The organism is Desulfobacter sp. (assembly GCA_028768525.1).
Lineage (GTDB): Bacteria > Desulfobacterota > Desulfobacteria > Desulfobacterales > Desulfobacteraceae > Desulfobacter.
This window is the reverse complement of sequence record CP054837.1, coordinates 2,115,976-2,173,646: the sequence shown is the minus strand read 5'-3', so window position 1 is coordinate 2,173,646 and position 57,671 is coordinate 2,115,976. Positions and strand designations below refer to the sequence as shown.

The 57,671-nt window shown below is 55.0% G+C and carries 56 protein-coding genes (2 of these 56 only partly in view); 31 read left to right on the top strand and 25 right to left on the bottom strand.

What is annotated here, in order from left to right:
* The 12 genes from HUN04_10025 to HUN04_09970 all read right to left on the bottom strand — a co-directional run.
* A protein-coding gene (locus HUN04_10025) for an IclR family transcriptional regulator (protein WDP90028.1) crosses the window boundary here: on the bottom strand, positions 1-620 show its 5' portion. The gene continues 184 nt to the left of window position 1, outside the view; only the first 620 of its 804 coding nucleotides appear in the window; it begins with the start codon at positions 618-620; the stop codon falls past the left edge of the window.
* Between the two features lie 272 nt (positions 621-892).
* Positions 893-1,948: an HD-GYP domain-containing protein gene (locus tag HUN04_10020; GenBank protein WDP90027.1), complete on the bottom strand. Its 1,056-nt coding sequence runs from the start codon at positions 1,946-1,948 to the stop codon at positions 893-895.
* Positions 1,949-2,062: 114 nt separating this feature from the next.
* Positions 2,063-3,028 carry a helix-turn-helix domain-containing protein gene (locus HUN04_10015; protein WDP90026.1) on the bottom strand — a complete coding sequence of 322 codons (966 nt, stop codon included), beginning with the start codon at positions 3,026-3,028 and terminating at the stop codon, positions 2,063-2,065.
* Positions 3,025-3,609, bottom strand: a complete 585-nt coding sequence (locus HUN04_10010) for an isochorismatase family protein (protein WDP90025.1) — start codon at positions 3,607-3,609, stop codon at positions 3,025-3,027. The genes HUN04_10015 and HUN04_10010 overlap by 4 nt, the downstream gene beginning before the upstream one ends.
* Before the next feature lie 101 nt (positions 3,610-3,710).
* Complete coding sequence (locus tag HUN04_10005; protein ID WDP90024.1) at positions 3,711-4,472, bottom strand: ketoacid-CoA transferase; 762 nt, start codon at positions 4,470-4,472, stop codon at positions 3,711-3,713.
* Positions 4,473-4,485: 13 nt separating this feature from the next.
* Entirely contained in the window at positions 4,486-5,463 is a 978-nt protein-coding gene (locus HUN04_10000) for a CoA transferase subunit A (GenBank protein ID WDP90023.1), read from the bottom strand.
* 343 nt (positions 5,464-5,806) lie between these two features.
* Positions 5,807-6,010, bottom strand: coding sequence for a cold-shock protein (locus HUN04_09995; GenBank protein WDP90022.1), 204 nt, complete (start codon positions 6,008-6,010; stop codon positions 5,807-5,809).
* A gap of 225 nt (positions 6,011-6,235) precedes the next feature.
* On the bottom strand, positions 6,236-7,618 hold the full coding sequence (locus tag HUN04_09990; GenBank protein WDP90021.1) for an MFS transporter: 1,383 nt from the start codon (positions 7,616-7,618) through the stop codon (positions 6,236-6,238).
* Positions 7,608-8,093 carry a CBS domain-containing protein gene (locus HUN04_09985; protein ID WDP90020.1) on the bottom strand — a complete coding sequence of 162 codons (486 nt, stop codon included), beginning with the start codon at positions 8,091-8,093 and terminating at the stop codon, positions 7,608-7,610. The genes HUN04_09990 and HUN04_09985 overlap by 11 nt, the downstream gene beginning before the upstream one ends.
* 194 nt (positions 8,094-8,287) lie before the next feature.
* Entirely contained in the window at positions 8,288-8,869 is a 582-nt protein-coding gene (locus tag HUN04_09980; protein ID WDP93238.1) for a permease, read from the bottom strand.
* Positions 8,870-8,932: 63 nt separating this feature from the next.
* A complete protein-coding gene (locus HUN04_09975; GenBank protein WDP90019.1) occupies positions 8,933-9,400 on the bottom strand; it encodes a permease in 468 nt (155 codons plus the stop codon).
* A 167-nt stretch (positions 9,401-9,567) separates the two neighbouring features.
* Positions 9,568-10,668 (bottom strand): NAD(P)-binding domain-containing protein, encoded by a 1,101-nt coding sequence (locus tag HUN04_09970; protein ID WDP90018.1) that lies wholly within the window; start codon positions 10,666-10,668, stop codon positions 9,568-9,570.
* 149 nt (positions 10,669-10,817) lie between these two features.
* Between HUN04_09970 and HUN04_09965 the strand changes: the two genes are divergently transcribed.
* The 10 genes from HUN04_09965 to HUN04_09920 all read left to right on the top strand — a co-directional run bounded on the left by HUN04_09965 (position 10,818) and on the right by HUN04_09920 (position 21,310).
* Entirely contained in the window at positions 10,818-12,068 is a 1,251-nt protein-coding gene (locus tag HUN04_09965) for an amidohydrolase (protein WDP90017.1), read from the top strand.
* Positions 12,069-12,453: 385 nt separating this feature from the next.
* Entirely contained in the window at positions 12,454-13,266 is an 813-nt protein-coding gene (locus tag HUN04_09960) for an alpha/beta hydrolase (GenBank protein ID WDP90016.1), read from the top strand.
* Between the two features lie 18 nt (positions 13,267-13,284).
* Positions 13,285-13,746, top strand: a complete 462-nt coding sequence (locus tag HUN04_09955) for a GNAT family N-acetyltransferase (protein WDP90015.1) — start codon at positions 13,285-13,287, stop codon at positions 13,744-13,746.
* 56 nt (positions 13,747-13,802) lie between these two features.
* Positions 13,803-14,216, top strand: a complete 414-nt coding sequence (gene arfB, locus HUN04_09950; protein ID WDP90014.1) for an aminoacyl-tRNA hydrolase — start codon at positions 13,803-13,805, stop codon at positions 14,214-14,216.
* 12 nt (positions 14,217-14,228) lie between these two features.
* Complete coding sequence (locus HUN04_09945) at positions 14,229-15,296, top strand: NADH-dependent flavin oxidoreductase (GenBank protein ID WDP90013.1); 1,068 nt, start codon at positions 14,229-14,231, stop codon at positions 15,294-15,296.
* A 226-nt stretch (positions 15,297-15,522) separates the two neighbouring features.
* Positions 15,523-17,946 (top strand): hypothetical protein, encoded by a 2,424-nt coding sequence (locus HUN04_09940; protein ID WDP90012.1) that lies wholly within the window; start codon positions 15,523-15,525, stop codon positions 17,944-17,946.
* Positions 17,947-17,961: 15 nt separating this feature from the next.
* Positions 17,962-19,026 (top strand): phosphatidylserine decarboxylase, encoded by a 1,065-nt coding sequence (locus HUN04_09935; protein ID WDP90011.1) that lies wholly within the window; start codon positions 17,962-17,964, stop codon positions 19,024-19,026.
* A gap of 21 nt (positions 19,027-19,047) precedes the next feature.
* Positions 19,048-20,112 carry a prolipoprotein diacylglyceryl transferase gene (locus HUN04_09930; protein ID WDP90010.1) on the top strand — a complete coding sequence of 355 codons (1,065 nt, stop codon included), beginning with the start codon at positions 19,048-19,050 and terminating at the stop codon, positions 20,110-20,112.
* Positions 20,113-20,571 (top strand): hypothetical protein, encoded by a 459-nt coding sequence (locus HUN04_09925; GenBank protein WDP90009.1) that lies wholly within the window; start codon positions 20,113-20,115, stop codon positions 20,569-20,571.
* A gap of 94 nt (positions 20,572-20,665) precedes the next feature.
* A complete protein-coding gene (locus HUN04_09920; protein ID WDP90008.1) occupies positions 20,666-21,310 on the top strand; it encodes a DUF3786 domain-containing protein in 645 nt (214 codons plus the stop codon).
* Positions 21,311-21,329: 19 nt separating this feature from the next.
* Here HUN04_09920 and tesB read toward each other — a convergent pair whose 3' ends face one another.
* From tesB to HUN04_09890, 6 genes are all read right to left on the bottom strand, one after another.
* On the bottom strand, positions 21,330-22,205 hold the full coding sequence (gene tesB / locus HUN04_09915) for an acyl-CoA thioesterase II (GenBank protein WDP90007.1): 876 nt from the start codon (positions 22,203-22,205) through the stop codon (positions 21,330-21,332).
* Between the two features lie 84 nt (positions 22,206-22,289).
* A complete protein-coding gene (locus HUN04_09910) occupies positions 22,290-22,988 on the bottom strand; it encodes an ABC transporter permease (GenBank protein WDP90006.1) in 699 nt (232 codons plus the stop codon).
* Positions 22,988-23,713 (bottom strand): ABC transporter permease subunit, encoded by a 726-nt coding sequence (locus HUN04_09905; GenBank protein WDP90005.1) that lies wholly within the window; start codon positions 23,711-23,713, stop codon positions 22,988-22,990. The genes HUN04_09910 and HUN04_09905 overlap by 1 nt, the downstream gene beginning before the upstream one ends.
* 25 nt (positions 23,714-23,738) lie before the next feature.
* The gene (locus tag HUN04_09900; protein ID WDP90004.1) at positions 23,739-24,488 is read right to left on the bottom strand and encodes a transporter substrate-binding domain-containing protein; all 750 of its coding nucleotides are present in this window, start codon (positions 24,486-24,488) and stop codon (positions 23,739-23,741) included.
* 107 nt (positions 24,489-24,595) lie between these two features.
* Positions 24,596-25,378, bottom strand: a complete 783-nt coding sequence (locus tag HUN04_09895; GenBank protein ID WDP90003.1) for an amino acid ABC transporter ATP-binding protein — start codon at positions 25,376-25,378, stop codon at positions 24,596-24,598.
* A 64-nt stretch (positions 25,379-25,442) separates the two neighbouring features.
* Positions 25,443-26,228, bottom strand: coding sequence for an SDR family oxidoreductase (locus tag HUN04_09890; GenBank protein ID WDP90002.1), 786 nt, complete (start codon positions 26,226-26,228; stop codon positions 25,443-25,445).
* 550 nt (positions 26,229-26,778) lie between these two features.
* Here HUN04_09890 and HUN04_09885 point away from each other — a divergent pair.
* Together HUN04_09885 and HUN04_09880 are read left to right on the top strand one after the other, a co-directional pair.
* Positions 26,779-27,525, top strand: coding sequence for a DUF2284 domain-containing protein (locus tag HUN04_09885; GenBank protein WDP90001.1), 747 nt, complete (start codon positions 26,779-26,781; stop codon positions 27,523-27,525).
* 132 nt (positions 27,526-27,657) lie between these two features.
* Positions 27,658-28,176: a hypothetical protein gene (locus HUN04_09880; protein WDP90000.1), complete on the top strand. Its 519-nt coding sequence runs from the start codon at positions 27,658-27,660 to the stop codon at positions 28,174-28,176.
* Positions 28,177-28,199: 23 nt separating this feature from the next.
* On the opposite strand, the gene HUN04_09875 is transcribed toward HUN04_09880, so the two are convergent.
* Both HUN04_09875 and HUN04_09870 read right to left on the bottom strand, forming a co-directional pair.
* Positions 28,200-29,444: an aminopeptidase P family protein gene (locus HUN04_09875; GenBank protein WDP89999.1), complete on the bottom strand. Its 1,245-nt coding sequence runs from the start codon at positions 29,442-29,444 to the stop codon at positions 28,200-28,202.
* Positions 29,445-29,480: 36 nt separating this feature from the next.
* The gene (locus HUN04_09870; protein WDP89998.1) at positions 29,481-30,185 is read right to left on the bottom strand and encodes a TetR/AcrR family transcriptional regulator; all 705 of its coding nucleotides are present in this window, start codon (positions 30,183-30,185) and stop codon (positions 29,481-29,483) included.
* Between the two features lie 155 nt (positions 30,186-30,340).
* Between HUN04_09870 and HUN04_09865 the strand changes: the two genes are divergently transcribed.
* The 13 genes from HUN04_09865 to HUN04_09805 all read left to right on the top strand — a co-directional run bounded on the left by HUN04_09865 (position 30,341) and on the right by HUN04_09805 (position 44,784).
* Complete coding sequence (locus HUN04_09865; protein ID WDP89997.1) at positions 30,341-31,252, top strand: MoxR family ATPase; 912 nt, start codon at positions 30,341-30,343, stop codon at positions 31,250-31,252.
* Between the two features lie 18 nt (positions 31,253-31,270).
* Positions 31,271-32,677 carry a VWA domain-containing protein gene (locus tag HUN04_09860; protein ID WDP89996.1) on the top strand — a complete coding sequence of 469 codons (1,407 nt, stop codon included), beginning with the start codon at positions 31,271-31,273 and terminating at the stop codon, positions 32,675-32,677.
* Between the two features lie 24 nt (positions 32,678-32,701).
* Positions 32,702-33,808 carry an acyl-CoA/acyl-ACP dehydrogenase gene (locus HUN04_09855; GenBank protein WDP89995.1) on the top strand — a complete coding sequence of 369 codons (1,107 nt, stop codon included), beginning with the start codon at positions 32,702-32,704 and terminating at the stop codon, positions 33,806-33,808.
* Positions 33,809-33,887: 79 nt separating this feature from the next.
* Positions 33,888-34,616: an electron transfer flavoprotein subunit beta/FixA family protein gene (locus HUN04_09850; protein WDP89994.1), complete on the top strand. Its 729-nt coding sequence runs from the start codon at positions 33,888-33,890 to the stop codon at positions 34,614-34,616.
* Positions 34,613-35,599 (top strand): electron transfer flavoprotein subunit alpha/FixB family protein, encoded by a 987-nt coding sequence (locus HUN04_09845; protein WDP89993.1) that lies wholly within the window; start codon positions 34,613-34,615, stop codon positions 35,597-35,599. Before HUN04_09850 ends, HUN04_09845 begins: the two co-directional genes overlap by 4 nt.
* An 82-nt stretch (positions 35,600-35,681) precedes the next feature.
* The gene (locus HUN04_09840) at positions 35,682-36,875 is read left to right on the top strand and encodes an acyl-CoA dehydrogenase family protein (protein ID WDP89992.1); all 1,194 of its coding nucleotides are present in this window, start codon (positions 35,682-35,684) and stop codon (positions 36,873-36,875) included.
* Entirely contained in the window at positions 36,868-37,611 is a 744-nt protein-coding gene (locus tag HUN04_09835) for a TetR/AcrR family transcriptional regulator (protein ID WDP89991.1), read from the top strand. Before HUN04_09840 ends, HUN04_09835 begins: the two co-directional genes overlap by 8 nt.
* On the top strand, positions 37,598-38,656 hold the full coding sequence (locus HUN04_09830) for a phosphotransferase family protein (protein ID WDP89990.1): 1,059 nt from the start codon (positions 37,598-37,600) through the stop codon (positions 38,654-38,656). Before HUN04_09835 ends, HUN04_09830 begins: the two co-directional genes overlap by 14 nt.
* A gap of 29 nt (positions 38,657-38,685) precedes the next feature.
* A complete protein-coding gene (locus tag HUN04_09825) occupies positions 38,686-39,438 on the top strand; it encodes an SDR family oxidoreductase (protein WDP89989.1) in 753 nt (250 codons plus the stop codon).
* A 28-nt stretch (positions 39,439-39,466) separates the two neighbouring features.
* Positions 39,467-41,272 carry an acyl-CoA dehydrogenase gene (locus HUN04_09820; protein ID WDP89988.1) on the top strand — a complete coding sequence of 602 codons (1,806 nt, stop codon included), beginning with the start codon at positions 39,467-39,469 and terminating at the stop codon, positions 41,270-41,272.
* Positions 41,265-42,167, top strand: a complete 903-nt coding sequence (locus HUN04_09815) for a 3-hydroxyacyl-CoA dehydrogenase (protein ID WDP89987.1) — start codon at positions 41,265-41,267, stop codon at positions 42,165-42,167. The genes HUN04_09820 and HUN04_09815 overlap by 8 nt, the downstream gene beginning before the upstream one ends.
* 11 nt (positions 42,168-42,178) lie before the next feature.
* A complete protein-coding gene (locus tag HUN04_09810) occupies positions 42,179-44,002 on the top strand; it encodes an acyl-CoA dehydrogenase (GenBank protein WDP89986.1) in 1,824 nt (607 codons plus the stop codon).
* A gap of 17 nt (positions 44,003-44,019) precedes the next feature.
* Positions 44,020-44,784, top strand: a complete 765-nt coding sequence (locus HUN04_09805) for an enoyl-CoA hydratase/isomerase family protein (protein ID WDP89985.1) — start codon at positions 44,020-44,022, stop codon at positions 44,782-44,784.
* Positions 44,785-44,925: 141 nt separating this feature from the next.
* Here the strand turns inward: HUN04_09805 and HUN04_09800 are convergent, their stop codons facing one another.
* Positions 44,926-46,626: a methyl-accepting chemotaxis protein gene (locus HUN04_09800; GenBank protein ID WDP89984.1), complete on the bottom strand. Its 1,701-nt coding sequence runs from the start codon at positions 46,624-46,626 to the stop codon at positions 44,926-44,928.
* Between the two features lie 339 nt (positions 46,627-46,965).
* Between HUN04_09800 and HUN04_09795 the strand changes: the two genes are divergently transcribed.
* From HUN04_09795 to HUN04_09785, 3 genes are all read left to right on the top strand, one after another.
* The gene (locus tag HUN04_09795; GenBank protein ID WDP89983.1) at positions 46,966-47,952 is read left to right on the top strand and encodes an ABC transporter substrate-binding protein; all 987 of its coding nucleotides are present in this window, start codon (positions 46,966-46,968) and stop codon (positions 47,950-47,952) included.
* A gap of 61 nt (positions 47,953-48,013) precedes the next feature.
* A complete protein-coding gene (locus HUN04_09790; GenBank protein WDP89982.1) occupies positions 48,014-48,904 on the top strand; it encodes an ABC transporter permease in 891 nt (296 codons plus the stop codon).
* Positions 48,901-49,695, top strand: coding sequence for an ATP-binding cassette domain-containing protein (locus HUN04_09785; protein ID WDP89981.1), 795 nt, complete (start codon positions 48,901-48,903; stop codon positions 49,693-49,695). The genes HUN04_09790 and HUN04_09785 overlap by 4 nt, the downstream gene beginning before the upstream one ends.
* Before the next feature lie 359 nt (positions 49,696-50,054).
* Here HUN04_09785 and HUN04_09780 read toward each other — a convergent pair whose 3' ends face one another.
* The 4 genes from HUN04_09780 to HUN04_09765 form a co-directional block, all read right to left on the bottom strand.
* Positions 50,055-51,623, bottom strand: a complete 1,569-nt coding sequence (locus tag HUN04_09780) for an anion permease (protein ID WDP93237.1) — start codon at positions 51,621-51,623, stop codon at positions 50,055-50,057.
* 178 nt (positions 51,624-51,801) lie between these two features.
* Complete coding sequence (locus HUN04_09775; protein ID WDP89980.1) at positions 51,802-53,262, bottom strand: hypothetical protein; 1,461 nt, start codon at positions 53,260-53,262, stop codon at positions 51,802-51,804.
* Positions 53,263-53,357: 95 nt separating this feature from the next.
* Positions 53,358-54,446 carry a DHH family phosphoesterase gene (locus HUN04_09770; protein WDP89979.1) on the bottom strand — a complete coding sequence of 363 codons (1,089 nt, stop codon included), beginning with the start codon at positions 54,444-54,446 and terminating at the stop codon, positions 53,358-53,360.
* 226 nt (positions 54,447-54,672) lie between these two features.
* Positions 54,673-55,626, bottom strand: a complete 954-nt coding sequence (locus tag HUN04_09765) for a LysR family transcriptional regulator (GenBank protein ID WDP89978.1) — start codon at positions 55,624-55,626, stop codon at positions 54,673-54,675.
* Positions 55,627-55,788: 162 nt separating this feature from the next.
* On the opposite strand from HUN04_09765, the gene HUN04_09760 reads away from it, so the two are divergent.
* The 3 genes in view from HUN04_09760 to HUN04_09750 are tightly spaced (at most 9 nt apart) and all read left to right on the top strand, a layout consistent with a single transcriptional unit that may run on beyond the window.
* Positions 55,789-56,439, top strand: a complete 651-nt coding sequence (locus HUN04_09760) for a DUF47 family protein (GenBank protein WDP89977.1) — start codon at positions 55,789-55,791, stop codon at positions 56,437-56,439.
* A gap of 9 nt (positions 56,440-56,448) precedes the next feature.
* Positions 56,449-57,594 carry an inorganic phosphate transporter gene (locus HUN04_09755; GenBank protein WDP89976.1) on the top strand — a complete coding sequence of 382 codons (1,146 nt, stop codon included), beginning with the start codon at positions 56,449-56,451 and terminating at the stop codon, positions 57,592-57,594.
* Between the two features lie 5 nt (positions 57,595-57,599).
* On the top strand, positions 57,600-57,671 hold the beginning of the coding sequence (locus tag HUN04_09750; GenBank protein WDP89975.1) for a hypothetical protein. Its footprint extends 561 nt past the window's final position; only the first 72 of its 633 coding nucleotides appear in the window; its start codon is at positions 57,600-57,602; its stop codon lies off the right edge, out of view.

Here is a 57,671-nt window from a genome sequence, read left to right as displayed (position 1 = left end):
GAGCCCAGGCCCGGTGTCCGTTCTCCCAGGCTGAGGGCGTAGCCCTGGGTTCTGATTGTTTTCAGTTCCATTTCCAGTTCCCCGGATGTCGTAATGGTGCTGCCGGTCAGGGGGATGATCCGGGTGGTTTTCAGGTATTCTTCCCTGAATCGCCGGGGAGAAAAGGCCAAAAGGCATTTGGCCGAGGCCCCGGCATAGAGGGGGGACTGATTGCCGATGGGCATGCCCGCCTTGAGCGCTCTGGGGGATTCAATGGTATGGATGCAGATTCTCAGGCAGCCTTCAATCACGTTGAGGTGGACGGTTTCTCGGGTCTCCATGGCCACCTGCTTCATGAAGCGGCGGCCGATTCCGGTAAGGTTGTTGGTGCTGTTCAGTTTATCGAGGAACCGGTAAAATATATTGCCGATGTAATATTGGCGGGTAGCAGGATCCTGGCGGATGAAGTCGTAGGATTTGAGAACTTTGATGATGCGCTGGACCGTTGCGGGGCTGAAGTCCAGTTCAGTGGAGAGTTCGCGTATTCCCCATGAGGGCTTCGACCCCCTGAATTTGAGCAGGATCTCCAGGGCTTTTTCAACGGCGTTCAGTTTTTTTGGGGCGGGATGGGTATCAAACATGATTTGTTCTGTAAGAGTGTTTTAATTTAGAAGGGAGAATATCGGAAATAGATAGGGGGGTCAATAGGGATCTGATTAAATTTATGATTAAAAATGGATGCTCTTATTTTATTATTCAAAAATTACTAAACCCTGTGTTGGATTGCGGGACCGCCTCGGCAGAAACTAAGGCCGGCATGGGCGCAGGCGTCTTTCCGTGCCCTGCCGGTCATCGGGGGATTTTTATCTAAAGCATTTTGATCGGTGACCAATTTTATTTGCCGGTTTATTGATCAGGATATGGAGGCAAGCCAGTTCAGTTCGTCCATGTCAACGGCATCAATATGATACCCTTTTTCAAAAAGCCGGATACAGATATCCACAATGTCCCTGTTGTAATGTATGCCGCTTTTCTCCCTGATGTAGGCCAGGGTGTCATTGAGGGGGTAGGCCGGGCGGTAGGGGCGGTGGGCGGTAAGGGATTCTACAATATCCGCCACACTGACAATCTGCGCCTCCAATAATATCTGGTTTCCCCGCAGTCCCTTGGGATAGCCCGAACCGTCAAGATGCTCATGGTGCTGCAGGGCGATCTGGGCCACCGGCCAGGGGAAATTAACGGGTTTCAGGATCTCATATCCTTTTTGGCAGTGGATTTTCAGATACCCGATATCCTCGGGCATCAGCGCACCGGGCCGCGAGAGGATCTGGGAGGGAATGGCAATTTTGCCGATATCGTGGATGAGGGCCCCCAGGAATATGCCTTCGGTGCGTTCTTCCGATAGGTCCGATTCCCGGGCGATGCTGGCGGCCAGATGGGCCACCCGCCGCTGGTGGCCGGCGGTATAGGGATCCCGGAGCTCAACGGTGCGGGATATGGTCAGGATGGTCTGCAAAAGGGTCTTTTTGATATCCATGGCATAGTGAAACCGTTCTTTTTCAGCCTGCTTCTGTTCTGAGATATCCCGGATATAGGCGATAAAAACCCGGGACTTGTCCGGGGTTATGGAGATGACTTCAAGTTCCGCAGGAAATTGGGTGCCGCCCGCCCGCATGGCCGTTATTTCAATGCGCTGGCCGATAATCCTTTTTTCCCCGGTGGCAAGAAAGGCATTCAAGCCGCTGGCATGGGCCTTGCGCAGGGCGGGGGGGATCAGCTTGTCGGCAACCGTTGAACCGATCACCTCCGAACTGGAATAACCGAATATCGCTTCCCCGGCAGGATTGAGATCAAGAATACGGCCTTTGTCATCCATGATGACGATGCCGTCGAGGTTGGATTCCACAAGGGCGTGGAACCACTCCGAAGAAATATCCCTTTTTAAATTTGATGGATTGGCCTTTTCCATTCTATCTCCAATGGCGGGGCATGGAATGACGCATTTGAAAAAGAGTATAGACCTATCACGGGCAAAAAGCCAATTGGTCCCGCAGGCCTTTGCCGGGGGAATCAATACCGGATTTTACACCAGGCAGGCGCCGTGCCTGGCTTCCCCCGGTGTGGTGCCGAAATGTTTTTTCCATAACCGCCGCAGCTGCCTTCCGTCATGGAAGCCGCATTGCACCGCCACCGCTTCAACCGATTGGCCGGGATCCTGAAGAAGGGTCCTGGCGTGTTCGAGTACCAGCAGGGTGGCGTAGGCTTTGATGGTGATGCCCGTGGCCTTTTTGAAGGTCCGGGTCAGGTTCCTGGGACTCAGACCGAAGCGGCGGGCCAGGCTGTCAATGGTATAGGTTTTTCCGGGGTTGGAAATCAGCCAGTCCTGAATCCTGTGAACGACGGGCTGGATGTGGTCCCGAAAGCTCAGGTAGATGGATTGCTGATGGTGTCCCCCGTCCCGCCTCAGATACACCACCAAATCCCTTGCCACCCGGCAGGTTACATGCGGGCCCCAGTGCTTTTCAACCAGGGCCAGGGCCAGGTCGATGCCCGAGGCAATTCCGGCACTGGTGTAGATGCCGGCATCATGGACAAAAAGGCAGTCGGTCCTGACATTAAGCCGGGGAAAGTCCCGTTGGAGGGCCCGGGTGCGCTGCCAGTGGGTGGTACAGCTTTTTTCGTCCAGGAGGCCGGCATGGGCCAGGGCAAAGGCGCCGGTGCATACCGAGCAGAGTTCCGCCCCCTTGTTGTAGGCCCGCCTCAGCCAGTGGAACACCTCGTCCGGCACCTTTTCCATACCGTTTCCCGCATATTGATGGTAGGGAAACCCCGGAATGACGAGGATATCGCCCTGTTGGGGCCTGATTCCTGAAAAATGGTCCAGTCGGTTGATGAAAACCGAGTGGGAGGACCGGATTTCCGTCTGCCACGAACAGCAGTCAACCGTGAGGTCGCATCCCCGGTTCCTGGCCTCCATAAAGGTTTGAAGGGGGCCTGCAAAATCAAGGATTTCAACTCCGGGAAAGAGGAGAAAAATGACCTGTTTCATTTTTCAGGCTCCCCAAGTCCGTTCAATGCCTCCTGCACCGTAGCAATCCGGGCAAACCTGCCGTGGAGAACCGTTTCTGTCCGTTCCTGGATTTCTTCCACGGTGAGCAATTTTCCTGTATTCGGGTGGGAGAGGGGGAAGGTGAGGGTGGCCTGGGTCACAAAATCGACCTCAAATCCCAGGTCCGAGGCCACCCGGGCCGTGGTTTCGCAGCATTGTTCAGTACGGATCCCGCAGATGGCCACCCGGGTGATGCCCTCTTGTATCAGAAGGGGCAGCAGGTGGGTGCCGGTAAAGGAGTTGTGGACCTGCTTCACCAGCAAGGGCTCGTTTGGCTGGTGTTCGAGGAAGTCCATCACCCTGAAGTAGGGAGAATCTGCGGCAAAGCCTGGATCCCGGTCGGTATGGAGAATAAAATATACAGGCCGGCCCGCCTTTCTGAATCCCGTGACCAGGGCCTGGATATGATGTTCAAATCCAGCCGGCCCCCGGCGCTCCCACAGTCCGTCCCGTGGGGCTTTAAATGATTCCTGGGCATCCACGACGATGAGTGCGGTCTTTTTTTTATTTTTGCGTGTCATTTTTTGTCCTTTCGGTTAAAGTGGGTGTTATCACTTTTGGTCTATAAAAGGCCAGGCGTTTACACAAGGACAAGTTTCGGTCATTTTGGGCCAAAGGGCGGCTAAAGGATGAGCCTTTGTGGATCGCAGTTCTCCCGGAGCTGTTTCAGTTCCTCGTCAGTGGGGGGCTGGATTTCAGCCGCCCTGTCCACCTCGATGTCAAATTCCATATTGGCCAGGATATCAGCAGGGGTGATGCCGGGGTAGCATCCGATGAGGTACATCTGTTTGGTCTCTTCATCAAATCCCATCACCCCCATGTCGGTGATGACCTTGTCCGGGCCGCCCGGGGGGAGGCCGGCTTTGATGCGGCCGTCAGGCCCGTCCAGGTAGCCGGGGCTGGTCAGGTAGTCCAGTTTCTTCTTGAATTTCCGTTTTTCCTGCTTCATGAAGATAATGCTCCGGGAGACGAAGGAGGCCACGTCGCAGGCGCCGCCGCTGCCTGAAAACCGTACCTTGGGCGCTGTATACTCCCCGATCACCGTGGAGTTGAGGTTGCCGTAGATGTCAATCTGGGCCGCCCCCAGGATGCCCACCACCTGGGGGCCGGTAAACCGGTTCTGCATGGTGCCGAAAGCGTCCAGCAGCCCCCCGTTGGATGAGGTGTGGTACATCACCCTGGAGTCGCCCACGGCCAGGGGCAGGTCGGCCAGTTCGGCGTCAATGGCCCCGGTCTCGAAAAAGATCACGGCGCCGGGGGCATTGATGTTTTTGGCCGCCATGGCCGCCAGCATGGAGATGCCGGTGCCGCAGAAGACGATGTCGCCGTTCCGGATTTCCCGGGCCGCGCAGATGGTCATCATTTCCTTTAATGTGTATTCCATTGGAATTTCCCCTTTATTTCCGGTCCAGATCTTTGGCGTAGCCCCGGTTTCTGTCTGCGGTGATCCTCTCCAGCCGGGCACGGCCCACATGGTCCAGAAGGGCATGGTGGTCGGGTTGGCCCAGTATCATGGTTTCCAGGTAGCCCCTGTAGGCGGCTTCGTCTTTGGCGGCCCTGGCATGGTCATTTAGATAGACGGGGTCGTAATCGTAATAGTTGTAGCAGGCCGTGGGGTAGGCACCGAAGGGAACGTGGACCACGGCGTCGGCATGGATAAAGGGAATCTGGTTCCGGTCGGGCTCGTTTTTCAGGTAATCGTCGTCCACCATCGATTCACAGGTGATAACAAGGGTTTTGGAGGCTTTGGCCTGTTCCACATCGGCAAAGGTCAGTCCGTCGATGCGGCAGTTGCCGGTGATGTCGGCGGTCTGCACATGGATAAAGGTGACATCTGGATTAATGGCCGGCACCAGAACCACCTTTTCGGTGTTGCACCAATTTTCAAAGGGGTTGTCCATGATGACCAGTTTTTCGTCGGGAATGCGCTGGTTTTCTTGGCGGAACTCCCTGGAAAATCCCCATTTGTGGACGATATCCGTCCCCAGGGCAGAGCGGGTAGGTAAAAAGGGCACCCCCATGGCCCCGGCCAGAAATCTTAGGGTCATCTGGTAGTTGGAATAATCCTCCACCGTTATGGCCTGGTCCTGGACGGCTTTTTTAAACCGCAGGCCGGTGGACATGAATTTCCCTGTGCCCCCGTAGGCGATTTCCAGGTTGGCCACACAGCCCGCCCCCACCAGTTCATCCACGCCCTGGCCGTTGGAATGGGCGTAAAGGTGGAGGTCTTTTACCCCCTGCCGGATCATTTCGTATATGGCGGCCATGGGGTTCCTGTTGATGGTAAAACCGCCGATGGACATGTGGCACCCGTCGGTCACAAATTTTTCTACAGCGTCCTTCAGGGCCATGACTTTATTGCCGTTTACGTTCATTTGCATTCCTCTCAATTAACCGGATCCGGTTTCCGCCTTCAGGGTTTTTTGTGCCTCTCTGACGGGGTGCAGCGAATTGTCAGTTACAGCAATGCCGTTAGGGGGCATTTTACAGGGCGGTGCCGAATTTCTTTCAGTTCAGATCAATTGGCTGAAACATCCCGATTGCTCCTTGGCACAAAACAGGTTGATGGGGTTCAGTTTAAAACCACCATCTTATGGGTATTTTTTGAATTCAACAAGTAAAACTGTGGCGGGTGGGACGGAAAGGAAGGGAAAGACGCAAAAAAGCCCCTGGACTGGATGTCCAGGGGCTTTCTTATAAACTTGTACAGCCGATGGGCTAAATTACGGTCACGTTGGTTGCGGCAGGCCCTTTCTGGCCTTCTTCAATGTCAAATGTGACGCGGTCACCTTCGTTCAGGGATTTAAAACCTGTGGCGTTAATGCCGGAATGATGAACGAATACGTCTTTTCCGCCGTCTTCCTGCTCAATAAATCCAAAACCTTTTGTGTCGTTAAACCATTTTACGATACCATTTGCCATGTCGGCACTCTCCTAAATAAAAAAATAAAAATTTTGCTTCGAACTTTGGGGGGCAAATCACATTAGACAATTGGGATGTACACCTTAAGAAGAAACACATGCGCTTTCTTACGCAATTCTATCTATCATACAGGTATCTTGGAAGAAGTCAAGTGTTTTGTTAATTTTTTTTGGGGATTGAGGTTCGGTGCCAATGACAAATGATATAGATGGCTGAACCTGTATTTATTTTTTTGCTGTTCTTTTTTTCAGCAGCCTTGATTTTGCAGTCAGGGCCAGGCAGATGAAGCCGACGGCGAACAGGGTGGGGAAAATGAAAAAGCTTTCTTTGAAAACCAGATTGTCCAGGGCCTGGCCGGTGAGATCGGTATCCAGTCCCTGGCGCTGGAGTTTGAGCACCAGGGCGTAGGCCGTGCCGTAGAGTCCATAGGCCAGGTTGTAGGACAGGCCTTTGAAACTGAGAACCGTTGCCCGCTGGGCCGAAGGGGTTTCACGGTTGGTGTAGAAACTGACAAAAAATCCGTTGAAATACATGGCACTATAAGTGACCAGCGCCGGAATCATGCCCAGCCAGGGCCAGAAAAAGTTCATGGATACCAGGCCGGTGGTTGCCAGACCGGCGGTGAGATAGAGCCCCCATTCCGGCGGCCTGTTTTCGGCCAGCTTCCTGGCCAGTGACGGGATGAAAAAACCCAGCATGGCCACCACGGCGCCGATGATGCCGAAGATGGATTCGGGCAAAAGGATCATCCGGTAGTACTGACTGGACAGGGTGATGACCATGCGGATGCTGCTGTCAAAGAGCATGCCGAAGAGGATGACGCCCAGGACAAAGGGGGTGGCCAGGATCCAGCGACCGGCTTTAAAGGTCAGGGCGAAGGCCCTGATGAGGTCCGGCGGCTGCCGGTCCTTGCCGTGCGGGCCTTCTTGCGCCTCCCCGGAAATATCCTCCATGCCGGCGGTTGCCGCACAGGCGCCCAGGGCAAGCAACAGGGTGCCGTATAGGGGAAATCTCATACAGGTTTCCTGGGTAAGGGAGAGGGAAAGACCGAAAAAATCGGCAAGAGAGGTCATGAGGGAGGCGTCGTAGATGACGGCGCCGGTTGTCATGGCAATGATAAAGCCCATGGACTGCCATCGGGTGAGCAGTTCAAGGACCCGTCCCCACTCGTTGGGATCTCCGTATTTTTTCAGTGCATCGTAGGCCAGGGCTTCGTCGGCGCCCGAGGCTGCCGCCTCGGCCAGGCCGCTGAGGATGCGGTTGATCAGGAAAATCCAGAAGACCAGTGTTGTATTCTCCGTGGGCACAAAGGCGATGAGCCCCACCTCCAGGACCATGGTCAGGGTGGCGAAGACAAGCAGCCGTTTCCTGCCGATGGTGTCGGCCAGGGCGCCGGAGGGCACTTCGGCCAGGACTATGGTGGCGGCCCAGACGGCATTGAGAATGGAAAACTGGGCCACGGTGAGTCCGAAGTCCAGGAACAATATGGTAAAGACCGGGTAGTAGAACCTGGAGTTGAACAATACCTTGAAGGCGATATACCGCCTGATATTGGGGATGGAAAAGGGTGACGGCCGGTTCAGGGGCCTTGGTGTCTCAGGGTTCATTCACACCGTCGGTATCGTTGTCTGGGCCTGCTATCATGGTTTTCAATATATCTTCCTTTCCGATGATGCCCACCAGTTTTTTGCCTTCCACCACAGGCAGGGTGTGGAAATGCTTTTCCACCATCAGGCTGGCGATTTCGGATACCGGGGTGTCCGGTGTTACCGTGACCACCCGGGTGACCATGGCATCCTTGACCTTGGAGGCGGATATCTTCTGGAATTCATCCTCCAGTTTTTTGGAGGAGCTTAGGGGGATGATGCCGTCCAGAATGGTGAAAATGGGCGGGATGGGCATTTCCTTCTGCTGGAATATCAGGTCGCTCTGGCAGAGGATGCCCAGAAGTTCGTCGTGGCTGTCCACCACAGGCACCCCGTTTATGTGGTTGTTGAGCAGCATTTCCACGGCACGGGTGATTTCCGTATCCGGGTTGATGCAGATGATATTGGTTTCCATGATGTCTTCGGCCGTTATCATCTTTCTCCTCCTTTTCATTGGGGTGGTTGTGTTGTTCCAGTATACATGAAAGCCCGGGGCGGGTAAAGGCGGTGGGGGATTCCAAATGCCCGGCCCTGACTGCTGAACCCCGGCCTTTTATAATTGTCACTGTATTCGGTTAATTCCCCGGCCAGGAGGGGGGACGGAACATCCTGACCGGGCGGGATTGCCTGCTAATGAGAGTGGGCGTGTTTGTGATCATCACAATGGGTGTGGGCGCTGTGGGCAAATCGGTTATACAGGATTAGGGTGGTCAGGATGACGGCGGCGGAAACCTGGATCCATTGGGGGAAGATTTCCCCGGACTGGCCCACCACGGCCTGGGGGTTGATGCCGGTCAGGGTGTAGATGCCGTCCACAATAAAGCCCATGCCCAGGGCGCAGATCGCAATCATGGACAGGTAGATGACCAGGGCCCGTGTGTTGAATATTTTTTTGACGATGGTCATGGTGGCCGCATTGGTGGCAGGGCCTGCCAGGAGAAAAACCAGGGCTGCGCCGGGATTCAGACCCTTTAAAATCAGGGCGGCGGCAATGGGGGTGGAGGAGGTGGCGCAGACATACATGGGAATGCCCGCCGCCAGCATGGTCAGCATGGAAAGCAGGGGGTGGGCATTGGCCCAGAGGGTCAGGTCTTCGGGAAAGAAAAAGGTGATGGCCCCGGCAATGAGGATGCCGACTAAAAAAGGTCTGGCAATGTCCGTGAGCAGTTCTCCGTAGGCATATTTGAGTCCGGCGGCCAGGCGCTGCCCCAGGGGGGCGGAAAACCGCTTGTCTTCAGAATTCTCACCTGCACCGCAGGTGGTGGATGCACAGCCTCAGCCGCCGCCGGATTTCGGCTGGATCGAATTGGATAGGGGGGTGTCCGGTTGTTCCCTGCCGAAAAAATTCTGGGCGATACCGGTGCTGACAGCGGTGATAAATGCCGCCACCGGACGGACCACGGTCATGACGGGGTCCAGCATGGCCCAGGATATGGCAATGGAGTCCACCCCGGATTCAGGGGTTGCGATCATAAAGGAGAGGGCTGCCCCGGAGTTGGCCCCCTGTTTTTTCAGGCCAGTGGCCACGGGGACCACCCCGCAGGAGCAAAGGGGAATGGGAATGCCGAAAAGGGCGGAAAAGAATACCGGCTTTACTTTCCCTTTTCCCAGGTAATACCTGATTCTATCCGCTTTGAAAAAGACGTAGAGGATGCCGGCCACAAAAAAGCCGAAGAGCATGTAAACGGCAACATCCAGGTAGAGGTACCAGGAGGCTTTGAGAATTTCGATAATGGTGGTCATGGGTGTCCTTAATTCTTAAGTATAATTTTCTTCATCTGAAGATTTGCTCATATATTAAAACTAAATAGTTTGACTGTCAAGATAATATGTGAGGATTGTTTGATGGTCAAGATAAAATTTTAAACCTTCACTTTTTCAATATTGCAAGAGCGGGAAAAGGGCCTGGGTCAGTCGGCGGTCAGATGGTCCACCACAGTTTTCGCATCGGCAACCGCAGTGTAAATCAGGTTGGAATGGCGTTTTTCCCTGATTACCCCCTGGGCATCGATTTCCATGTAGGAGGGGCTGACAGCGCCGCCGATGGCAAATATTCCCTTTCTGCTGGTTTCCAGGGACTGGGAGAGCATGAGGAGCCGTTCCCCTTCCTTGGCGATTTTGCAGATGGCGCCGGTGCAGGTGATCTGCTGGAGGTCCAGGCCGTCGAAAATGGCGGCGGGGCCGTGGTGGCCGATACAGGCAATGACGTTTTTCATGGGAAAACTCATGCCCTGGTAAAGGTAGAGGTCATTTCCCATGGACGTGCCGGACGTCTGGTGGATATAGAGGCGATCGATCCCGTCGGCATCCACCTCGCCTATTTTGGGCACTGCCCGCTGGAGAATTTTAATGTGGCCGCCCAGCAGCACTTCTTCCCCCAGGTCCCGGGCTGTGTCTTTATTGATTTCGAATGTTTCCTTGATATGGGCCCAGTAGACCGAGGTGTCGTCATCTGCCTCCCGCTTGATCCGGGAGAGAGAGGCCACCACATCGGCGGCGGCATTTCCCCCGCCGATGACCAGGGCGTTGATGCCGATGTAGTCTTCCCCGTTTTCGATATTCCGGGCAACGGTTTTTGCTTCCCCGTAAATCCCCAAATCGTTGGGAATGTTGCTGCCGAAGGCCAGAATGATATTTTGGGCCAGGTAGGTGGTCTTTTCAGTTTTTACCAGAAAGCCCGGGTGTTCTCCCTCCATGGAAATAAAGGCTTCATTGAATTGAATGTTCAGTCCCCGGTCCTGCACGGCGGCCCGGGCCTGGTCGATATAGGCTTCCACGGGAATCCGTGAATCGGGCGGCCGGACCTCATCCACGGGAAAGGGATCCGTATACCGCTTGGGGATGGTTGGATAAACTTTTTTGCCCTTGGGATAGGTATCAATGATCCCCTGCATGGGGTTGCTTCCCTTTTCAATGATGAGGTAGGCCAATCCAGCGTCTTGGGCCAGGATGCCGGCAGCCAGGCCGCCGGGGCCGGCCCCTACAATAAGGATATCCAGTTTTTCCGCCATGATCACTCTCCTGAATTTCTTTCATTGGCTAAAAGTGAATCAGTTTATCATGGGGGTTTATCAAAAGTCTATTCAATTTCCGGTTTGCATCCCCTGGAATTGCGGCTATAGTCCAGAGACTGGATTGCTTGATGATAAAGGAGCTGAATATGGAACAAGAGATATTGATATGCAACGGTATGCTGCTGACCATGGCGGAGGGACTGCCTGTGGTGGAAAACGGGGCGGTGCGGATTAAGGATAGCAAGATTATTGACTGCGGACCGGCTGAGAGCGTGGGCAAGGGCGGGGATGCACAGATCATTGATGCCCAGGGAGGCATCATCATGCCGGGGCTGGTCAATGCCCACACCCACGCCCCCATGTCCATGTTCCGGGGACTGGCCGATGATCTGCCCCTGGACGTCTGGCTGAATGAGCATATTTTTCCGGCGGAGGCGGCAGAGGTCACCCCTGAATCCGTATATGAATGGACCCGCCATTCCTGCCGGGAGATGCTGCTGGGGGGGATTACCACCTGCTGCGACGGGTATTTTCACGAGGTCCATGTGGCCCGTGCCATGGCCGACAGCGGGATCAGGGCGGTGGCCGCCCAGGGCATCATTGATTTCCCCGCCCCAGGGGTGCCGGATCCCAAGGAGAATATCCGGGCGGCTGAAGCCTATGTGGCGGCGGTGAAAGCGCTCTCTCCCCGTTTGACGCCCTCGCTGTTCTGCCATTCTCCCTACACCTGTTCCGCAGGGACCCTGACGGCGGCCAAGGCTGCGGCCAGAAAAAACGGGGCCCTTCTTCAGATCCACGTCAATGAAACCCGGAACGAACCGGAATTGATCCGGGAGCTTGGGGACAGCTCCGTGGTTGCCTGGCTGGACAGCCTCGGAATCCTGGATGAACAGACCCTGCTGGTCCATGCGGTATGGGTGGATGAAAAGGATATCGAGATCATCCGGGAACGGGGATGCGGCATCGTGCACTGCCCGGAGTCCAATATGAAGCTGGCTTCGGGGATCGCCCCGGTGCCCGGAATGCTGGATGCCGGCATTACCGTGGCCCTGGGCACGGACGGGTGTGCCTCCAACAATGACCTTGATATTTTCGGTGAGATGGATACGGCGGCCAAGCTGCACAAGGTGGCGGCCCTGGATCCCTGTGTCATGGATGCCCGGACCTGCCTGAAAATGGCCACCGTTAACGGCGCTCAGGTTCTTGGGCTGGGGCTCGTCACCGGCACCATTGAGCCGGGAAAGCTTGGGGATATCATTATTATCGACCGGTCAAAACCCCATATGACCCCCATGTACGATCCCTATTCCGCCCTGGTGTATACGGCACGGGCCTCGGATGTATCATGGGTCCTGGTGGATGGCATCATTAAGGTAAAAGAAGGAAAGCTCGTCTGAGGCCTGCGTCAAAAAAAACGCCGCCTGTCCGTTAGGGTCGGAACGGACAGGCGGCTGGATAATGTTTGCCAAGGAGATGGGGTTTGTTTTGAGAAACAACATCCTTCATTATCCGAAACTCAATGGTGACCTTCTATCGTCATGGTTATTCTTTGTCAACTTAAATGTTTTGAATTTATTGAAAAAAATCTAAAAATAACCAAAAATAACTAACGATGACAATTCTGCAATGAAAAAATCATAATGCTCCGGTGCTTTTGGGTTTGTTTTCCCCTTTTTCAGTTAAAAAGAGTCGGTCTTGTCTTGAACAGGATAACCAGATATAAAACGGTATGAAAACAATGACCTTTATATTATGATTTTCAGACAGGGCTGATTCCTTAATATGTATACACAAATCGCCGGTATTTCCGTCTTTCACGAATCCCTGGGGCAGGGTCTCCCCCTGGTCTGCCTCCATGGTTACGGTGTGGATCACCGGTCCATAAGGTCCGGAATGGAGTCGGTACTGGCGGATGTCCCCGGACTGGAGCGGATTTATTTCGACCTGCCCGGCATGGGGCAGTCCCAGACCCATCCCGACATCCTCAGTTCCGATGATATGCTTGAAATGGTCCTCAGGTTCATCGACCGCTGCCTGGGGCCAGACAGGGCCTTTGCCATTGCCGGGTATTCCTACGGCGGTTATCTTGCCAGGGGAGTGCTCGCCCAGATGCCCGGGCGGGTAAAGGGGATGATGCTGCTATGCCCCGTGATCCGGTTCCGCCGGTCCGCCCGGACCCTGCCGCCGTTCAAATGCTGTGAGCGGGATCCCGGGTTTATAGAGGCCCTCCCCCCTGAGGCGCTGACCGCCATGGAGGGGTTCATCACCGTACAGATCCAGGCGGTCTGGGAGCAGTATCTCACCCATATCCATCCCTCCCTGGATTTAGCGGATCAACGGCTGATGCGCCGGATCAGGGATACGGAGTTTTCCCGGGATCCTGACCGGGGATCGGCCTACGACGGTCCTGCTCTCATGCTTCTGGGCCGCCATGATGTCTCTGTGGGGTATGAGGATGCGCTTCGCCTGTCTTCCCGGTTTACCGACGGGGATGTGGTGGTGGCGGGCCGTGCCGGGCACCTGCTTCATATGGAACAGCCCGGGCTTTTCCGCTTCCATGTCCGTACCTGGGCCCGGCGGCTCCTGAATCATTGACACAAAAGGAAAAACAAAATGAAAGACAACTGGCAGCTGAGGCGTTTCAGAGAGCTTACAACAAAGGAACTTTACGATCTGCTGCGGTTGCGCACAGACATTTTTGTGGTGGAGCAGAATTGCCCCTATCCGGAACTGGACGGCAAGGACGAGCATGGGGAGACCCGTCATCTATGGCATTATGTGCCGGACCGGATCATGACCGCCTATCTGAGAATACTGCCGCCGGGGCTTTCCTACGACGGGGTCAGTTTCGGCAGGGTGGCGGTGCATAAAGAATTCCGGGGCGGAGGTTTGGCCCACAGACTGGTGGATAAGGCGGTTGAAATTGCCGGCCTCACCTGGCCCGGAATGAAGATCGAAATCGGGGCCCAGGAGTACCTGACTTCCTTTTATAAATCCCATGGATTTCGCGTGGTTTCCACCCCCTATATAGAGGACGGCATCCCCCACATTGACATGGCTCTGAACCCGTCTTAGCTTGTTGAATGGTATCATAGGACTCCAAAGACAGGAAAAGGCGGCAGGTCGCATCTATGTTGAGAATTTCAAATACGGTATCCATTCCAGAAAGCCAGATCACCATCCAGTCCATCAGGGCTCAGGGGCCCGGGGGGCAGAATGTGAACAAGGTCTCCTCCGCCGTTCATATCCGTTTTGATATCACGGCCTCGGATTTGCCCCGGGTCTATAAAGCCAAGCTCATGGCCCTCAATGACCGGCGCATTACCCGGGACGGGGTGATTGTGATCAAGGCCCAGAATCACCGCACCCGGGAGAAAAACAAAGCCGAGGGGCTGGCCCGCCTTGCCGTTCTGATCCGGGAATCGGTGAAGGAACCGCGAAAACGCAAACCGACCTGCCCCACCCGGGCCTCGAAGAAACGGCGCCTGGAGTCCAAGGCCAGACATTCAAAGACAAAGGCCTTAAGACAGAAAATAAAATTTTAAAAGGAGAGAGTCATGACCGATTCATTGTTCTCTGAATATACCATTAACGAGTTTACCTTTAAAAACCGTATAGGGGTGGCTCCCATGACCCGGATGTCCGCCGCAGGGGACAGCATCCCCCGCCAGGATGTTCTGGATTTTCTGGTGACCCGGGCGAAAAACGGGGCCGGCCTGGTCTATACCGAAGCCATTGTCACGGACTATGAAAGCGCGCAGGGCTACCCGGGCCAGTCCAGGATCCTCAACCAGGACCAGGTGGATGCCTGGAAAAAGGTCACCTCAGAGATCCGCAGCCACGGGGCGGTGTCCCTTTGCCAGGTCTTCCACTGCGGCCGCATGGCCTATGAAGGGGTGAACCCGGCCAACCGGATCATCGCCCCCAGCCCGGTCGCCCCAAAGCAAATCAATCCCATGACCGGCAATGCCTATGACCAGCCTAAGGAAATGACCCGTTTCGACATGGACCATGTGATCGCCGGCTTTGTGGAAACGGCCCGGGGCGTTGTTGAAGCGGGATTCGACGGCATAGAAATCCATTGCGCCCACGGTTACCTGCTCAACCAGTTCCTCTCCGCCTATTCCAACCAGCGCAGGGACGACTACGGGGGCAGCATGGAGAACCGCTTCCGTTTCATCCACGAAGTGATCCAGGCGGTTCGGCCGGAAATCCCCTTTGATAAGCTGCTGGTGGTCCGGGTTTCCAACTGGGGCATTGCCGACATGGATGTCTCCCTGTTCAAGGACAAGGATGAATGGCAGGAAATGATCCGGCTTTTCTCCCAGGAGCCCATCGACGCCATATCCGTCTCCTGCTACGACGCCGCGCAAAAGGCGTTCGGCACCGACAAAACCATGGCGGCTTTGACCCGGGACGTGACGCAACTGCCCATAATTGTCTGCGGCAAGGTCCACGACAGGGCCTCGGCAGAGACTGCCATGGCCGATGCCGACCTGGTACTTTCCGGCAAATCCATGCTGTTGAACCCCAATTGGGTGGGCGATGTGCGGGACGGCAAGCCACTCAAACTCTATTCCTCCGAAGAGGCCGGTGTGGCCTATACCGATACCCCTCTTCCTTAATCTTTGCTTTTAGGTTTTCCGGGGCAGGGCGGTCTGTCCCGGAAAATCGATTTTCATCCCAAAGGTGACGGCGCCCCTGGGCCGGATATTCAACACCTGAATCAACGGAAGCCCTTTGGGGTTTCATTCAAGTTTAGCATTCCTGTAACACCTTTAAAACAAAACGGGTGCATAGTGTTTCCATTGCAAACGGCCTTGGGCCAACCTGAAAGACAATGGAAATTTCATGATAGCCGCATTAAGTAACCACCGGGAAAACTGCCCGCCGTCCATGGACGACGGGCGCCGCATTGACCATATTTCGTCCGCACTGGGCATTGACAGAGCATCTCCGGACCAATTCCTCCGGACCCTTCCTTTTTGCTGCGGCGATGCCACGGCAGGGGCGGAAAACGAGTTCCAGGCCGTGGTTTCCGGCCGGCGGCAGGATGTGGACCTGGCCCGGCGGATCGAATCTTCAAATTACTATAAAAATCTGATGAAACAGGCCGACGCCGGTGATACCCCGGAATCCCGGGTAACGGCCCTGGAACGGTTTCTCAAGGAAAAAGACGGCCGGGTCTGGGAAAATTCCTGGGTGAGGTTTCCCCGCCATGTGCTCAATCCCCTTGCCAACCAGGTTTTCAACCAGGACCTCAAGGCGGACAAATCCAATCCCGGCTCAGGCTACCGCAAGGATGCAGCGGATTTTGTCTTTGACCGGGCCGGGGAACCCCAGGTCAGAATTCCGGTCTCTTATCTGTTGAAACTTGCCCTGGCCCAGGTGCTGGGCGAGGGTGACCATATCCCGGCCCAGGTCCGGCACTGGGGCGGGAAAATGCTGAACCATTTTTCCAATGACAATACGTCCCCTGAACTCTTTTCCTTTTATCCGGTGAAGGCTGATACCTCCGGCGGACTGGGCTCAAAACTGGCCGGAGAAACCCTGATTCGGTTTTTGCTCACCCAGGCCCTGACCGACTATGCCGGCCAGGTCTTTGAACTGAAAAAAAACGGGCAGGAAGTCAACGTCTATTTTTCCGCCACCCCGCCCCGGGACCAGAAGCGCCTCAACGACCTGGTGTCGGATGCCTTTTACCGGGAGCTGTTCATGAGCCCCTGCCTGTCAGGATGGGACCGGGGGGAGGATAAAAAGGAATATATGAGCCTCTGCCATAAGGTGCTGTCCCGGAGCCAGATTAACGGGGTGAGCCGGCTAAAAGAGGCCGGTATCATTACCTCCAACCTGGTGGTCATGCCCAATACCTCCAATGTGAGCCTGGCCAACAACGGCACACACGTGAGCATGGGCAGCATGAAGCTGGGCCGCCTGATGGCCGATCCGGACGCCGCACTGACCGCCGGGGATGAAAAATTTTCAGGCGACCTGGCCATAAAGATCTGCGAGCATTTTCTGCCCCTGTTTGCCGGGACCTATTCCGCCGCCCCCACCCGGATGGAATTCCAGGATTTCCATCCGGAGAGGGTGCTGGGCTTTTTGCCCCATGAACTCACCCACACTCACCTGAGGATGATCTGGCGGCGGTGGAAGAAAAAGGCGGATATCCAGGTCATGGGCAAATCCGTCACCCCCTTCGGCCCGGTCTGGCTGGATAAAATGCTCAGCCGGATTTTCCGTTTAAAAGGGGATTTTATCCCCGACGGCCGGCTCATTGACTATTTTACCTCGGTGATGAGCACCTTTGAGAGCCCGGCCCTGAACGGGCGCCCGGACAGTGAAGACCGCCTCAGAAAAGACCTCACCGAAATGGGGGTGTTTGATCTTCGCATGCCGCTGTACCAGCTGGTCCGCCTGAGAAAATTTCACCAGATGGGGTATTCGGGATTTGAACACCGCTATTTCTCGGTTTTTGAAAACATCATGGCGGATATGGGCGGTGCCGCGGATCTTCAATTGCTGATTACGGCCCTGGCCCAGAAATACATCTTTTCAAAAACGGTGGGCCACGGGATTATTCCCGATGCCCCGGCCGTGGAGAGTGAGCGCCGGCAGGCATTTTTCTGCTCGGCCATCGGGAATCCGACGTTTTTCGTCAAAACACGGACCCGTAACAAATTTTTGATGCAGATCCTCAAAAAAACGGAAAAAACAAGAGCCAGCCGCCGGTATCCGGGATACACCCGGGTCATTGTCAACGAGTACCGGCTGGCCCTGATCCGGATGATCCGGGCCGACGGTGCCGACCTGCTGGAAGCCTTTAAATTCGGTCCCCTTCTGGACGACCTGGAAAAAAGGCTGGCCAGCCCCGAGGCCAATACGGCCTGGGGGCGGCTCACCCGGGGCATCATGGCCCGGGGCGTCCCGGCGGCCCGGCAAGCGGGCCGTCCGATGTCAGTGAACGGCCGGGTTTTTAATGCCCGTGCCGAGGAGTATTACGCCCACACCCTGAGAAATGCCCACATCCGCCAGGGCTTTGACCGTCTGGAAAAGGTGTTTGAAGAAATGGACCTCTGGGCCAGGTACAGGGATACGGCATTGGGCCGGGCCATGGAACAGATTCTGGGTACCGGGGATATCCTTGCCTTTTTAAAGTCCGTACACCGGGCCTTTGTGGACGGCACTGCCGGGCCGCCGGATCTGCAGCGGCTGATCTGTTTAATTATTCTTGCTGCGGGCCGGGGAATGGATGCTTGGGACCGGTCCCTTTGATAAAGAGGCTTTATTATGGAACATCAATACATTCACCGCGCCACCAGGGCGGTCTGCACCGAATCCCTGAAAGGGGACCCCATTGTGAATGCCATCTATTCGTCAGTCCGGGAAAATGCCGGAATTCTTTTCAACATGCTGGTCTCCCCGAGAATGACCGCCTTGGTGGGCGCCGTTTCCTACGATCTGCCCTTCAGGCGTCCCCCCAGGGACCCGGCTGTATTCCTGGCGGACTACGGCATTGATTTGACCGAATCTGCCCAGGGGATTGACAGCCTGGATACCTACCGCAAGATTTTTGAGCGCCAGATCCGGTACTGGGAATTGCGGCCCATGCCAAAGGCGGCCTCGGCCGTGGTGGCCCCGGCCGATGCACGGCTGCTCTCCGGCTCCTTTGCCAGGGACCGCGCCCTGTTCATCAAGGATAAATTTTTTGAGTTTACCGAACTGCTGGGGGCGGATAAACCCCAATGGCTGGACGCCTTCAGGGAAGGGGATTTCTCGGTTTCCAGACTCACTCCGGATAAGTACCACTACAACCATACCCCGGTGGCGGGGCGGGTGGCGGATATCTATGAAATCGACGGCTGTTTCCATTCCTGCAATCCCGGTGCCGTGGTCCGTGCCGTGAGTCCCTATTCCAAAAACCGGCGGGTGGTCACCATTATTGACACCGATGTTCCCGGGGGAACCGGGGTGGGGCTGGTGGCCATGGTGGAGGTGGTGGCCATGATGATCGGCCGCATCGTCCAGTGTTACAGCCGTAACCGGTATGAGGCGCCTGAGGATGTGGTGCCTGGACTGTTTTTGGAAAAAGGATGCCCCAAAAGCCTTTTCCGGCCGGGCTCTTCCACCACCATTTTGGTTTTTCAGAAAAATAGGGTGGGGGTTTCCCGGGACCTGGTTGAAAACCAGCAGCGGACAGATGCCCGCAGCCGTTTTTCCATGGGATTCGGCCGTCCCCTGGTGGAAACAGAAGTCATGGTCCGTGAGGTCATCGCCACCGGTACGGCAGGAGGTCAGCCAGCAGGGCTGCCTGCCGGGGCGGAGCGGGACAGGACGGTACCGGAAGTATTTTAAAACAGACAGAGGAGAGCAAGAATGGATATTCCGTCATCAAATTTATGTTTTGTTTCAAGCCTGGGCCTGGCCGTCTCAATTGTACTGGGATGGGGGTTTCGGACCCTCCCCAGGGAACGGTGGCAGATGGTGGCGGCCCTGCCCATGGAAAAATGCGGCCGCGGCCAGTGGACGGGGCTGAACCTGACCTGGTACGGCCTGCTCTCTGCAAACGCCTATACCCTGGGCGTGGTTATGGCCGTTGTCCTGGCGGCCGCCGCCGGGATTCCCATGCAGATTCTGCTGCTCATCACCGTGCTTCTTCTGGCCGTAACCATACCGGCTTCAAAAATCATCGCCAGGATCGTGGAAAAAAAGACCGGCACCTTCACCGTGGGCGGCGCCGTATTTGCCGGTGCGGTAACGGCTCCCTGGATCATCGGCCTGGTGAATTATTTTCTGGGGCCGGTGGTGGAATTCCATGTGCCTGTAGCCGTGATGATGGCCTGCATCAGCATCGGGTATACATTCGGCGAATCCCTGGGACGGCTGGCATGCCTCAGTTTCGGCTGCTGCTACGGCAAGCCCCTTTGTCAGTGTTCCCCAATGGTGCAGAAACTCTTTTCAAAGTTCAATGTGGTATTCACCGGTGCCACTAAAAAGGTTGCCTATGCCGCCCATATGGAGGGGAAAAAAATGATCCCCATCCAGATCATTACTGCCGTCCTCTATGCCCTGTCCGGCCTGGCCGGGACCTGGCTTTTTCTGGAGGGCATGGCAGGCGCTGCGCTTATCGAAACCATGGTGGTCACCCAGGTCTGGCGGGTGGTCTCCGAGTTCTTCAGGGCCGACTACCGGGGCGACCGCAAGTTTTCCATTTACCAGATCATGGCCCTGGTTGCCGTGGGATATATCGGCCTGATGCTGGTCTTTTCACCGGTGTCGGTTACGGCGGCGGTGGATGTGCGCACGGGCATCACGGCCCTGTGGACCCCCTGGATGATCCTTTTTGCCCAGGGGGTCTGGATGGTCTCCTTCCTTCACTGCGGCAGAAGTTCCGTCACCGGCTCCAGGATCGCCTTCCATGTGGTTGAGGATAATATATAGGTGAATTTCAGAATCCGGCGGTCCCATGAACTCGGCGGGGTTATTCTCCTATGGATCTATGACATCCTCAAATATCAGATTTTCGGGGACCTCCTGGAAAGCCGGGGAATTGATGCCCAGATCTTTCTCTTTATGGACATGGTGACGGTGCCCGCCTTTGTCGCTGGTTCCGCCCGGCTGATCAACTCCCTGGCCGGTCGGGCCCTGGCCTGGCACAAGGTGATGGGCTGGGGCCTGGTGGTATTGTTTAACACGGTTCTGCCCTATGCCTATGCCGCCGCCGCAGGAAAAGCGCAGTTCGATGCGGCAGCCTGGGGGATCCTGGGGGGGATCATCCTCCTGGTCCTGGCGAATATGATCCGGACCATCTGGTTAGGGGTGGTGAAAAAGAAAAAGGGCCTTGTTGATGGGAAGAGACATCCGGGTGAACTGGAAAACGACACCACGCCAATAGGCTAACCCCCCGCCTTTCCGCCGTGGAAGGTTCTTGATTTCCCATTTTCCACCATGTAGACTCTGCCCAATATATATATTCTTTTTTGCGGAGGCGGTTATGTCTTTGGTTTCCCCGGTATTTGAGCAGCATTATAAGGAATATCTCCGGCAGGTGGGCGGAATGGATTTTAAGGCCCTGGCTCCCCTGACCGGCGGCCGGGTGGTTGCCGGGCCGGAAGGTCAGGAAATTGAAATTCAGTATTTTAACCGGCCCTGCCGCATATCTGCATCAGGCATTGTTGACGGGGACGGCCGGAAAGCGGAATACGATACCTGCGCCATTCTCTGCCGGTACCTGATCATGGCCCGGGACCGGTCCGCCGAAGGCCCCGGGCCCCGAGAAAAAAAGGATTGGACCGGATTCAGGGACCTTAAGGATTCCGGCCCCCTCACCGTTTATTTCAGGGACAATGTGGAAATGGTGATTTCCCAGGCGCTGGCCGGCCGCCTGCCACTCGGGCCGGAAGCGTTCCGGTCCCTCAATGCCGCTGTGCCCGGCATCTCCCTGAACTACGATCTGGCCCTGGAAATCAATGCCCTGCCAAAAATGCCCATGCTGGTACTGGCCAATGGTGCCGAAGAGGGGTTTCCCGCCACCTGTTCGGTCCTCTTCCGGCCGGATGTGGAAAGAATTCTGGATGCAGAGTGCATCGCCATGGTCGGTTACCGGCTGGCCCGGCTCATCCGCAGCCAGCTTATCTGATCACCGCATGGGTTCAGGATTAGTCTAAACGCCGAAGCAGCCCCTCCTGGGCCACGGACGCCACCAGTTTGCCCTCACGGGTATACACGGCGCCGAAGTTAAGTCCCCGGCCATTGTCGGCGCAGGGGCTGCGGGTGGCGTGCAGCAGCCAGTCGTCCATGCGGAAGTCCCGGTGGAACCAGATGGCGTGGTCCAGGCTGGCCACCTGCATGTCCGGAGACCAGAAGGTTTTGGCATGGGGGTAAAGGGCGGTGGACACCAGGTGGAAATCCGAGGCATAAGCCAGCATATACCGGTGGACGGCTGGATCGTCCGGGAGCTTTCCGATGGCCCTGAACCAGACGTATTTGTTGGGGGGCATGGGTTTGGGGTCAAAGGGGTTTACCGGGTTGGCCACACGGATTTCAATGGGTTTGTCGCAGAGCAGTTTTTCCAGGATTTTTTTAGGGATATGCTTGGCCAGGCGGCGGGCCATTGCAAGTTCAGACTCCAGGCCTTCGGGGCCGGGGACATCGGGCATGGGGTCCTGGTGGGAGTATCCGGCTTCGCCTTTGTGAAATGAAACGGACATGGAAAAAATGGCCCGTCCCTTTTGCACGGCCTTGACCCGCCGGGTGGAAAAGGTCCGGCCGTCCCGGATGGGATCCACTGAATAGACAATGGGCAGGGCGGCATCACCGGCCCGCATGAAATAACCGTGGATGCTGTGGGCGGCAAGCTGATTGTCAACCGTCCGGGAGGCCGCAGACAGGGCCTGGCCCAGGACCTGGCCCCCGAAAACATTGCCGTAGCCCAGGTCCTGGCTTTGGCCCCTGAAGATGTTTTCTTCGATTTTTTCCAGGCTCAGCAGTCCCAGCAGCTCTTCCAGTACATTCCCTTCGACGCAGACATTCATGGTTTCCCCCCGTTTTCACTAGAAAATGAACGTTTCAAAGGTCAGGTGTAAACCAAAATCCGGCCAAAAACAATAGGGCAATTGTCAGGCTGCCGACCGCGCCGGGGTCCTGAACCGGCTCATCCGCTTTTCCGCCAGGGAAAGAATAAAGATAAACACCGTGGACAGGATCATGTAGATGCACCCGGCGATAAAGAAGAGCTCAATGGGCATAAAGGTCTCTGCAATAAGGTTCCGGGTGATGCCTGTGATCTCCAGCAAAGCCACGGTGGAGGCCAGGGATGTTCCCTTCATCATGAGCACCAGTTCGTTGGAATACCCGGGCAGGGCGATGAGGGACGCCTGGGGGCCGATGATCCGCCTGTATATCTTGAATCTGGACATGCCGACGGAAACCGCCGCTTCAATCTGTCCCTTTTGCACCGAAAGGATGGCCCCCCGGATGATTTCTCCGGCATAGGCGGCTGTGTTCAGGGTAAAGGCGATGACCGAGCACCAATAGCTGTCCCCCAGAAAGGTCCAGAGAAACGATGCCCGGATCCATTCAAACTGGGAAAACCCGTAATAGATGATAAACAGCTGGACCAGGAGCGGGGTCCCCCTGAAAAAATAAATATATCCGTAGGCCGTCAGGCTTAAGAGTTTTGATTTTGCATTTCGCATCAGGGCCAGGGGAACGGCCAGTATGATGCCGGCCACCATGGTCACCGCCACCAGCTTCAGGGTCAAAAGGGTGCCGTCAATGAGCTGGGGCAGGCATTCTTTGATCAGTTCAATATCCATTATGACACCGTTGCCACACCGCGGTTGGCCCGCTGTTCCAGGAAATGGAGCACCACGGTGGTGATTGTGGTTATGCCCAGGTAGATCAGGGCGGCAGTGATGTAGAAGGTGAAGGGTTTGCGGGTATTGGCCACGGCCTGGGCCGCATTGCGCATGAGTTCATTCATCCCGATCACCGATACCAGGGCCGTATCCTTTTGCAGGATCATAAACAGGTTCCCCAGGCCCGGCAGGGCATACCGCCAGATCTGGGGAAATAGGATCCTGAAAAAAACCTTGGCCCGGCCCATGCCGATGGCCCGGGCCGCCTCCAGCTCCCCCTTGGCCACAGCCAGAATGGAAACCCTGAAAACATCGGTGGCATAGGCCCCGTAAACCAGGCCCAAAGTAAAGACCGCTGCGGCCAGGGGATTGATGTCAACATAGACCTCATATCCCATCAGGCCGGCGAGCCCGCTGATGAGGGTGGAACCGCCGAAATAGACAAAAAGGACGAGAATCAGTTCGGGCACCCCCCGGATGACAATGGTCCAGGCATCGGTGAACCAGGCAAGGAGCCTGACGCCGGAAAGTTTGGCCCCGGCTCCGGCCATACCGGACACCAGGCCCACGGCCAGGGACATCATCATTATTTTTATGGTGCCTGCGGTGCCGGCTGCCAGTGCACCGCCGTATCCGTAAAGATCAATCACGCGCAACCTCCCTTGTGGGATGGTGCGGTCCATGGCTGCCGGGCCGCACCTTTAAATCTTATTTAAACCATTTGGTGTAAATTTTATCGTAGGTGCCGTTGGCCTTGATTTCGGCCAGGGCCTTATTGAAGGATTCGAGAAGTGCTCTGTCTTCTTTGCGGATGGCAATGCCAACCCCCTCACCGATGTATTTGCGGTCGGTGACCGGGGTGCCCATCTGTTTGAGGCCTTTGTTTTCGGGATCGGCCAGGGTCTTGTTTACGAAAATGTCCGAGGCCAGCACCAGGTCGATCCGCCCGGATTTAAGGTCCAGCACCTGGCCGGCCGGGGTGTCGTAATACTTGATCTCCACGGATTTTCCGTAAACCCCTTTGATGTAGTTGGCCCAGGTGGTGGCCCGCTGTACCCCGATTTTCTTTCCTTTGAGGCCTGCGGCACTGAAGTTGAAATTATCTGCTGTCCGGCCGATGAACAGGCCGGTTTCATCGTAGTAGGAGCTGGAAAAATTGACCACCCGTTTGCGTTTTTCCGTGATGGACATATCCGAGATGATGGCATCGAATTTTTTGGATAAAAGGCCTGGGATCATCCCGTCCCAGTCCTGGATGACATCTACTTTTTCAACACCCATGACATCGCACAGGGCCGCGGCGATCTCCACGTCAAAGCCCTGTATCTTCCCGTTCCCGTCCACGAAATTAAAGGGCGGGGTGGCGGTTTCATTGGCAATTTTCACCTTGTCCATGGACATGGCGGAACCTGCGGTCATCAACAGTACGAACATCAGATAAGCAACAATCTTTTTCATGATTTACTCCTTGTGTTTGTGTTATGGGTGTCTTTTTTCTGCGTCTATGCTTTGCCCGGATTTCCGGGCCCTGCCTCCTTGCGTTCCTATCCGGTGAAAGTTAGGTGTTAGTTCAGTGCTGAGGGGTTCATGGTGATGAACTGCCGGAAACGGTCTGTGGCGGGATGGGTGAAAACCGTTTCCGGCGGGCCGTCTTCGGTTATTTCTCCTGCGTCCAGAAAAACAATTCTTGATGAAACCTCCCGTGCAAATTCCATCTCATGGGTGACGATAAGCATGGTCCGGCCTTCTGCGGCCAGGGCCCGCATGACCTGGAGCACCTCCTGGACGAGCTCCGGGTCCAGGGCCGAAGTGGGCTCGTCAAAGAGGAGCAGCGCCGGGTCCATGGCCAGGGCCCGGGCGATGGCCACCCGCTGCTGCTGGCCGCCGGAAAGCTGGCTGGGATAGGCATCGGCCTTGTCGGCCACCCCCACCTTTACCAGGTATTTGAGGGCGGTGTCCCTGGCCTCGACCTTTGTCCGGCCCAGCACCTGGACCTGCCCTTCCATGACATTCTGGAGAATGGTCATATGGGTCCAGAGGTTGAAATTCTGAAATACCATGCCCAGCTTGGCCCGGATCCGGTTGATCTGGGCCTTGTCCCCGGCCCGGCGCTTGTCGCCTTCCCCCTGCATGCGGATAAGCTCCCCGGCGATATATACATCCCCCTGCTGGGGGATCTCCAAGAGGTTGATGCTCCGCAGCAGGGTGCTTTTCCCCGAGCCGGAACTGCCCAGCAGGCAGATGACTTCCCCTTTTTTAGCCGCAAAATTGATGCCCTTGAGCACCTCAAGGGGGCCGAAGCTTTTGTGCAGGTTGTCAACGGATATGGCATAGTCGCTGTGGTTCATCTGGTTTCTCCTCCCCGGGGGCAGCTTATTTTTCTGTTCGGGTTTCTGCCGGTAATTCTGGGTATCAGGCCAGCCCGCCGCCATCCACCGTGAGATTGGCGCCGGTGACCCACTGGGACATGGGGCTGGCAAAAAAGAGGACCGCATTGGCTACGTCAACGGGTTGGCCCACCCGTTTCAGGGGGCGGTCCGCCGCATCTTCCATAAAGGCGGCGTCATCTTCGCCCAGCTGCTTTGCTTCGTCGTGGAGCAGCGGTGTGTCGATGTCGCCGGGGCTCACGGAGTTGACCCGGATATTCTGGGGACCGTGGTCGATGGCCATGGCCCGGGTCATGTTCACGATGCCGCCTTTTGCCGCACAATAGGAAACCGCCTGGTTGCCGCCCTTGAGCCCCCATCCGGAACCGGTGTTGATGATGCTGCCCCCGCCGTTCTCTGCCATGACCGGCACGCAGTATTTGGACAGCAGAAAGGCGCCTTTGATGGTGACGTCAATGACCAGGTCCCATTCATTTTCTTCCAGGTCTTCCACGGTTTTTCTGCGGATGACCCCGGCATTGTTAAAAAGCACGTCAATCCTGCCGTGGCGCCGGGTGACCTGGTCGATGGCTGATTTGCAGTCCTTTTCCGAGGTGACGTTGCAGGCAATGAATTCGGCCTTGCCGCCCAGGGCGGTAATGGAAGCCACGGCGTCATTCCCGTTGGCCTCGTCGATATCCAGGATCACCGACACCGCCCCCTGCCGGGCCAGCAGTTCTGCCGTGCCGTAGCCGATGCCCGAGGACCCGCCTGAAATAACGGCAATTTTTCCGCTCATGTCTAAAATGGAATCTGTGTAACTTTTATTCATACTGGATGCTCCTATGGGGTCTTTAATTGTTTACGTGGCAATTGCCTATGGGGGAATAGCAACGAGTGTGCCAGGAAAGGGGGGCGTGTGTGGAATGTTTTGAATATTAGGGGGTTAAGGGCGGTGTCCCGGTCCGGTCCGCTGCCCGGGCGCCCAAAAAAGGGGGATTGGGCCGGCACCGCCAGCCATGTATATGGCAAATCCATTTGATATGCCTTGTGAATCAATCGGATAGGGTGTTGTCAGGGGTGGCATGGGAATGCCAATTCTGGCAAATCGAGTGTTGCCCTCTCTCAAAAATTCATGGCCCTGGTATTATCTTAAGTATGGTTGCAGCAAAAAATAAAGGAAAGGCTTGCCAAATTTAATGGCCTCAGTTTATTCTTCATTTACTTTTTGACTAAAGCCAATCTGATCCAAAAATGATTGGATATTGTTTCTTTTTTGGGGTTTGATATCGGCTACCCTGGAAATCATTTCAGATCTAAGGTTCTAGAATGTAAATCTTCCAGTTATTACCATAGTTCTTTTCTAATTTAAGGATAACCATATGGAATGTCACAAGTGTGAAGCCAGTATTCCTGAAGGTGAGGAACGAAACCATAAGGAACAGGTTTTATGTGAAGATTGTTATATTGACAATCTTTACGACGCCAGGCCTGTTTGCAATCCCTGGGAAGAATATTTATCAGCAAGATCTGCATCAGAGGATGATAAGAATGTCCTTAAACTAAAGGATCGAAAAACTTTTGAAGTGTTATTGCAAACTGCCCATCGTTTAGGCGCAACCGATGCGGCATCCATACCGACCAATAAAATTGAAATCAGTGATGAACTGGCGATATTATGTGGCAATCCAGCATGTGAAAATTATGGGGCATCATTCAGGTGCCCCCCAAATGTGAGCGGCCCCAGGGGGTTCCGCAAACGGATTCAAAATTATACTGATGCAATCGTATTTAAAATTACACTGCCTTCAGAAATGATGTACTCTCATCAGCGAATCGAGATATTCAGGCTGCTGCATGAAATTGGATCATCCATTGAAAAGAAGGCAAAGCAGATGGGGTATGAAAAGCCCAGGGCATACGCGGCAGGCTCTTGTAAAAAATTATTCTGTGGGGAGCACCTGAAATGTAATCTGCTGTCAGGTGAAGGCGAGTGCAGAAATCCTGATACGGCAAGACAATCCATGTCAGGTTTCGGAATAAACGTAAAAAAACTGATGGAGCTTGCAGGATGGAAATCTGAAACGTCTGAAATGAAACCCGCCTGCGGGATGATTTTAATTGATTGAGCGGCTTAAATTAAGAACAAAGCGCTGTCGCCGATCTGCCTTTTTATACATGATTTTTGAAAAAACGGAGCCAGGGCAACGCCTTCGTCAGTTTGCCCCGGACGGTTGAAATACCCTTACACAGGACACTCTATGAAATCATATTTTGTAGTCGGAGCAAAAATTTTAGGGATCTACTTGGTTTATCTTGGTTTACTCAATTTATTCCAGATTGTTACTGCCTTAATGGTTTTTTATTCAGCGTCATCAGAGCCGTTTCCAATGCTTACCCTGGTCAGTTCCACTGGATCTCTGATTCTTCTGTTAATTTTTTCAATGTTCTTACTTTTTAAAACTGATAGTGTGGCTTCGTTCCTTAAGGTTCGGGAGGTACACGAAGGCCCCCACCCCCAATTATCTATTCAAACAGGGATAATTCTAATCGGAATTTTTATATTTTCAACAAGGATAGGAAGTTTCCTGGCGAATCTATATATCCAAACAAAGGAAGCAAATGCAGGTATCAGTGGCATGGGTACCTGCCCCAATGGGCCTGTGTTATCAAAAGACTTGTTGATTTCAACGATTACAATCATTTTTTCGTTAATACTCATTTTAGGCTCGAGTGGGATTGAAAACGTAATATCTAAATTCAATCAGAAACGAATATAGCCGTCTGCAGTGGATGGCACTGGCTAAACGGTGCGGTTTTTGCGGGTCATGAGTGCCAGCGCCAGGGCCTTTGTCTTGTCCGCAAGTGACGGCCGGGCGTCTATGGTCAGTGCCTCAAGGGTTTCCGGTGCTGATGTCAATGTCATGTTGCCGGTTTCCGTGACCAGGATCGTATCCGAAAACCTGAATCCGCCAAGCCCCTGGATGTAAATCCCCGGTTCAATGCTGAAGACCATATTGGGCCGGATTTCCCGGTCATATCCTTCGGCCAGGAAGGGGGCTTCATGATTGGTGACGCCGAAACCGTGGCCGGTACGGTGGAGAAGATGGGGGCCGTACCCCTTTGATGTGAGGAATTCGTTCACTTTGCGGTCCACCTCGGACATGATATTGCCCGGCACGGTCAGGTCAAATGCCAGACGTCTGGCCGCCAGCATATCCTCAAAGGGCTGCCGGGCCTTTTCAGGTACCCGGTTGAGGAAAAAGGTCCGTTCGACTTCGGCCCCGTATCCGTTGGCCGTGCCCGATGAGATGGATACATGGGGGCCGCCCTGGGTGAATTTCATGAACACATCGGTGAAATTATGCGGGTCGTGGGATACCTCGGGGGGCTGGGCAATGGCGGCGAACTTGGTGTTGAGCATATTGGCGTTGGGGCAGTCCAGGAGCATTCTTTTGGTGACGGCGGCCGTGGCCTTGGAATGGAGTTCCACGGGCATTCTGCCGGGGCGGGCACCGGCCAGCAGCATGGCATGGGCCCGGCTGACCAGGTCGCATGTATAGGCGATTCGCCCGATCTCATAGGGGGATTTGACCAGACGCAGTTCATCCACCAGGTCCACGGCCCGGGCGGTGCCGGGCACGGCTTCGGCCACGGCCAGGGGGCAGTGGGTTTCAATTCCCACCCGCTGCCCCGGGGAAAGGATTTCCCTGAGGCGGTCCGACCACCCCATGGTTTTGGGGGCGGGGAATTCAAAATAGTGGACAAACTCAAGCGCTCCAACGGCCCGGGTCCGGACATGGGGGGCTTCCAGCTTGGGCATCAGGAATACCGGCAGGCCTTTGACGGGGATAATCAGGATAAAGGGGCGTTCATGGACAAAATTGGCAAAATTGGTCAGGTAGAAGATATTGTCCGGGCAAAAGCAGAGGTAGGCATCCAGTCCCTGTTCCCGGATGCTGGACTGCAGGGCCTTGAGCCGCCTTGATATTTCGTCTGCCGTAGGGTGTGCTGAAACCGGTAAAATGCGATCCGTCTGATCCGTCATGGGGTGTCTCCTGTATGGGGTTGTCGTCCTCCGGGATTACTCTTGTCCCGGCACCATTCCCTGCCCTTTCATTATTTCCCTGATCTGATACGCGTAAAACGTTTCTCCGTCACCGGCCAGCCCCTTGAGCCTGCCGGAAATTTCCATTGAAATCATGCCGTGGACCATACAGGCGGCGCAGACGCATGAATCAATAAGTTCAACCGGAAGGCCCCGGGTAAGGTCTTTGTGGTGGCGGGTGAGCCCGGCTGCATAGTCCGGGGGCATTCCTTCTTTTTTTTCAGGGGGAAGGCGTCTTCCTTGTTGCCAGGCGTTCCGGTACAGCTCAATGATGAAACGGTATATGTCGCGGGCCCGGTCTTCCACCTGCGGATCACAAGGATCAAACCCGTAGACTTTCCGGCCGGCAAACAGGCCGAACATATTGGGGTTGTCAACGGCCCATCTCCTGTAACCCAGGTATACCCGGTAGATCTGGTTCTCCGGGCTGGCCGGGTAGGCGGCGTCACGGGCCGTTTCCAGAGCCGATAAAAAAGAAGTGTATGCCTCAATAACCAGCGCCTTAACGAGTTGGTCCCGGTTTTTATAATACCGGTAAAATGCCGGGGGGGTCATTCCCATCTTACGGGCAATGCCGTTCACTGTCAGGTGCTCAATGCCGTTTTTTTTGACCATGTCCCAGGAAAGGGACTTGATCTCATCCAGGGTCATCTGCCTGACCCGCTCACGTCTGGTTTTCATGTTCTGTTAGTGTGTTTTATTAAAGTTAATAGTATTAACTAAAAAGAATATGTTTTACTGTTTTTGTCAAGATAAAAAATCATTGCCTTGCCCTTTACCCCGGGAATTGGTAACTATTACAATTCACGGATGTAAACACAAAAAGAGGTGTGAGAATGGTGTTTCAAGGTGTGTCGGATGTTCAGGCGCGGCTGGAGGAGGCCGGATATATCCCGTCTTCGGAGATTGCCACCATTGTTTATCTGGCCCAGGAAGCAGATAAGCCGGTGCTGGTGGAAGGGCCGGCTGGCGTGGGCAAGACGGAACTGGCCAAAAGCATTGCCTGCTGCCTGGGACGGGAGATGATCCGGCTTCAATGCTACGAGGGGCTGGATGAATCAAAGGCATTGTACGAATGGGCCTATGCCAAACAGCTTCTTTACACCCAGATGCTCAAGGAAAAGATAGACGAGGTGGTCTCCGCCGCATCCAGTCTGGCCGGGGCCGTGGATGAGATCTCCCGGCATGAGGATGCGTTTTTTTCCGACCGCTTTATCCAGACTCGGCCCCTGCTGGCGGCCATCTCATCTCCGGACCCGGTGGTGCTCCTGGTGGATGAAATTGACAAATCCGATCCCGAGTTTGAGGCGTTCCTCCTGGAACTTCTTTCGGATTTCCAGGTCACCATCCCCGAGCTGGGCACCATACAGGCCAGGACCCAGCCCTTTGTCTTTTTGACCTCAAACAATTACCGGGACATGAGTGACGCCCTCAAGCGCCGCTGTTTGCACATTTATATTGACTATCCCCCCATGGAAACGGAAAAGCGCATCGTGGCCAAGAAACTGCCGGGCATAGGGGACCGTCTCCTGGACCAGGTGGTGGCGACGGTGGCCGGTATCCGGGAGCTGGATCTGAAGAAAAAACCCTGTATTTCCGAAACCCTGGACTGGGCCCGCTCCATGATGATCCTGGGCAAGGATACCCTCACCCCCGAGGCACTGGACCAGACCCTGAACACCCTGTGCAAGAACAAGGCCGACTACGGGGTGGTCCGCTCCCGGCTCCGGGAACTGGTCACGGCCTGATTCCCCTTTCGATCTGATATGGAAACTCTTATTCTGGAATTCGCCTCCTGCTGCCGGGCCGACGGCATGCGGATTTCCACGGCCGAGGTGCTGGACTGCCTGAACCAGCTGGATCTGGCCGGTCCCCAGGATGAGCCGGTATTCCATACCATCCTTCGGGCCAATTTCGCCAAAAGCCGAAGGGAACAGGCCGAGTTCGAGCGGCTTTACCGCCTCTTTTTCCATGAAATGAAAGGGGGAGGCGGGATGCCGGAATCCGGCACCGGGGGGACGGAACAGGACAGAATTACCGCCGACGGATTTGAACTGCTGGCCCAGCTGGAAGATACGGCCCCGATGGAGACGGATCTGGACCAGGCGCTCATGGATTTCATGAAGGGGGATCCCGAAGCCTTTATCCTGGCCGTGCGGCAGATCCAAGACCAGGAGAGCGAGAAGGTCCAGGCGGTAAAATCCAACCTGGGCCAGCTCACCGGCCGCCTGGAGATCATGCTGGCGGTCAATAAGATGCGGCAGCGGGTGGCGCAGTTTTCAGGCAGTCCGGATACCCCCGTGGTGAACGGGGAGCGGGCCCGCCTGGAGGAGATGGCCGGCCGCCGTCTGGACCGCGCCCTTGCCTTTCTCAGCGAAGACCCCCGTCCGGATAATGCGGGCCTGCGCAGCGGCGGGGCCGGAGAAAAACGGTATGGGGGCATTGGCGAGGTGCCCTTTTCCAACCTGACCCAGGATGAGATGGGCCGGGTGGGGGAGGTCATCGACCTCTGGGTGAAAAAGATGGAAGAAATTTCCACCCTGCGCTTTGCCGCAGCCCGCAGGGGAGCGGTGGACGTGCGAAAGACCATCCGCCGTTCCGGCCGTTATCTGGGGGTGCCCGTGGAAATTATCCGCAAGGACCGGCCCCTGCGAAAGGGAAAAATCGTCACCCTCTGCGATGTGTCCGGATCGGTCTGGTCCACGGCAAGGTTCATGCTCAATATCCTTTACTCCCTCCAGGAATGCTTTGCCCGGGTGAAATCCTATATTTTCATCGACCAGCCCATTGACGTGACAGGGCTTTTTCTGGCCCATGATGCCAATACCGCCGTAAAAAAGATTCTCAAGGACGGCCGGATTAACCATAATGCAAAAACCGATTACGGCCTGGTCTTTCAGGAATTCAGGGACCGCCATCTTCAGGACCTGGACAAGAAAACCACCCTCATTATCATGGGTGACGGCCGCTCCAATTATTTTAACCCCCGGGAACCTGTGCTGGAAGGGCTGCGGGACCGGTGCCGGCGCCTGGTCTGGCTGAACCCTGAGCAGGAACGCTTCTGGGGCAGCGGGGATTCGGAAATGCTGCGGTACCGCCATCATTGCAACGAGGCCCGGGCCTGCGGCAATCTCAACCAGCTCATAGATTTTATCCAGGATCTGGTGCTCTAAACCTTTGTGGCAAGGGGAGGACAAATGGAACCGCATCATCGTTTGACCGGTAAGATAAGGGCCTTTGCCCGGGAGTATATTCTGAACAGATCCGGATTGGGGATTGATGCGGATTTTCCTGAAGATATCTGGGCGGCCATGGGAGAGGCCGGGCTCATGGACCCCGGATGCCTGGATAATGAACACCCCTGCCGCAGCATCGCCGCCGGTGCCCGGGCCATGGTGGACACCGGCGGGAACCTGGGGCTTGCCCTGTCCTGGATGATCCACCAGCTGACGGCCAGGTACCTGGTTTATCCCCACCTGTCCTGCATCCTGGATAATGGGTTCTGGGAGGGGGTAAGGTCCGGCAGGACCACCGTGGCCTTTGCCGTGTCCGAACCCGGGGCCGGGGCCCATCCCAAATTCATGTCCGCCGCGGCTGAGAAAAAAGAGGGGGCATGGCTGGTTTCCGGTGAAAAGGCCTACCTGACCAACGGCCCGATTTCCCATTGTTTTATTGTCATTGCCGCCACCGGCCGTGAACCGGACGGGCGAAAGGCCTTTTCCGCCTTCCTGGTCCCGGGCAATCGCCCGGGGCTTTCTCCCTGCACACCCATGGAGATCCCTTTTTTCAGGCCTGCCCCCCACGGGAATATCCGCCTGGACAACTGCCGCCTGGGCATGGACCGGTTACTGGGTGAGGAAGGCCGTGCCTTTTCCGATATGGTGCTCCCCTTCCGGCGGCTGGAAGATGCGGCCATGACCGGAGCGGTTTCCGGGGCCATGGCCTTTGTCCTGTCCCGGGCGGCCGCGGCCCTTACCGGTTCTGGCCGGGACAGCGGCCCAATGCTTGAGCGCCTGGGGGAACTGGGGGCAGGGGCGGCGGCGGCCGCCTACCTGTCGGACCACATGGCCGCCATGGCCGACGGGGAGGGAACAGTCCTGGAGAGTTTAAATATCCATTTTCGGCAGACGACGGCCGGGTTCCTCAGCGGCCTGGAGCAGCTTCTGGCGGAGAATGATGTGCCGTTGCCTGGACGGGCCGCCATCCTGGTCAGGGACCTTGTCTCATCGGCTAAAATCGGCGGTACCGTGGCCGGAATTAAAAAGCAGAAAATCGGCCGCCGCCTTCTGGACAATAGTCTCTGAATTTTGTCTAAATAAAATATGAACGTTCGTTCTATTTTTCTTCTTGATATATCTGATTTTTCAATATATGGTATCTGTTATGGATATTCTTGTATGTGTCAAGCCGGATATGTCGGGGCAGGAAATCGGCCCCTTTGAGGCCCTGGCCCTGGAGGCGGGGTTGCAGCTGCGGGACAGCGGCGGCAGGGTGGATGTGGTTACAGCCGGTCCCGGGGAATGGGAGGATATCCTTCGCCGGGCGCTGGGCATGGGCGCGGACAGGGGATTTCACATCCTCGTCCCTGACCATGACGGCCCCGGGGGACTGGTGCCGGCTTCCGTGACGGCCGGCATCCTGGCCCGTGCCCTTTCCGGTCCCGAATTCCAAGTTAAATACGATCTGATTCTCACCGGCGTCATGTCCCAGGACCTTATGGCCGGCCAGACCGGGCCCATGCTGGCCGAATACCTGGGGCTTTCCCTGGCCACGGCCGTGGTCGGCATGCAAATCGGAAAAGACGGGATAACCGCCGAAAGGGAATGGGAAGGGGGAACGAGGGAAAGACTTGGGCTGCCCCTGCCGGCGCTGGTTTCTGTCCAGGCCGGCGGGTATGTCCCCCGGTATCCAAGCCTTTCCAATATGCTCCGGGCCAAATCCGCGCCCATCCACACCATTTTCCCGGACGGCGACGCCAAGTCGGTTCCCCGGGAAATCTTCCTGGATACGGCTGTTCCGGAAAAGAGCCGGGCAGGGGTAAGGGCCGCCGGCGGCATCCATGACCAGGTGCGGGCATTTACCGCATTCATAAGGGAGAGGGGGATAATATGAGGCTGCGGATATTGATCGTTGCAGAGGCGGCGGACGGCGGGCTGCCGGTGTTTTTGGAGGATCTTTTTTGTGCTGCCCAAAAAATGATGGCATTGGCGGGGGGCAGCAACGGGTGGATCCGGATTTATGTGCCCGGCAAAAATCCCCTTGCCGCGGCCCGCAAAGCCGCCGCATTGACGGGCTGTCTCACCGAAGCCGTGGGCTGGCCCCTGGAGATGACACCCGAATCCCTGAAACAGGGATTGGCCCGGGAACTGGACCAGATGCCTGAAGCGGCTTTCCCCGACTATATCCTTTTTGCCCACAATACCATGGGCCGGGAATTGGCACCGGCACTGGGGGCCCGCCTGGGGGCCTGCACGCTTTCCGGTGTGACGGATATAAGACAGGATGGGCAGGGGCTGGTTTTCTGCCGGCCTGTCATGGACAATACCCGCCTTCTTTCCCTTCGGCCGGCACCGGGCAAGCTCTGTCTTTTGACGCTTGCGCCGGGGGGAGGACGATTAAAAGCCGCCGCCCGTACCGGGGGAAGGGTGGTGGAAAGAAAAATTCCGGAAGCGTGGATAGAACCGGCGGTTCAGCGGCTGGCCGTCATGGCCGGGGCGGCGGGCGGCGGGGAAATTCAAGATGCCAACATCGTGGTGGCCGCAGGCCGGGGCATCGGCGGCCGGGAGAATCTAAAAAAAATAGACGATTTTTCCGCCAGGCTGCCCAATGCCTGCACCGGGGCCTCCCGTCCCCTGGTGGACCAGGGCTGGGTGGACTACGGCAGGCAGGTGGGCATCACCGGGGCCACGGTGTCGCCGGACCTGTATATCGCCTGCGGAATTTCCGGCTCCTCCCAGCACCTGGCCGGCATGGCCAGGGCCAAATGGGTGGTCAGCATCAATAAAAATCCTGACGCCCCCATCTGCCGTCATTCGGACCTGTGCATCCCGGCGGATGTGAATGAATTTATAGATGCCTATCTGGAGTCGGAATAACGAACATTCGTTCGAGTATTGCCTTGACTTCCATTAAGATACCGGCATAGTATACCTTTACTCTTTAATGAAGGAGATCGTTGTGGACTTTCAGATATCAGACCGGATTCAGACCATTGTCTCCATGATCAATGAATTTGTGGACAAGGAACTCATCCCCCTTGAACCGGAGTTTATGACCCGGTCATTTAAAGACATGCTGCCCGTACTGAAGGAAAAACAGGCCCTGGTGAAGCAGATGGAACTGTGGGCGCCCAATTTCCCCACGGAGTGCGGCGGCATGGGGCTCTCCCTCCTGGAACACGGCCTGGTCTCCGAGGCCCTGGGCCGTTCCCCCCTGGGCCACTATGTATTCTGGTGCCAGGCCCCGGATGCGGGCAATGTGGAGATCCTCCATGCCCACGGCAATGAGGAACAGAAAGAACGCTGGCTGAATCCCCTGGTCCAGGGCAGGATCCGCTCCTGTTTCGCCATGACCGAGGTGGACATGCCCGGGTCCAATCCCGTGATGCTGGAAACCACGGCGGTAAAGGAGGGCGACGATTATATCATCAACGGCCATAAATGGTACACCACGGCGGCCGACGGGGCGGAATTCGCCATTGCCATGGCCGTGACCAACCCGGACGCCCCCACCTATCTTCAGGCCTCCATGATCATCGTGCCCACGGATACCCCGGGGTTCAACCTGGTGAGAAACATTCCGGTCATGGGCCACGAAGGGGACGATTATTTCAGCCACGGGGAAATCCTCTTTGAATCCTGCCGGGTGCCCCGGGCCAACCTGCTGGGGGGCGAGGGTCAGGGGTTTGTCATGGCCCAGGACCGCCTGGGGCCGGGACGGATCCACCACTGCATGCGCTGGCTGGGCATCTGCAAACGGTCCTTTGATCTCATGTGTCAACGGGCCAATTCCCGGGTGATCTCACCCTCGGGCAAGACCCTGGCCACCCGCCAGACCATCCAGAACTGGGTGGCCGAGTCCGCGGCCGAGCTGGAAGCGGCCCGGCTGCTCACCCTCAATTCCGCCTGGCAGATCGATAATGTGGGGGCGGCTGCCGCCCGGGATTCCATCTCCATGATCAAGTTTGTGGTGGCCAACACCATGGGCCGCATCGTGGACCGGGCCCTCCAGGTCCACGGGGGGCTGGGCATGACCGACGACACCATTCTGGCCTGGTTCTACCGCCACGAGCGGGCCGCCCGGATCTACGACGGGGCCGACGAAGTACATAAAACATCATTGGCAAAAAGGATATTGAAAACCTATGCCTGAAAGCAGCACAACAGGAAAAATGGATTATTCCGCCTTTAAAAAGCGATACGCTCCAAGGGCGGCGGATATTTCCCGGCAGGTCTACCTGGCCAACCAGGAGACCATGCGGATCAAAAAGGAAAAAACCGCCGTGGCCAACCTGGACCGGATTCTTTCCGCCGTATTCAGCATCTCCTATAAAAAGGGGTTCCAGGCCATGAGCATGCGGGACCTGAGCGTGAAAACCGGCATGAGCCTGGGGGCGCTCTACGCCTATTTCCCGGGCAAGGATCAGCTTCTGGCCATCATCCAGGACCAGGGCCGGGCCATGGTTTACGAAATACTGGAGATATTTGCCAAGGAGCAGCCCCATCCCCTGGAGCGCCTCAGGGCGGCCATCAAGGCCCATATTTATCTGTCCGAACTCTTCCGGCCCTGGTTCTACTTCACCTTTATGGAGGCCCGGAATCTGAAACCGGCCGGATTCGAAGCGGTGAAGGCCATGGAGGAGCATACCCAGGACATATTGAGCGATATTCTGGAGCAGGGGGAATCCCAGGGGGTGTTCAAGCCGGGAAACCACGCGCTCACCGCCTGCATGATCAAAGCGCTTCAGCAGGAGTGGTACCTGAAACGCTGGAAATATACCAAGCAGAAAATCACCGTGGACCAGTTTGCCGGCCATGTATTGGAGATGGTCGAAAGTTTTTGCTGCATACCCGATAGCAGTGAGGAGGAAAAAGATGACGGTTGTTGACCAGGCCACAAAGGTAAGACAGGGAGAGGAAATCAATGCCGATGCCGTGGGCGAATACCTGAAACAGGCGGTCCCGGAACTGGAGGGCGGGATTGAAATCAGCCAGTTCCCTTCCGGATTTTCCAACCTGACCTATCAGATCAGATCCCGGAATCTTGACATGGTCCTCAGGCGTCCGCCCATCGGGGCGAAGGTTGACAAGGGCCATGATATGGAGCGGGAGTTCAAGGTCCTTTCCGCTGTCCATCCTGTTTTCCCCAGGTGCCCCAGGCCCCTGGCCTATTGCGGGGACCCTCAGATCATTGGCGCCCCTTTCTTTGTCATGGAAAAGATGTCCGGCATCATCCTGAGAAAGGACCTGCCGCCGGGGCTTGAATTTTCCCCGGACCAGGCCAGGGGGCTCTGTGAAAATCTCACCGATACCCTGGTGGAGATTCATTCCATCGACATGAAGGCCACCGGCCTGGATGCCATGGGAAAACCCCAGGGCTATGTCCGGCGCCAGGTGGAAGGGTGGTCCGGCCGGTACCGCAAGGCCCGGACCGATGATGCTCCGGACTGCGAGGATCTCATGGCCTGGCTGGCGGAAAACATGCCCGAGGACACCCCTGCCCCGGCAATGGTCCACAACGACTACAAGATGGACAATCTGGTTCTTGACCCCGCCGACCCCGGCCGGATCACGGGTATTCTGGACTGGGAAATGGCCACTTACGGGGATCCCCTCATGGACCTGGGCAATAGCCTGGCCTATTGGGTGGAGGAAAAGGATCCCGAGGAAATGCAGATGATGCGGACCATGCCCACCAACCTGCCCGGCGCCCTGACAAGGGACCGGATCATCCGGCGCTACGGGGAAAAAACAGGCCGGGATGTGAGCAATTTTGACTATTATTATTGTTTCGGGCTCTTCCGCCTGGCCGTTATCGCCCAGCAGATTTACAACCGGTATTATCACGGGCTGACTAAAAATAAACGGTTCGGCATGCTGATTTTCGGCGTTCATGCCCTGGAGAAAACGGCCATGAAGATTGTGAACAGATAGATCGAAATTTATAATTAAGGAGATACAGGATGAAAGAATTCGATTTAAGCGGAAAGGTAGCGGTGATTACAGGCGCCAGCCGGGGTATCGGACTGGCCGGAGCAAAGAAACTGGCAGCCTGCGGGGCCGCCTGTATCCTGGTGAGCCGGAAGGTTGAAGGGCTTGAGGCCGCAGCCAAAGAGATCACCGATGCCGGGAACAAGGCCGAGGCCATGGCCTGCCACATGGGCTACCCCGAGCAGATCGAGGCCCTATATGACCGGATCAGGGAAAAATACGGGCGCCTGGATATCCTGGTGAACAATGCCGCCACCAACCCCCATTTCGGCGAGATGATCACCGCAGATGCCGGCATCTGGGACAAAACCCTGGACGTGAATATCAAAGGCCCCTTTTTCATGACCAAGTATGCCGTGCCCCTGATGACAGAGGGCGGATCCATCATCAATGTGTCATCCATCAATGCAGTCCGCCCGGGGCTCTTCCAGGGGGTGTACTCCGCCACCAAAGCGGCCCTGGCCAACATGACCCAGAGTCTGGCCAGGGAGCTTGCGCCTAAGGGCATCCGGGTCAATGCCCTGATGCCAGGCCTCACCGACACCAAGTTTGCATCGGCCATCATCGGCACCGAAGAGATCTGCAAGCATGTCCTGCCCCAGATTCCCATGGGCCGCTATGCACAGCCCGAAGAGATGGCCGGCACCATTCTTTATCTGGCATCCGATGCCGCATCCTATACCACCGGCTCCTGCGTGGTGGCTGACGGCGGCATGCTGATTTAAACCTTATTTTTAAAGGAGGCGTCTTTCCATGGCACAGTTCATTGCCGACCAGCGGGATATCGATTTTATCCTCTATGAACTGCTCGCTGCCGACAGCCTTGCCGGCCGGGGGCCCTATGAGGATTTTTCCAGAAAAAGCTTTGAGATGATCGTCAAGGAGGCCCGGAAGATTGCCCTCAAGGAAGTCCTGCCCACCCTGGCCGAGGGCGACCGGGAAGGGGTAAGCTTTGAGGGCGGAAAGGTAAGGGTGCCCCAATGCTTCCACCGGGCCCGGCAGGCCGTGCTTGAGGCGGGACTTACCTCCATGATCGAGGACCCGGACAAGGGGGGGCAGGGCCTGCCCTTCCAGATTTCCATGGCCATCATGGATTATGTGGTGGGCGCCAACTATTCTTTGAGCGCGTACACCCACATGGGCCACGGCACGGGGAAAATGATTGATCTTTTCGGCACAAAAGACCTCAAAGACCGGTTCCTGAAAAAACTGTATACCGGCGAATGGGGGGGCACCATGCTCCTTACCGAGGCCGAGGCCGGATCCGATGTGGGGGCCCTGACCACCACGGCAAAAAAGAATGATGATGGCACCTGGTCCATTTCCGGCAACAAGATTTTCATCACCGCCGGTGAGCACGATATGACCGGAAACATCATCCACCCGGTTTTGGCCCGGATCCAGGGGGCCCCGGCCGGCAGCCGGGGGATTTCCATCTTTGTGGTGCCCAAGATCTGGGTGAAGGAAGACGGGAGCCTGGGGGAGGCCAACGATGTGGTTTGCACCGGCGTGGAGGAGAAGATGGGCATCCACGGCTCGGCCACCTGTTCCATGGCCCTGGGATCCAGGGGCAACTGCCGGGGATTTTTGCTGGGAGAGGAAAACCGGGGGCTTGAAATCATGTTCCACATGATGAACGAGGCCCGGATCAACGTGGGGTTCCAGGGGATGAGTGCCGCTTCCATGGCCTATCTTTACGCCCTGGACTATGCCCGGACCCGGAAACAGGGCAAAGCCCTCAAGGAGATGAAAAACCCCGAGGCCCCGGCCATTGCCATTGCCGGGCACCCGGATGTCAGACGGATGCTCACCTGGATGAAGGCCCACGTGGACGGGATGCGCACCATGATCTATTACACGGCCGGCCTCTTTGACCGGCAGACCATGGCCGGATCCGAAGAGGAAACGGCGGCAGCCGGCGATCTTATCGAACTGCTGACCCCGGTGATCAAAGCCTATTGCGCCGAGCGGGGATTCGAGGTCTGCGTCCAGGCCGTCCAGACCTTCGGCGGGTACGGGTATACCCGTGATTTTCCGGTGGAGCAGCTGCTCCGGGATGTGAAAATTGCCTCCATCTACGAGGGTACCGACGGCATCCAGGCCATGGACCTGTTGGGCCGGAAGCTGGGCATGAAAAAAGGCATGGTATTCAAGTTGCTGCTGGATGAGATGGGGAAAACCGTTTCTCATGCCAACGGCTTTCCAGAGCTGGTTCCCCTGGCAAAAGCGGTTGAAACATCGGCGGCAGCCCTGGGGGAAACGGCAATGGATCTGGGTATGGCGGCCCTGTCGGAAGGGTTTGAAACCGCCTTTGCCCATGCCCATCCCTTTCTTGAGGTTACCGGCGACGTGGTCCTGGGCTGGATGCATTTGATGCGGGCCTGCGCGGCCGCGGCTGCTGCCGGAGGCAAAAAGAAAGATCAGGTCTTTTATTCGGGCGTTGTCACCACGGCCCGGTTCTATATGGAAACTGTCCTGCCGGTCACCGCAGGAAAAATGAAATCAATCCGGGGGCTATCCGATGCCGCCCTGGTTATGGAGGATAAGGCGTATGGCTGATATTAAAAAAGTGCTCATTCTGGGCGCCGGCACCATGGGGCTGCAGATCGGGGTGCAGTGCGCTGCTTTTGGGTTTGATGTAATTGTTTTTGATGCCTTTGAACAGGCCCTTGAAGGGGCGGCACAGCGGGCGGAAAAGCTGGCCCGGCGGCTGGCCGCCTGCAATCGCTTCCCCGGTGAGAAGGTCAGCGAAGCCCTCTCCAGGATGTCCTTTACCGCTGATCCCGGGACGGCGGGAAAGGATGCGGATCTCATCAATGAATCCGTGCCCGAGGATCCCAGATTAAAGGCCCGGGTCTTTTCACAGTTCAACGAAATCTGCCCGGCACATACCATCTTTACCACCAACACCTCCACCCTGGTGCCCTCCATGATCGCAGAGGCCACGGGCCGGCCGGACCGGTTCCTGGCCCTGCATTTCCACGATTGTTCCGTGACCAATGTGGTGGATATCATGCCCCATCCCGGCACCTCGGCCGGAACCCTGGATGCGGTGCGGGACTTCTGCACGGCCATTGACCAGTTCCCCATTGAACTGAAAAAGGAACAGCACGGCTATGTGTTCAACACCATGCTCTCCGAGTGGATGGCCTCCGCCCTGAGCCTGGCTTCCAAGGAGGTGGCCACGGTGGAGGATATCGACCGGGCCTGGATGGGGATCATGCGGTCCATGACCGGCCCCTTCGGGATCATGGACTCCATCGGCCTGGAAACCGTGTACAAGGTAACCGATTACTGGGCAGAGAAAAAGGACGATCCCCAGGCCCGGCAGAACGCGGCTTTTTTAAAGGCCTATGTGGAACGGGGGGACTTGGGGATGAAAACCGGCCGTGGCTTCTATGAATATCCGGAGCCGGCCTACCTTTCCCCGGAATTCCTTAAGGGCATCCATTAAAGGAGGTGGCCATGGCAGATAAATTCATGAGCATGCAGAACCTTAAATTTACCCTGGACTCACGGCAGAGCCGCCACCGGGACCGGGCCGGAGACATCTTTAAGGGGCATCCCTCCAAAACCATGGACATGGTGTTCAAGGCCGCCCTGGACATCGGCAATAAAATCATGCGGCCCATGTTCGAGGAGATGGACCGGATGTCCCCGGCCCTGGAAAAGGGCCGGGTATTGGTTCATCCCGGGGTGCGGCCCATGCTGGAAACACTGGGCAGGGACGGGTGGATATCCGCCCCCTTCCCGGAAAAATGGGAGGGGGAGAATATGCCCGCCTCCCTCCTGCACTGCATTAATTTTATCTTTGCCTCGGCCAATTATTCGGCGGCCGTATACCACGGCCTGACCATGGGGGCGGCAAAGCTCCTGCACAGCTTCGGGTCGGCGGAACTCCAGGAAAGATTCATCCCCCCCATGCTGGAAGGACGGTGGCAGGGGACCATGGCCCTGACCGAGCCGGAGGCGGGCTCTTCCCTGGGGGATATCGTCACCACCGCCGTCCTTCGGGAAGACGGTACCTATCATATTTCAGGTGAAAAAATTTTCATCTCCGCCGGTGACCACGACGGGGTGGACAATGTGGTCCACCTCATGCTGGCCCGGATGGAAGGGGCCAAACCCGGGGTGAAGGGGATCTCGCTTTTTGCCGTGCCCAAGCTGCGGCCGGCAGGGGACGGAAGCCTGATTCCCAACGATGTTACCGTCACCCAGGTTTTTCACAAGCTGGGATACCGGGGCGCCCCCATCACCGGGCTGCGCATGGGGGAGAAAAATGACTGTACGGGCTGGCTGGTGGGGGAGCCCCACCAAGGGCTTTCCTATATGTTCCAGATGATGAACGGGGCCCGGCTGGAGGTGGGCATGGGCGCCACGGCCATTGCCTCGGCCGCCTACCATGCCGCCCTTGAATACAGCCGCACCCGCTGCCAGGGCCGTCCCCTCACCGCACCCAAAGGATCGGAACCGGTGCCCATCATCCGGCACCCCGATGTGAAGCGGATGCTTCTGCTCCAGCGGGCCGTGGTGGAAGGGTCCCTTTCCCTTATCCTTCACTGCGGCATGTACGAGGATATCCATCTCCAGAATCCCCAGGCCAGGGACTGCCACCTGCTGCTGGAACTGCTCACCCCGGTGGCCAAAACCTATCCGTCTGAGATGGGCATACTATCCACCTCGGCGGCCATCCAGTGTTTCGGAGGATACGGATACTGCGAGGATTTCCCGGTGGAGCAGCACTTCAGGGACATGCGCATCCATCCCATCCACGAAGGCACCACCGGGATCCAGGCCATGGATCTTTTGGGCCGGAAACTGGTGATGGAGAACGGCAGGGCCCTTCAACTGCTCAAAGAAGAAATCTCAGATGCCATTGACGGTGCAAGGGGGGCGGACCTGCCCGAAGCGGGGGCTGACTTTTCCCTGGCGGCCATGGCCGATGAACTGGAAACCGCACTGGCCCGGGTGGAAAAGACCGCCATGGCCCTGGGTGGAATCGCCATGGAAAAGGGGCCGGAACCCTTCCTGGCCGACGCCACCCCCTTCCTTGAGATGTTCGGGATCACGGTGATTGCCTGGCAGTGGCTCACCATGGCCACTGCCGCTGCCGGGGCCCTTGCCACGGGCAAGCCCGGGAAAAAGGAAAAACGCTTCCTTGAGGGCAAGCTGGCCACGGCCCGGTATTTTTATACCTATGAACTGACCAAGATAATTTCCATTGCCGTCACCCTTGAAAAAAGCACCCAGATGGCCTGTACCCTGGCTGACGACCTGTTCACCGATTAATAATAAGGACATATAAAATGACTGAAAATAACACCGGAGACGCCCCCTTTCATTTTAAAACAGAGAACGGCATCGGCCGAATGACCCTGAACCGCCCCTCATCCTACAACGCCTTTGACCATCCCATGGTGGAGGCCTTTGAGGCATTTTTGAGGGAGCGGCGGTATGACGAGGAGACCCGGGTGATCATCCTGGACGGCGGCGAGGCCAAGGGGTTCTGTGCCGGCCTGGACACAAACACATACGCCCCCGAGATTTTCAAGATGAGCCCGGTCCAGGCCTATAACGCCCAGGTCCGCATGAGCCGGCTCTTTCTGGGAATGCGCCAGATTCCCCAGCCCGTTATCTCCTGTGTCCACGGCGCGGCAGCGGGCATCGGCTTTTCCCTGGCCATGGCCTCGGATATCCGCATCCTGGCAGAGGACGCCCGGTTCTCAGCAGCCTATATCAATATCGGCCTGGGGGGCGCGGACATGGCCTCCTCCTATTTTCTGCCCCGGCTCATCGGCGCCGGCCGGGCCTACGAATACCTGCTCACCGGCAATTGGATGGATGCAAAGACCGCCCTGGACCTGGGGTTCGCCTCACGGGTGGTCCCCAAAGAGGAGATGATATCCACGGCCCAGGCCCTGGCCACAACCATGACCGAAAAAAATCCCATGGGCATCCGCATGACCAAGGAGGCCATCAACGTCAGCCTGGACTGTCCGGGACTGGAAGCGGCCCTGAATATGGAAGACCGCAACCAGATCATGATGACCTATACCTACCGGATGAAATAGACCCTGCCATTAAAAATGCCGGCCCGTTTCCAGGGGCCGGCATCAATGGGGGGGCAGGCGGCAGATCCGGCGCTGGCAGGGCAGGACGTCTCTTAAAGATACCTGCCCGCCGGAAATGTCCAGACCGCTCTTTTTGCGGTCTTATAGTTTAAACTGGGCAACCATTTTATTCAGGCTTTCTGCCAGATTCGTCAGTTCGGCGGCACTGGCGCTCACGGTCTGGCTGCCGTCGCTTATTTCTCCTGCGGCCTGGCTCACCTGGGCAATATCCTGGGAGACTTCTCCGGACACCGCCGATGTCTGGTTGACGCTCTCATTGACTTCCTGGACCCCTGCGGCGGCCTGGCTCACGTTGTTTGAAATTTCCTGGGTCGTGGCGGACTGTTCCTCAATGGCCGTGGCCACGGTTGTCACGATGTCATTGATATCATTGATTACAGTAACAATGGCTTCGATGGCTTCAATGGATTCAGCCGTAATGGTCTGCACGCCTGTAATTTTCTCATTGATCTCACGGGTGGCCTCGGCGGTCTGCTGGGCCAGCGCCTTTATTTCTCCGGCCACAACGGCAAACCCTTTTCCGGCCTCTCCTGCCCGTGCCGCCTCTATGGTGGCATTCAACGCAAGAAGATTGGTCTGTTCCGAGATTTCGGAAATGGTTTCAGTCACCTTGCTGATATCCGAAGCGGAACTGCCAAGCCTGTCCACTTTGTCGGAAACCTCCTGGGCCGTTTTAACCGCCAGGGAAGTGGTTTCACTGCCTTTGGATGTATTGTTGGCAATTTCATTGATGGTGGCTGTCATTTCTTCAGATGCAGAGACAATCATCTGAATATTGGCCGTTGTCTGTTCCGTTGCGGCGGCAACGCTGTTCATATTGGTTGTCATCTCCTCGGCTGCGGCGGCAACACTGGTTGATTTTTCAGCGGTCTGGGTGGAGTTGGCATTGATCTGCTCCGAAACCGATGACAATGCGGTGGACGATGAGGTCAGGGTGTGGACCCCTGTTGAGATATCCTGGAAAATCTGGTGCAGGCTTTTGGACATTGAGTTCAATGCGTTTAACAGCCTTCCGATTTCGTCCTTCTGGTCGATTTCAAGCCGTTGGGTGAGGTCCCCTTTGGCAAGGGTATTGGCAAATTCCATGGCGGCGTTGATGGGTTTTTTGATAATTAATGAAATGATAATCCCGAAAAAAATACTGACACAGACGCCGACAATCAATAGGGCGCCGATAACAATACGGGACCTTTTTCCCTTGTAAACAATACCCTCTGAAACATGATGCACCATTTCGCGACCGGCGGTGGATAACACCTCGACGCTGGACTCAAATGTATAGATGTAATCCTTAAGGGGTTTCATCAGCCCGTTTGCCTTCTGGGGGGTGATTGTATCATCCGCCAAAATGGTTTTTGTCAGCCCTAAAAATCCTGTTGCATATTTTGTATACGATGCCTGGGCATCCAGGACGGCTTTCTTTATTTCATCGGAAAGGTGGGGATCGGTTTTGGCCATCCTGTCCATTTCATCAATAAGGGCGGAGGTTTTTTTCTCAACACCTTGGAATTTTTTTATGTATCCGTTTTGTTTCTCTTTTTTTCCGATATTCAGGAAAAAATCCTTTTCGTATCGCCGGTGCTGCAGTGCGAGGATTTTCAGTTCCTCCGCTTTTTCAAGAAATCGGATATCATCTTCGACCATGTCGGTCACCTGGAAAATGGTGCTAGATATCCGTATAAAGCCGATGCCGCCGACCAACACCACAATCAGGGATACGAACATAAAACTGCCGATTAATTTTTTTCCGATTGACAGATTTCCCATCCATTTTGAAACCATAATGCCCCCATTTTTTTACGATCGTTTGACCTGTATTAAATTAAAATAAATAATTCAAATGGTTCTGCACATTATATGCCAATAATTCTATTCCGTGAGCTTGGATAGAATCCCGGGCGGGTATTAATTAAAATACCATGCTTTTTGGAAAAGAGACAGCGTTAAGGAGATGTTTCATGGGACAGAAATGTTTGTATCAAAAGGATACAGCTATGCCTCTCTGGCTATGGTGGTCAAATTATGGCTTGCATTTTTATATGGGCCGTATAGAATACGCCTGTTATTGTACATAGAAATATACAGTGATTGCTTAATAATCTGAGGAGGATAATTGTCCTGATGAAAAAAATAATGCTGACAGCGGCGGCCGTCCTTTTGTCCGCAGCCATGTGTTTGTCCCCTGTGCAGGCTGAAAAACAGGTATATATCGGCATTTCAAAGATTGTGGCCCACCCGGCCCTGGATGCCCTGGAACAGGGGGTTCAGGACGGGGTGAAGGAAACCTTTCCCAATGCCCGGTTCGACCTGCAGAACGCCAACGGAGAGATGTCCACGGCCGCCTCCATCGCACAGAAATTCAAGGCGGAAAAGGTGGATATTGCCGTGGGCATCGCCACCCCCACGGCCCAGGCCCTGGTGAATACCATCAAGAACCGGCCCGTGCTCTTCTGCGCCGTGACCGACCCTGAAGGGGCGGGGCTGGTGAGATCCGTGAAGCACGGGGAAAAGGGCGTGACCGGCACCTCGGACATGACCCCGGTAAAGGAGCAGATCATGCTGCTCAACCGGATCAAGCCCATCAAAACCCTGGGCCATGTCTACTGCTCCGGCGAAGCCAATGCCGTTGCCCTGGCCGGGATTGCCAAGGCGGTCTGCAAGGAGCTGGGGATTAAATTCGTTGAAACCACGGTGACCAACTCCGCCGAGGTGAAACAGGCTGTTCAGACCATCGCCCCCAGGGTGGACGGGATCTACCTGAGCAACGACAATACGGTGTTCTCCGCCCTGGCCGCCGTCACCGCCGTGGCCATGAAGCATAAGATTCCGGTGATGTCCGCCGACCCCAGTTCCGCAGAGAGCAACGATGTGCTGGCGGCCTGGGGATTCGACTACTATAAAATGGGGCGGGTGACAGGCCGGGTGGCCGCCGATATCATCAACGGCGCCAAACCTGAAGAAATCCCCACCATTTATATGACAGACCCCTCCGACGTGGACCTGCTCATCAATCTGGATGTGGCCGCCAAACTGGGGCTGGTCATTCCTGAAACGATTGTGGAAACCGCCAATAAGATCATCGAAAACGGCAAGCTCACGTCCAAATAGTAACCTTTCGGCGGCGGGCCGGATAAGGGCCTGCCGCGTCTCAATATAAAAGCTGCGAAAAATGATAGAAGGAATTTTTGTAGAAGGGCTGATTTACGCCATCATGGCCCTGGGGGTGTTTTTTACCTTCAGGGTACTGGATTTCCCCGACCTCACCGTTGACGGCTCCTTTCCCATGGGGGCGGTGATCATGGCCGCCGGCCTCCACCAGGGAATCAGCCCTGTCACCTGCCTGGTTCTGGCTTTTGCCGGCGGGCTGCTGGCCGGATTCATCACGGCCGCCATTCACAACAAGCTCAAGGTCCCCCACCTGCTGGCCGGGATTTTGACCATGACCATGCTTTATTCGGTGAATATCCGGATCCTCTCCAACAAGGCCAACCTGCCGCTGCTGCGCATTGACACCCTGCTGACCAAGGTCCACGGACTGGCCCAGGGGGTTATGGCCCCTGAATACGCCTCCCTGATCTTTTTTATCCTGGTGGTCCTGGCCATCAAATTTCTCCTGGACCTGTTTTTTTTAACGGATATGGGCCTGGTTTTCGGGGCCCTGGGCAACAACGAGCAGATGGTCCGGGTCCAGGGGGTGAACCCGGCCACCCTCAAGCTCATCGGCGTGGGCATCTCCAACGGACTGGTTGCCCTGTCCGGGGCCTTTGCCGCACAGTACCAGGGCTTTGCCGACGTCAACCTGGGCCAGGGTATCGTGGTCTCGGGCCTGGCCTCGGTGATGCTGGGTGAATTTTTGCTCAAATCCAACCGGATTTCCATTCTCACCCTGAGGGTGATTCTGGGAGCCATTCTTTTCAAGGGCATCATGTACCTGGGCCGGTATTACGGCTATTACATCAACATGACCCCCAACGACCTGAAACTCATCACCGGCCTGCTGATCATCGTCTCCCTGGCCGTGGCCAATTTCAAACGCATACAGCAGAAGGGGGGCGCATGATTGAACTCAAGAACATATCCAAGACCTTCCATCCGGGCACACCGGGGGAGAAAACCGTCATCAGGGACCTGAACCTTAAACTGGAACCCGGGGATTTCCTCACCATCATCGGATCCAACGGGGCCGGCAAGACCACCCTGTTCAACCTGATTTCCGGGGCCCTTTCCCCCAGCCTGGGAAATATTTTTATCAAGGGAAAGGATGTCACCGGCCTGCCCGAGTACAAGCGGGCGGCATATATCGGCCGGATATTCCAGGATCCCCTGGCCGGCACCGCCTCCAACATGACCCTGGAGGACAATATGATGATCACCTCCCAAAAGGGATTTAAATGGCCCTGGATCAGTCTGAACCGGGCCATGCGGGAGCGGTTTAAAGATGAGGTCCGCTGTTTGAATATGGGGCTGGAAGACCGGATGAAGGAAAACGTTTCCTCCCTCTCCGGCGGCCAGCGCCAGGCCCTGACCCTTTTGATGACGGTGATGTCCAAACCGGATATCCTCATGCTGGACGAGCATACCGCGGCCCTGGATCCCAGGAATGCCGCCATGGTCATGGAACAGACCACCCGGTTCATTGAGGAGGGGCAGCTGACTTCCCTTATGATCACCCACAACATGGGCCATGCCATTGAGTTCGGAAACCGCCTGATCATGATGGACGGGGGCCAGATCATCATCGACGTCCGGGGGGAAGAAAAAAAGAAACTCACCAAGGACCGGCTGATCCGGATGTTCACCGAGATCAAAAAGCAGGAATTTGAGACCGACGAGGTCCTGCTGACCCCTTAAACCCTATTCGGGTCAATCCCCAAGCCCTGATACCGGAACCGGTATCAGGGCCCAATCCCCTCCAAAGGTTCAATCCATCAATATTCGTCGCACTATACCCCATTTTTGACGTGTAATGACCAACGGCCCGGATGGGATGGCAGGCCTGATTGAACAATTCTAAGCGGGTCTAATTCCTCTGCGCGGAAAAGCCTGCAACTGCGGCCTTCGGTCCTCAGATAAAAAGGCTTTTCTCGCTCCGTTTCATGAGACCCGCTAAAAAATCGCAATCTGATGGCACAGCCACCCCACCCGGGCCAGGCAAAAAAGGATAGATCCGATATTCAAATGGCTTTACGCAAGACAGCAAATGGTCTTTCTTACCATAGCTGACTGTCAAACCCCATTAATGGCATAATGTACTGGGTCCATGGAATCAGCAGCAGACAGACGGTTGTGAGCATGATTATTCCGTATTTGAAGGATTCCCAGCTGGAATAATGATTACTCAGGTAGCAAATCGTGGCAGGTTTGCTGTTGAAATACAAAACATAAACCTGGTTGATGAGAAAGGCCATGGGCAGGCCAAATCCCAGAACATCCCATCCAAACTTCTGGGCGATACCGATGATGATGGGAAAGAATATGATTGTTCTGGCGGTCTTGCTCTGATTGAGTATTGAGCTGAAGGCAAACAGAATGCTCAGCAGCAGAAAAATAAGGAGTTTAGGGGCATCCTGTCCAATGCCAAAGGCCTCAAAAAGGTTGGTAATGCCGATGGCAACAATATTGGTGGTTTTTATCCCCCCGCCTAGTACATATGCACCAAAACTGAACAATAGGAGATGCCAGGGAATATCGGTGTCGTTCCAATTTATGGATCCGATTTTTGGTAATCCTGAAAAAGCGGGCATCAATGCGGCGATTGCACCGATCAATGCAGCCGCGGTGGCGCTGATTCCGTGGAGTTTATCCGTGGCCCATAGCGCGAGAACGCATAGAAAGATAATCGCGGATTTTATCTCATTTACCGAAAACGGTCCCATGCCGTCCAATTCTTCCTGCAAGCGGTTTAGGCCGCCCTTGATGGATGGCGATTTTTCGGTTTCTGAAAGGGGAAAGACAAAGTGTGTTCCCAACCACCATCCAAAGGCGCAGACGATCAGCGCCAAAGGGGCCAACGCCATGAACCAGTCCATGTAATAAAGATTCGCCCCGGCGCCGATGAGCATGCTCGCCGCAACCAGGTTTGCTGCAGACCCTGTCATATAGGCGCTGCAGGAAACATTGATGCCAAGCAGGTTCTGGAGTACAAGGTTTCGTCCGAAATTATTGCGGTTGTCACCGCCGTTGGCGCCGTAAATGGCGCTGATCACCATGAACAGGGGCATTAAGAGTGCCGCCTTTGCGGCTGTTGCGCTGACAAAGGCCCCAAGGATGATGTTCAGGAGCAAAAAGCTCCAGAAAACAGGGGTTGCCTTGTGGCCTGCCTTGAGAATGAATTTCAGCGCGATGCGTTTTGCCAGGCCGCAGGAGACAAGCATGCTGGCCAGGATAAAGCTTGCAATGTTAAGTATCATTACCTTATGGCCGAAATAGGCATAGGCTGTCTTCTCTTCAACAATGCCGGTGGTGACCACCAAGACGATCAGGATGAGGGAGGTCAGGTAGTTGGGGATTGCCTCTGTGATCCAGAGAATCAATGATGCACCGAAGATGCCGAGCATGGTATAACAGCTTTGGGGCGGCACTTTTGTCTGCACCTCAAAAGACTCGAATGATCCGCAAAATTTGAAATGAAAGAAACAGAAGAATAACACTGCCATGGGCAGGCCGATTTTTTTTAACAGTGCCATAATCGGGCCTGTCGGCAGCACGGGAAGCCTTTCGAGGGTATAGTTGCTCATGTCCAGTGGATCAAATTGTCTGGTCGCCGGTGTATCCGTTATCATTTTCGGACCCATTTTTTCTCCTTTGGGCGGCCCTTGAATAAATGGGCCTGTAATTTCATTACGCTTATGGTGTTTATATGCTTTGAGCGCGCCACGGCTGTTTTTTTATCCGTTTTATCTCGTATATGACCTGCAAATACAAATAATAACCTATTGTAGAATATATAAGTATATCTTATGAACCGCTCCCTTCATTGGGAATGATGTGGTCTATGCGTTTGATGCCGTCTCTGTTGAATACGATCCTGAATCGTTTGCAGATTTTTTTATTCCCGATCCTGTGGCAACGGATCATGTTCATGTGGTAAACCTTATCGATTGACAGCTTTTGGTAGGAATCTTTATCAGGGACATACATGGTATGCTTGGGGTCGTCCATATTATTGAGAAAGTCGCTGATATTCAGGCGGGTGATATCAATAAGACCGTCCCAGGCCTGACCTATTGCCCTGGGTTTCATCAAAATTTCTTTTCGGTAATACATAATGGTTTCACTCCTAAAGGAATTTTCAATATCCACCAGATGGGTTTTGTTTCTGAGCTTCATTATGGATTTGGGAATTTGGGAATCCTCAATAAAATAAAAATTTTCACGGCATCTTCCGATGAGGGTTGAAAAATTCTGATAGACAAATTGCTGCCGGTCAGAGAGGGTTCTTTTCAGTTTTGCCGATAAAAAATTCCGTATGGCCTCTTTCATCCGATCCTTAAACACATATCCGATGACAAGGGCCAGGAAAAGCGGTGGGCTGAGTGCCCCGTAGGTGTCCTGCCAAATAAATGCCACGGCAGTTGCAAAAATCATCGCCAAGGCAGCGGCCAGGCTCGAGATCAGCTGGAATAGGAGGGTGCCTTCTTTTTTATGCCTGATTTCTAAATGAAGCGGGCTGCTGACATATTTTTTTAGTATATTCCACTTATAGATCAGCGTTTCGCTGTCCCTATTGGTGGCTTTTCCCGAGGTGTCGCCGAATAGTTTTTGGTAATCCAGCTCGCTTTGGATCCGGCTTAATATTTTTTCCCTAAGATTTGCGTGATCTTCATCTTCACAATTCCAGGAGGCCAGATCAAGAAGCCGAAACAAATAATAAGCCAGGCACATGCTGATATATTCGTTGCAATAGGTCAGGACCCTGCGTGAGTCATTATCCAGTTTATGACCATGGGTTGTTTCATGGGTTCGCAGAAGATCGGCGCCCAGGCCTGCCTTATTCAGGGTCTCATGAACCTGGGGGCTCAGCTCCTCGGCAGGCAGTGCCTTCCCTTTAATGACATCCATTCTCAATTGTTTTTTTACCATCAAGGCATATATTTTTACGGCATGGCGGTAGGTGGTCCGGGTGGCCCTGCTATCTTTTTCATTGATCCGGTCCAGGGCGGAAATGACCTTTGCCATGAAGATGTTGGGGGCAGGTGCAGAGCCGGGCATGTCAGGGATTCTTAAGCGAATATAATTTTTCAGCCGGCTGTAAAACATTTGCTTGGTATAGTTCCGTTCATTTATCCCCAGAGAATTGGGTATGAAAAAAAGCGTCTCGATTTCATACTTCCGCTTCTTCTCTGACGGACGGAAAAACAGTTTTTGTTTGATTTCAAACTGAAACTTGCCGTGGATGGTTATAAATTCATGGATCATTTTTTCGTGGGAAAGGATAGCATATACGGAATAGTGAGGTGTCCAAGATTGAAAAAAGGCCACCGGACAAAGGTCGTCCGGAGGCCTGGCGGAGGCTAAGCCGTGAAGTGGTCATCCATCATAGGGGACAGTTTTTTTCTTGATATTCCGAGATTTGCCTGGGAATAGAAGGTGATTTTGCCTTCCAGGCAGGGCTTTTGGCCGTCAAAAACGAGGTTCTTCAGTTCCAGCCCCTTTTTCTGGAGAAATGAGATCAGCTTGTCATGGGCACTCTCATCAATACAATAAACGGCAAGATCCCGGTTAAAATCCGGATCTGTATATGCATTCATGGACAGGAGTACGTCCAGATTCCGGCGGCGTGCATAGCTTTCAAATCCGATGCAAAGTTCATTGTCTTTTTTTGTCCATTGGGCCATGGACAGCAGGGCAGAGGCAATGCCGCATCTGATATCCCCGAATTTAAATTCCTTGTAGTCCTTTCGCAAAAGGTCGGTTGTCGTCAGGCTGGCGGTGTCGAATTTGGCTTTCTGAACCCCCTCAAAATACGGATTCTGGTCCAGGGTGCAATGTTTCATGAGGGTGAGGGCGATCTCAGTATCCTTATTTGTAACCCGCCCGGCTTCCGGAGCCAGATTCACTGTATCCAGAAGAATGGTGCCCGTAAGAAGCATGGCAATCTGGGCGTCCATAAGCTTGGGAAACTCTTTGATCAGCATTTCACCCACCAGGGAGGCTGTCGAGCCTACCGGTTCAATGACGCGGATCTCAGCATTCTCGTAAAGCCCTTCTTCCTTGTGGTGGTCCACGATCATCTGTACTTTGTCTCCGTGGCCTTCAAAGGCGCCGGGCAGTTTGTTGTGATCCACAATGGCCATGCGGTTTACGTGGTCCATGAAGGTCTGGGGCATTTCATCCAGGAAAATGAGACAGTCAAGATCAATTTGAGCCTTTTCAAATACGTATACGGCTTCAGTCCTGAGTTTGAAATCTTCTCTCACGATGGGCATGAGAGGGACAATGGTTTTATCGGGCTGTGCTTTTGACCGGATATAGGCAAAGACAATTGCAGATGCCATAGAGTCGAGGTCTGCAGCCTCGTTTCCCATGACCAGAAGGTCAATGGGTTTGTCCTTGATGTTGGTTCTCGCTTCGAGAAGATATTGGTTGATTGATTTGGGCATATTTTCTCCTGTTATATCTTTATTGTTATATTTAAAATTTGTCATAGCTGATTTTACGAAATATAAAAGATCCGTATCTGTCGGGTCAAATTCGAATCCCCTATGGAAGGTATAATCAATTCTTATGATTCAGGTAGGAATGCCTGGCGGCCGTACCCGGTTTTGATGCTTTAAATTTAAGGGAGAACCATATGCGGCCCCGGGAGTGTCTTTTCACCCCGGGGTGCTATTTTGAAGATATGTCCTTCCGGGCAGGGATGTTTAATTTTGAAGCCAGGGTCTCCTCACAGTTAAACATTTCCGGCAGCATGGATAAAAAGGTTTTGGCGGCGACGGAAAGGTTCCTGTACTTGTGGTAGAGAAGGTAAAAGGCCGCATTCCCCTCGAATCCCTTTAAGTTGACCCGGGCCAGCCGGCCTGAGGCCAACTCCCTTTTTACCGCGGATTCGGGGATAACGGTGATACCGAATCCCTTTTCAACGATCCGCTTTGCCGATTCCACATTTTCAAGCTCTATGAATTTCAAATGGGATTTATCCGTTTTGTACTCTGAAAACCAGGCGGAGACAATCTGCCGGGTCTGAGTGCCGTGTTCCCGGGTGATAAAGGGTATGCGTTTGAGGTCGGATATGGAAACCTGAGATTTCTGAGCCAGGGGACTCTTCCCCGATACCACGGCAACCATCTTTTCCTGGTGAACACAAACCGCCTCAACTTCAGGATACCGGCTGGCAGGTCCTGCGGCAAACCCGAAATCCACCTGTCCCTCAAGGACCATAAGGGTGGTCTTGTGGGTGTTGCCCCCCCGAAGATTCAGTTCAATATCCGGGTAGGTGCTATGGTAAAGACCAATGATGTCGGGGAGCATATATGCGCTGATCACGGCGGATGAAGCAATGTCCAGCCGGCCCCGGCTCATGTTTTTCATGTCCATGAAAATGGTCTCCACTTCCTGGAATTTCATAAGCAATTCTTCTGTCTGTTCGAAAAGAATTTCTCCATGGCGGGTCAGCATAATTTTTTTCCCGGTCCTGTCAAAGAGGACCGTATCGTAGAAATGTTCCAGGGCCTGGATATGCTGGCTCACAGCCGGTTGGGTCAAAAACAGGGCATTTGCGGCCTTGGTGAAATTGCCGACTTTGGCCACCATGAAAAAGGATTTCAGGTGATCAATGTTCATGAGATTCATAATGAATGCTTATGGCCTCCATTTTTAATGATGATTTAACATTGGGGAGTGGCGCGTGGTAGACAATGACCGTTTGTTTGCAACTTAACATAAACGCTCTGCAAGGGTCAATTGAAAGCCTGGGTCAGAGTCATGTCAAAAGGGACCACCGTTATGAAATTCAATATTATCAGCCGGGAAACCGGTATTGAAAAGCAGATCAATGACTTCATGGACCAGGTCAGCCGGTCCGGGCTCGTTTTTCAAAAGGGTGCACGGTGTTATCTCACGGGAGAGTATGAAAATTTCGACAGCGTGCTGGCGGATATCTCGGTTATAGAACACAAGGGGGACGAATTGAAGCGGACCATCATCGAGCACCTCCACACCAAAACCCTTATCCCCGAATCCAGGGGGGATGTACTGGAACTGCTGGAGAACATGGATTCTCTGCTGGACCGGTTCAAGGGTGCGCTGTGGCGGTTTGAAATCGAACGCCCGGAAATAAACCTTGAGTTCGTCAATGACTTTAGCGAGCTGATTGATGGGGTCGTGGCCTCTGTGGAGGCCATTGTCAAATCGGCACGGGCCTTTTTTGCCGATATTTCGTCCGTAAGGGACCATCTGCACAAGGTCTCATTCTGGGAAACGGAGTGCGATAAGATATCAACACGTCTGAGGGCCGCACTTTTCAGGAAAGAGGACTTAAGGTTAAGCCAGCGTATGCTTTTAAGCGATCTGGCCCGGCATATCGAGAAAATTTCTGACCGGGCGGAGGATGTCGCTGACCGGATGAACATTTACGTCATTAAACGGACCCTCTAGGAAAATCCCATGTTTTCATTCTTCTTAACCTCCGGCCTTTTCTTAGGGTGGTCTTTGGGGGCAAACGACGCATCCAATGTGTTTGGTACGGCAGTGGCTTCCAAAATGGTCAGGTTCAGGACGGCCGCCGTCTGCTGCAGTATCTTTGTGATTTTAGGCGCCGTGATGAGCGGGGCAGGCGCTTCGCATACTCTGGGCAAGCTTGGGGCCGTGAATGCCATTGCCGGGGCGTTTATTGTGGCGTTTTCAGCGGCTTTGAGCGTGTATTTGATGACCAAGGCCAGATTCCCCGTCTCCACCTCCCAGGCCATTGTGGGGGCCATCATCGGATGGAACCTTTTTTCGGGATCGTCCGTTGATCAGGCCGCCCTGACCAAGATTGCCATGACCTGGCTGGTCTGTCCGGTGCTTTCCGGGATCATAGCGGTTGTCCTGTACCAGTTGTCCGCCCTTTTTATCAATACATGCAGAATCCACATGTTCCGGCTGGATCTGTATACGAGATGGTCCTTATTGGTTGCCGGCATATGCGGATCCTATGCCCTGGGGGCCAATAATATCGCCAATGTAATGGGCGTATTTCTGCCGGTATCCCCCTTTGAAACGCTTTTTATCGGCCCCTTTTCCCTATCACCGGCCCAGCAATTGTTCCTCATCGGCGGCATCGCCATTGCCGTGGGGGTATTCACCTATTCCAGACAGGTAATGATGACCGTGGGGGAAGGCATTGTGGAGCTTACCCCTGTTGCGGCAAGCGTTGTGGTGTGGGCGCATTCCATCGTCCTCTTCCTCTTTTCCTCCCAATCCCTGGAAACCTTTCTGGCCAGCAACGGCCTGCCCTCAATTCCCCTGGTTCCGGTTTCCAGTTCCCAGGCTGTGGTGGGCGCTGTTATCGGCATCGGCCTGCTAAAGAAAGGCTTTTGGAGCGTGAAATGGAAGATCGTGGGAGGAATTGTCAGCGGATGGGTCACCACCCCTGTCATTGCCGCAGTGGTGAGTTTCATATCTTTATTTTTTATTCAAAATGTATTTCAGCAGGAGGTGTATACGTCCCAAAAGACGCTATCCCCGCCCCCTGCCCTAGAAAAGAAACTGGCCCGGGCGCAAATGCCGGAGGGCCTTAAAAATAACCCCATAACTAAAATAACGGAGTAAGAATCATGGTAGATGTATTTGAGAAAAACGCAGCCACCTCAGCGGAAGATGCAGAAAAACTTGTGCCCAGGGCTGAA

Bases quoted from the DNA above. Each gene is read 5' to 3' on its own strand.
- HUN04_10020 (WDP90027.1), bottom strand. From the start codon at position 1,948: ATGGAAAAGGCCAATCCATCAAATTTAAAAAGGGATATTTCTTCGGAG.
- HUN04_10015 (WDP90026.1), bottom strand. From the start codon at position 3,028: ATGAAACAGGTCATTTTTCTCCTCTTTCCCGGAGTTGAAATCCTTGAT.
- HUN04_10010 (WDP90025.1), bottom strand. From the start codon at position 3,609: ATGACACGCAAAAATAAAAAAAAGACCGCACTCATCGTCGTGGATGCC.
- HUN04_10005 (WDP90024.1), bottom strand. From the start codon at position 4,472: ATGGAATACACATTAAAGGAAATGATGACCATCTGCGCGGCCCGGGAA.
- HUN04_10000 (WDP90023.1), bottom strand. From the start codon at position 5,463: ATGAACGTAAACGGCAATAAAGTCATGGCCCTGAAGGACGCTGTAGAA.
- HUN04_09995 (WDP90022.1), bottom strand. From the start codon at position 6,010: ATGGCAAATGGTATCGTAAAATGGTTTAACGACACAAAAGGTTTTGGA.
- HUN04_09990 (WDP90021.1), bottom strand. From the start codon at position 7,618: ATGAACCCTGAGACACCAAGGCCCCTGAACCGGCCGTCACCCTTTTCC.
- HUN04_09985 (WDP90020.1), bottom strand. From the start codon at position 8,093: ATGATAACGGCCGAAGACATCATGGAAACCAATATCATCTGCATCAAC.
- HUN04_09975 (WDP90019.1), bottom strand. From the start codon at position 9,400: ATGACCACCATTATCGAAATTCTCAAAGCCTCCTGGTACCTCTACCTG.
- HUN04_09970 (WDP90018.1), bottom strand. From the start codon at position 10,668: ATGGCGGAAAAACTGGATATCCTTATTGTAGGGGCCGGCCCCGGCGGC.
- HUN04_09965 (WDP90017.1), top strand. From the start codon at position 10,818: ATGGAACAAGAGATATTGATATGCAACGGTATGCTGCTGACCATGGCG.
- HUN04_09960 (WDP90016.1), top strand. From the start codon at position 12,454: ATGTATACACAAATCGCCGGTATTTCCGTCTTTCACGAATCCCTGGGG.
- HUN04_09955 (WDP90015.1), top strand. From the start codon at position 13,285: ATGAAAGACAACTGGCAGCTGAGGCGTTTCAGAGAGCTTACAACAAAG.
- arfB (WDP90014.1), top strand. From the start codon at position 13,803: ATGTTGAGAATTTCAAATACGGTATCCATTCCAGAAAGCCAGATCACC.
- HUN04_09945 (WDP90013.1), top strand. From the start codon at position 14,229: ATGACCGATTCATTGTTCTCTGAATATACCATTAACGAGTTTACCTTT.
- HUN04_09940 (WDP90012.1), top strand. From the start codon at position 15,523: ATGATAGCCGCATTAAGTAACCACCGGGAAAACTGCCCGCCGTCCATG.
- HUN04_09935 (WDP90011.1), top strand. From the start codon at position 17,962: ATGGAACATCAATACATTCACCGCGCCACCAGGGCGGTCTGCACCGAA.
- HUN04_09930 (WDP90010.1), top strand. From the start codon at position 19,048: ATGGATATTCCGTCATCAAATTTATGTTTTGTTTCAAGCCTGGGCCTG.
- HUN04_09920 (WDP90008.1), top strand. From the start codon at position 20,666: ATGTCTTTGGTTTCCCCGGTATTTGAGCAGCATTATAAGGAATATCTC.
- tesB (WDP90007.1), bottom strand. From the start codon at position 22,205: ATGAATGTCTGCGTCGAAGGGAATGTACTGGAAGAGCTGCTGGGACTG.
- HUN04_09910 (WDP90006.1), bottom strand. From the start codon at position 22,988: ATGGATATTGAACTGATCAAAGAATGCCTGCCCCAGCTCATTGACGGC.
- HUN04_09905 (WDP90005.1), bottom strand. From the start codon at position 23,713: ATGGACCGCACCATCCCACAAGGGAGGTTGCGCGTGATTGATCTTTAC.
- HUN04_09900 (WDP90004.1), bottom strand. From the start codon at position 24,488: ATGAAAAAGATTGTTGCTTATCTGATGTTCGTACTGTTGATGACCGCA.
- HUN04_09895 (WDP90003.1), bottom strand. From the start codon at position 25,378: ATGAACCACAGCGACTATGCCATATCCGTTGACAACCTGCACAAAAGC.
- HUN04_09890 (WDP90002.1), bottom strand. From the start codon at position 26,228: ATGAATAAAAGTTACACAGATTCCATTTTAGACATGAGCGGAAAAATT.
- HUN04_09885 (WDP90001.1), top strand. From the start codon at position 26,779: ATGGAATGTCACAAGTGTGAAGCCAGTATTCCTGAAGGTGAGGAACGA.
- HUN04_09880 (WDP90000.1), top strand. From the start codon at position 27,658: ATGAAATCATATTTTGTAGTCGGAGCAAAAATTTTAGGGATCTACTTG.
- HUN04_09875 (WDP89999.1), bottom strand. From the start codon at position 29,444: ATGACGGATCAGACGGATCGCATTTTACCGGTTTCAGCACACCCTACG.
- HUN04_09870 (WDP89998.1), bottom strand. From the start codon at position 30,185: ATGAAAACCAGACGTGAGCGGGTCAGGCAGATGACCCTGGATGAGATC.
- HUN04_09865 (WDP89997.1), top strand. From the start codon at position 30,341: ATGGTGTTTCAAGGTGTGTCGGATGTTCAGGCGCGGCTGGAGGAGGCC.
- HUN04_09860 (WDP89996.1), top strand. From the start codon at position 31,271: ATGGAAACTCTTATTCTGGAATTCGCCTCCTGCTGCCGGGCCGACGGC.
- HUN04_09855 (WDP89995.1), top strand. From the start codon at position 32,702: ATGGAACCGCATCATCGTTTGACCGGTAAGATAAGGGCCTTTGCCCGG.
- HUN04_09850 (WDP89994.1), top strand. From the start codon at position 33,888: ATGGATATTCTTGTATGTGTCAAGCCGGATATGTCGGGGCAGGAAATC.
- HUN04_09845 (WDP89993.1), top strand. From the start codon at position 34,613: ATGAGGCTGCGGATATTGATCGTTGCAGAGGCGGCGGACGGCGGGCTG.
- HUN04_09835 (WDP89991.1), top strand. From the start codon at position 36,868: ATGCCTGAAAGCAGCACAACAGGAAAAATGGATTATTCCGCCTTTAAA.
- HUN04_09830 (WDP89990.1), top strand. From the start codon at position 37,598: ATGACGGTTGTTGACCAGGCCACAAAGGTAAGACAGGGAGAGGAAATC.
- HUN04_09825 (WDP89989.1), top strand. From the start codon at position 38,686: ATGAAAGAATTCGATTTAAGCGGAAAGGTAGCGGTGATTACAGGCGCC.
- HUN04_09820 (WDP89988.1), top strand. From the start codon at position 39,467: ATGGCACAGTTCATTGCCGACCAGCGGGATATCGATTTTATCCTCTAT.
- HUN04_09815 (WDP89987.1), top strand. From the start codon at position 41,265: ATGGCTGATATTAAAAAAGTGCTCATTCTGGGCGCCGGCACCATGGGG.
- HUN04_09810 (WDP89986.1), top strand. From the start codon at position 42,179: ATGGCAGATAAATTCATGAGCATGCAGAACCTTAAATTTACCCTGGAC.
- HUN04_09805 (WDP89985.1), top strand. From the start codon at position 44,020: ATGACTGAAAATAACACCGGAGACGCCCCCTTTCATTTTAAAACAGAG.
- HUN04_09800 (WDP89984.1), bottom strand. From the start codon at position 46,626: ATGGTTTCAAAATGGATGGGAAATCTGTCAATCGGAAAAAAATTAATC.
- HUN04_09795 (WDP89983.1), top strand. From the start codon at position 46,966: ATGAAAAAAATAATGCTGACAGCGGCGGCCGTCCTTTTGTCCGCAGCC.
- HUN04_09790 (WDP89982.1), top strand. From the start codon at position 48,014: ATGATAGAAGGAATTTTTGTAGAAGGGCTGATTTACGCCATCATGGCC.
- HUN04_09785 (WDP89981.1), top strand. From the start codon at position 48,901: ATGATTGAACTCAAGAACATATCCAAGACCTTCCATCCGGGCACACCG.
- HUN04_09775 (WDP89980.1), bottom strand. From the start codon at position 53,262: ATGATCCATGAATTTATAACCATCCACGGCAAGTTTCAGTTTGAAATC.
- HUN04_09770 (WDP89979.1), bottom strand. From the start codon at position 54,446: ATGCCCAAATCAATCAACCAATATCTTCTCGAAGCGAGAACCAACATC.
- HUN04_09765 (WDP89978.1), bottom strand. From the start codon at position 55,626: ATGAACATTGATCACCTGAAATCCTTTTTCATGGTGGCCAAAGTCGGC.
- HUN04_09760 (WDP89977.1), top strand. From the start codon at position 55,789: ATGAAATTCAATATTATCAGCCGGGAAACCGGTATTGAAAAGCAGATC.
- HUN04_09755 (WDP89976.1), top strand. From the start codon at position 56,449: ATGTTTTCATTCTTCTTAACCTCCGGCCTTTTCTTAGGGTGGTCTTTG.